Origin of the sequence: Pseudomonas sp. B707, from assembly GCF_022496685.1 — a bacterium.
Taxonomy (GTDB): Bacteria; Pseudomonadota; Gammaproteobacteria; order Pseudomonadales; family Pseudomonadaceae; genus Aquipseudomonas; species Aquipseudomonas paraglycinae.
Genome location: NZ_WTVE01000029.1, coordinates 115,344 through 173,014, shown reverse-complemented (window position 1 = coordinate 173,014; position 57,671 = coordinate 115,344). Strand labels below are relative to the sequence as shown.

The 57,671-nt window shown below is 60.5% G+C and carries 45 protein-coding genes and 1 other RNA gene (2 of these 46 cut by a window edge); 21 read left to right on the top strand and 25 right to left on the bottom strand.

The window, feature by feature from the left end; translation table 11 throughout:
* Positions 1–124 carry the end of a quinone-dependent dihydroorotate dehydrogenase gene (locus GQX66_RS18425; RefSeq protein WP_011333259.1) on the top strand. It extends 896 nt beyond the left edge of the window, so the window shows 124 of its 1,020 coding nt (coding positions 897–1,020); its start codon lies beyond the left edge, outside the window; it ends in the stop codon at positions 122–124.
* Positions 125–262: 138 nt separating this feature from the next.
* Here the strand turns inward: GQX66_RS18425 and GQX66_RS18420 are convergent, their stop codons facing one another.
* On the bottom strand, positions 263–478 hold the full coding sequence (locus GQX66_RS18420; protein WP_003223300.1) for a ribosome modulation factor: 216 nt from the start codon (positions 476–478) through the stop codon (positions 263–265).
* Positions 479–1,008: 530 nt separating this feature from the next.
* Between GQX66_RS18420 and rlmKL the strand changes: the two genes are divergently transcribed.
* Together rlmKL and GQX66_RS18410 are read left to right on the top strand one after the other, a co-directional pair.
* Positions 1,009–3,279, top strand: coding sequence for a bifunctional 23S rRNA (guanine(2069)-N(7))-methyltransferase RlmK/23S rRNA (guanine(2445)-N(2))-methyltransferase RlmL (gene rlmKL, locus GQX66_RS18415; protein WP_240870359.1), 2,271 nt, complete (start codon positions 1,009–1,011; stop codon positions 3,277–3,279).
* A 146-nt stretch (positions 3,280–3,425) separates the two neighbouring features.
* Complete coding sequence (locus GQX66_RS18410) at positions 3,426–5,810, top strand: diguanylate cyclase (RefSeq protein WP_085747902.1); 2,385 nt, start codon at positions 3,426–3,428, stop codon at positions 5,808–5,810.
* A gap of 142 nt (positions 5,811–5,952) precedes the next feature.
* Here GQX66_RS18410 and dacB read toward each other — a convergent pair whose 3' ends face one another.
* Positions 5,953–7,413, bottom strand: coding sequence for a D-alanyl-D-alanine carboxypeptidase/D-alanyl-D-alanine-endopeptidase (dacB, locus tag GQX66_RS18405; RefSeq protein WP_007952030.1), 1,461 nt, complete (start codon positions 7,411–7,413; stop codon positions 5,953–5,955).
* 234 nt (positions 7,414–7,647) lie between these two features.
* Between dacB and GQX66_RS18400 the strand changes: the two genes are divergently transcribed.
* Positions 7,648–7,992 (top strand): YggL family protein, encoded by a 345-nt coding sequence (locus tag GQX66_RS18400; protein ID WP_134020592.1) that lies wholly within the window; start codon positions 7,648–7,650, stop codon positions 7,990–7,992.
* Positions 7,993–8,053: 61 nt separating this feature from the next.
* On the opposite strand, the gene GQX66_RS18395 is transcribed toward GQX66_RS18400, so the two are convergent.
* On the bottom strand, positions 8,054–9,244 hold the full coding sequence (locus GQX66_RS18395; RefSeq protein WP_240870357.1) for a benzoate/H(+) symporter BenE family transporter: 1,191 nt from the start codon (positions 9,242–9,244) through the stop codon (positions 8,054–8,056).
* A 224-nt stretch (positions 9,245–9,468) separates the two neighbouring features.
* Between GQX66_RS18395 and GQX66_RS18390 the strand changes: the two genes are divergently transcribed.
* Complete coding sequence (locus GQX66_RS18390; protein WP_007952027.1) at positions 9,469–10,233, top strand: GntR family transcriptional regulator; 765 nt, start codon at positions 9,469–9,471, stop codon at positions 10,231–10,233.
* Between the two features lie 178 nt (positions 10,234–10,411).
* Here the strand turns inward: GQX66_RS18390 and guaD are convergent, their stop codons facing one another.
* The 4 genes from guaD to xdhA all read right to left on the bottom strand — a co-directional run bounded on the left by guaD (position 10,412) and on the right by xdhA (position 16,569).
* Positions 10,412–11,716, bottom strand: a complete 1,305-nt coding sequence (guaD, locus tag GQX66_RS18385) for a guanine deaminase (RefSeq protein WP_240870355.1) — start codon at positions 11,714–11,716, stop codon at positions 10,412–10,414.
* A gap of 13 nt (positions 11,717–11,729) precedes the next feature.
* Positions 11,730–12,587, bottom strand: a complete 858-nt coding sequence (xdhC, locus tag GQX66_RS18380; protein WP_007952025.1) for a xanthine dehydrogenase accessory protein XdhC — start codon at positions 12,585–12,587, stop codon at positions 11,730–11,732.
* Between the two features lie 141 nt (positions 12,588–12,728).
* Positions 12,729–15,122 (bottom strand): xanthine dehydrogenase molybdopterin binding subunit, encoded by a 2,394-nt coding sequence (xdhB, locus tag GQX66_RS18375; RefSeq protein WP_240870348.1) that lies wholly within the window; start codon positions 15,120–15,122, stop codon positions 12,729–12,731.
* A complete protein-coding gene (xdhA, locus tag GQX66_RS18370; RefSeq protein WP_240870346.1) occupies positions 15,115–16,569 on the bottom strand; it encodes a xanthine dehydrogenase small subunit in 1,455 nt (484 codons plus the stop codon). The genes xdhB and xdhA overlap by 8 nt, the downstream gene beginning before the upstream one ends.
* Positions 16,570–16,835: 266 nt before the next feature.
* On the opposite strand from xdhA, the gene GQX66_RS18365 reads away from it, so the two are divergent.
* The 7 genes from GQX66_RS18365 (at position 16,836) to GQX66_RS18335 (ending at position 28,226) form a co-directional block, all read left to right on the top strand.
* A complete protein-coding gene (locus GQX66_RS18365; protein WP_007952019.1) occupies positions 16,836–17,495 on the top strand; it encodes a GntR family transcriptional regulator in 660 nt (219 codons plus the stop codon).
* 2 nt (positions 17,496–17,497) lie between these two features.
* On the top strand, positions 17,498–20,986 hold the full coding sequence (smc, locus tag GQX66_RS18360) for a chromosome segregation protein SMC (RefSeq protein WP_085747895.1): 3,489 nt from the start codon (positions 17,498–17,500) through the stop codon (positions 20,984–20,986).
* A 259-nt stretch (positions 20,987–21,245) separates the two neighbouring features.
* Entirely contained in the window at positions 21,246–22,112 is an 867-nt protein-coding gene (gene zipA / locus GQX66_RS18355) for a cell division protein ZipA (protein WP_064378762.1), read from the top strand.
* Positions 22,113–22,199: 87 nt separating this feature from the next.
* On the top strand, positions 22,200–24,557 hold the full coding sequence (ligA, locus tag GQX66_RS18350; RefSeq protein WP_134020609.1) for an NAD-dependent DNA ligase LigA: 2,358 nt from the start codon (positions 22,200–22,202) through the stop codon (positions 24,555–24,557).
* A gap of 92 nt (positions 24,558–24,649) precedes the next feature.
* Positions 24,650–25,816 (top strand): putative zinc-binding peptidase, encoded by a 1,167-nt coding sequence (locus GQX66_RS18345; RefSeq protein WP_240870344.1) that lies wholly within the window; start codon positions 24,650–24,652, stop codon positions 25,814–25,816.
* 111 nt (positions 25,817–25,927) lie between these two features.
* Positions 25,928–26,024, top strand: an RNA gene (gene ffs / locus GQX66_RS18340) — signal recognition particle sRNA small type.
* Between the two features lie 243 nt (positions 26,025–26,267).
* On the top strand, positions 26,268–28,226 hold the full coding sequence (locus GQX66_RS18335) for a hypothetical protein (RefSeq protein ID WP_240870330.1): 1,959 nt from the start codon (positions 26,268–26,270) through the stop codon (positions 28,224–28,226).
* Positions 28,227–28,235: 9 nt separating this feature from the next.
* On the opposite strand, the gene GQX66_RS18330 is transcribed toward GQX66_RS18335, so the two are convergent.
* Positions 28,236–28,985, bottom strand: coding sequence for a transporter substrate-binding domain-containing protein (locus tag GQX66_RS18330; protein WP_240870328.1), 750 nt, complete (start codon positions 28,983–28,985; stop codon positions 28,236–28,238).
* A 145-nt stretch (positions 28,986–29,130) separates the two neighbouring features.
* Here GQX66_RS18330 and dnaX point away from each other — a divergent pair, with 145 nt between their 5' ends.
* From dnaX to GQX66_RS18305, 5 genes are all read left to right on the top strand, one after another.
* Positions 29,131–31,215 (top strand): DNA polymerase III subunit gamma/tau, encoded by a 2,085-nt coding sequence (gene dnaX / locus GQX66_RS18325; RefSeq protein ID WP_240870327.1) that lies wholly within the window; start codon positions 29,131–29,133, stop codon positions 31,213–31,215.
* A gap of 67 nt (positions 31,216–31,282) precedes the next feature.
* The gene (locus GQX66_RS18320; RefSeq protein WP_007951650.1) at positions 31,283–31,621 is read left to right on the top strand and encodes a YbaB/EbfC family nucleoid-associated protein; all 339 of its coding nucleotides are present in this window, start codon (positions 31,283–31,285) and stop codon (positions 31,619–31,621) included.
* Positions 31,622–31,909: 288 nt separating this feature from the next.
* Complete coding sequence (locus tag GQX66_RS18315) at positions 31,910–32,944, top strand: NADP-dependent oxidoreductase (RefSeq protein WP_085747889.1); 1,035 nt, start codon at positions 31,910–31,912, stop codon at positions 32,942–32,944.
* Positions 32,945–33,010: 66 nt separating this feature from the next.
* Complete coding sequence (gene recR / locus GQX66_RS18310) at positions 33,011–33,613, top strand: recombination mediator RecR (protein WP_007951652.1); 603 nt, start codon at positions 33,011–33,013, stop codon at positions 33,611–33,613.
* Positions 33,614–33,684: 71 nt separating this feature from the next.
* Positions 33,685–34,833, top strand: a complete 1,149-nt coding sequence (locus GQX66_RS18305; RefSeq protein WP_240870323.1) for an acyl-CoA dehydrogenase family protein — start codon at positions 33,685–33,687, stop codon at positions 34,831–34,833.
* 58 nt (positions 34,834–34,891) lie between these two features.
* On the opposite strand, the gene GQX66_RS18300 is transcribed toward GQX66_RS18305, so the two are convergent.
* Together GQX66_RS18300 and fnr are read right to left on the bottom strand one after the other, a co-directional pair.
* Positions 34,892–35,440 (bottom strand): adenine phosphoribosyltransferase, encoded by a 549-nt coding sequence (locus GQX66_RS18300; protein ID WP_003223345.1) that lies wholly within the window; start codon positions 35,438–35,440, stop codon positions 34,892–34,894.
* Positions 35,441–35,518: 78 nt separating this feature from the next.
* A complete protein-coding gene (gene fnr / locus GQX66_RS18295; protein WP_007951654.1) occupies positions 35,519–36,253 on the bottom strand; it encodes a fumarate/nitrate reduction transcriptional regulator Fnr in 735 nt (244 codons plus the stop codon).
* Positions 36,254–36,408: 155 nt separating this feature from the next.
* Between fnr and GQX66_RS18290 the strand changes: the two genes are divergently transcribed.
* Entirely contained in the window at positions 36,409–36,891 is a 483-nt protein-coding gene (locus tag GQX66_RS18290; RefSeq protein ID WP_236191035.1) for a hypothetical protein, read from the top strand.
* Here the strand turns inward: GQX66_RS18290 and hemN are convergent.
* The 6 genes from hemN to ccoG form a co-directional block, all read right to left on the bottom strand.
* Positions 36,888–38,270: an oxygen-independent coproporphyrinogen III oxidase gene (gene hemN, locus GQX66_RS18285; RefSeq protein ID WP_011333280.1), complete on the bottom strand. Its 1,383-nt coding sequence runs from the start codon at positions 38,268–38,270 to the stop codon at positions 36,888–36,890. The genes GQX66_RS18290 and hemN overlap by 4 nt on opposite strands.
* Positions 38,271–38,465: 195 nt before the next feature.
* Positions 38,466–39,149, bottom strand: coding sequence for a sulfite exporter TauE/SafE family protein (locus tag GQX66_RS18280; protein ID WP_064378773.1), 684 nt, complete (start codon positions 39,147–39,149; stop codon positions 38,466–38,468).
* Positions 39,142–39,354, bottom strand: a complete 213-nt coding sequence (gene ccoS / locus GQX66_RS18275) for a cbb3-type cytochrome oxidase assembly protein CcoS (protein ID WP_240870321.1) — start codon at positions 39,352–39,354, stop codon at positions 39,142–39,144. Before ccoS ends, GQX66_RS18280 begins: the two co-directional genes overlap by 8 nt.
* A gap of 22 nt (positions 39,355–39,376) precedes the next feature.
* The gene (locus GQX66_RS18270; protein ID WP_240870319.1) at positions 39,377–41,827 is read right to left on the bottom strand and encodes a heavy metal translocating P-type ATPase; all 2,451 of its coding nucleotides are present in this window, start codon (positions 41,825–41,827) and stop codon (positions 39,377–39,379) included.
* Between the two features lie 213 nt (positions 41,828–42,040).
* On the bottom strand, positions 42,041–42,580 hold the full coding sequence (locus GQX66_RS18265; RefSeq protein WP_236191030.1) for a FixH family protein: 540 nt from the start codon (positions 42,578–42,580) through the stop codon (positions 42,041–42,043).
* Between the two features lie 11 nt (positions 42,581–42,591).
* Positions 42,592–44,007 carry a cytochrome c oxidase accessory protein CcoG gene (ccoG, locus tag GQX66_RS18260; protein ID WP_085747882.1) on the bottom strand — a complete coding sequence of 472 codons (1,416 nt, stop codon included), beginning with the start codon at positions 44,005–44,007 and terminating at the stop codon, positions 42,592–42,594.
* A 541-nt stretch (positions 44,008–44,548) separates the two neighbouring features.
* Between ccoG and GQX66_RS18255 the strand changes: the two genes are divergently transcribed.
* Both GQX66_RS18255 and GQX66_RS18250 read left to right on the top strand, forming a co-directional pair.
* Positions 44,549–45,544, top strand: coding sequence for a metallophosphoesterase (locus tag GQX66_RS18255; RefSeq protein WP_240870318.1), 996 nt, complete (start codon positions 44,549–44,551; stop codon positions 45,542–45,544).
* 68 nt (positions 45,545–45,612) lie between these two features.
* Positions 45,613–45,870 carry a hypothetical protein gene (locus tag GQX66_RS18250; protein WP_085747881.1) on the top strand — a complete coding sequence of 86 codons (258 nt, stop codon included), beginning with the start codon at positions 45,613–45,615 and terminating at the stop codon, positions 45,868–45,870.
* A gap of 75 nt (positions 45,871–45,945) precedes the next feature.
* Here GQX66_RS18250 and ccoP (GQX66_RS18245) read toward each other — a convergent pair whose 3' ends face one another.
* The 8 genes from ccoP (GQX66_RS18245) to ccoN (GQX66_RS18210) form a co-directional block, all read right to left on the bottom strand.
* On the bottom strand, positions 45,946–46,929 hold the full coding sequence (ccoP, locus tag GQX66_RS18245; protein ID WP_039770046.1) for a cytochrome-c oxidase, cbb3-type subunit III: 984 nt from the start codon (positions 46,927–46,929) through the stop codon (positions 45,946–45,948).
* On the bottom strand, positions 46,926–47,111 hold the full coding sequence (locus tag GQX66_RS18240) for a CcoQ/FixQ family Cbb3-type cytochrome c oxidase assembly chaperone (RefSeq protein ID WP_003175465.1): 186 nt from the start codon (positions 47,109–47,111) through the stop codon (positions 46,926–46,928). The genes ccoP (GQX66_RS18245) and GQX66_RS18240 overlap by 4 nt, the downstream gene beginning before the upstream one ends.
* Before the next feature lie 5 nt (positions 47,112–47,116).
* A complete protein-coding gene (gene ccoO / locus GQX66_RS18235; RefSeq protein WP_007905434.1) occupies positions 47,117–47,725 on the bottom strand; it encodes a cytochrome-c oxidase, cbb3-type subunit II in 609 nt (202 codons plus the stop codon).
* Positions 47,725–49,167 (bottom strand): cytochrome-c oxidase, cbb3-type subunit I, encoded by a 1,443-nt coding sequence (gene ccoN, locus GQX66_RS18230; protein WP_039770049.1) that lies wholly within the window; start codon positions 49,165–49,167, stop codon positions 47,725–47,727. Before ccoN (GQX66_RS18230) ends, ccoO (GQX66_RS18235) begins: the two co-directional genes overlap by 1 nt.
* 500 nt (positions 49,168–49,667) lie before the next feature.
* Positions 49,668–50,624 carry a cytochrome-c oxidase, cbb3-type subunit III gene (ccoP, locus tag GQX66_RS18225; RefSeq protein WP_240870317.1) on the bottom strand — a complete coding sequence of 319 codons (957 nt, stop codon included), beginning with the start codon at positions 50,622–50,624 and terminating at the stop codon, positions 49,668–49,670.
* Positions 50,621–50,818, bottom strand: a complete 198-nt coding sequence (locus tag GQX66_RS18220) for a cbb3-type cytochrome c oxidase subunit 3 (RefSeq protein ID WP_011333290.1) — start codon at positions 50,816–50,818, stop codon at positions 50,621–50,623. Before GQX66_RS18220 ends, ccoP (GQX66_RS18225) begins: the two co-directional genes overlap by 4 nt.
* Before the next feature lie 5 nt (positions 50,819–50,823).
* On the bottom strand, positions 50,824–51,432 hold the full coding sequence (ccoO, locus tag GQX66_RS18215; RefSeq protein ID WP_003223389.1) for a cytochrome-c oxidase, cbb3-type subunit II: 609 nt from the start codon (positions 51,430–51,432) through the stop codon (positions 50,824–50,826).
* Between the two features lie 10 nt (positions 51,433–51,442).
* Complete coding sequence (ccoN, locus tag GQX66_RS18210) at positions 51,443–52,867, bottom strand: cytochrome-c oxidase, cbb3-type subunit I (RefSeq protein WP_085747879.1); 1,425 nt, start codon at positions 52,865–52,867, stop codon at positions 51,443–51,445.
* Between the two features lie 86 nt (positions 52,868–52,953).
* On the opposite strand from ccoN (GQX66_RS18210), the gene GQX66_RS18205 reads away from it, so the two are divergent.
* Complete coding sequence (locus GQX66_RS18205) at positions 52,954–53,631, top strand: alpha/beta family hydrolase (RefSeq protein ID WP_240870314.1); 678 nt, start codon at positions 52,954–52,956, stop codon at positions 53,629–53,631.
* A gap of 872 nt (positions 53,632–54,503) precedes the next feature.
* Here GQX66_RS18205 and GQX66_RS18200 read toward each other — a convergent pair.
* Positions 54,504–57,671, bottom strand: partial view of a hypothetical protein gene (locus tag GQX66_RS18200; protein WP_240870312.1) — the 3' portion only. The gene runs 861 nt beyond the window's last position; 3,168 of the gene's 4,029 nt are visible here — the last part of the coding sequence; the start codon falls outside the window, past its right edge; the stop codon is at positions 54,504–54,506.

The following is a 57,671-nucleotide window of genomic DNA, read 5'->3' as shown; positions in this document are numbered from 1 at the left end:
AGGCAAGCATGCGGCCGAGAAGATCGCTGCCGGCGCGAGTCTGGTGCAAATCTACTCCGGCTTCATCTATAAGGGCCCGGCGCTGATTCGCGAGTCCGTGGACGCGATCGCCGCAAAGCGCTGATCGGCGGACATAAAAGGCAGGCACAAAAAAGGGCTCCTCGAAGGAGCCCCTGGGCCGTAGCCCGCCGTCCGGGAAGGACGTGCATGGTGATCAGGTTGTTACGAAATCAGATTGTCGTGTCGGAATAAGTGCCCTGTGTCAGCCGACGGCGTGAAGTTCGTTGAGTCTGTGGATTCCCGCAGTGCCGGTCATACCGTCCCAGTTGTCGCCGCGTCCTTCTCGCCAGCCGTTGATCCAGGCTTGACGTACCGACGGTAGAGTAAATGGGCAAAGCTCACGGGATTTGCCACCAACGCCATATTGATATCCGCGCAAAAATGCTCTTTCCAACGGATCACGCTTAAGTCTTCTCATAGGGTGTTTCCCTCACTTGTTGACTGTTTTTGTCGCGTCGACCTCAATTGAGGTCTGGCAGAAAAACTCTGCCGTTGGCGGCTCGCTGCCGGCGTGGCGAGCCAAGGTGTTGACGCCGTTGCGACGTCAACCTGTGTCCAGTTCTAACCAATGAGTCACATCGATGGAATGACCGTTTTGTCATAAGGACGTAACGAAAAAGATGCTATGGCCATAAGTAACCGCGTATTTATCCAGCGTCTATTGGCCAAACCCCGGTATGATCGGCCCCGCGCTGGATGATGAGGTTAATCCTTTAGTGAGAATGACCCACGTTTACGCTGGGGTACTATTCGACGAAGGGTTGCTTTGAGTCATTTTGTTGCTTCAACTTTTTTATCTGTCCCGGCATCTAAGCTCTTTTAACCCGAGCAGCGGGGATGGAACGGCACACCTTCGTGCCACGCGGGCGCTCTTGTAGAAAAGCGCCTGATTGAAAACCGGATCGGCAATGCGTTGCCGGTTCATTAGCCAAAGGCTCTGGAAAAACCATGTCCGACCGTTTCGAACTCTTCCTCACTTGCCCCAAAGGCCTTGAAGGCCTGCTCATCGAGGAAGCCGTCGGGCTTGGCCTTGAAGAGGCCCGCGAACACACCTCCGCCGTGCGTGGCATGGCGACCATGGAAACCGCTTATCGCCTGTGCCTCTGGTCGCGTCTGGCCAACCGGGTGCTGCTGGTGCTCAAGCGTTTCCCGATGAAAAACGCCGAAGACCTGTACCACGGTGTACTCGACGTCGACTGGCAGGATCACATGCTGGCCGACGGCACCCTGGCCGTGGAATTCAGCGGCCACGGTTCGGGCATCGACAACACCCACTTCGGCGCCCTGAAGGTCAAGGACGCCATCGTCGACAAACTGCGCACCCCGCAGGGCGACCGCCCAAGCATCGACAAGCTCAACCCGGATCTGCGCATTCACCTGCGCCTGGATCGCGGCGAAGCGATTCTGTCCCTCGACCTTTCCGGCCACAGCCTGCACCAGCGCGGCTATCGCTTGCAGCAGGGCGCCGCGCCGCTGAAGGAAAACCTCGCGGCCGCGATCCTGATCCGGTCCGGCTGGCCGCGCATCGCCGCCGAAGGTGGCGCGCTGGCTGACCCGATGTGCGGTGTCGGCACGTTCCTGGTCGAAGCCGGCATGATCGCCGCCGACATGGCGCCGAACCTGCGTCGCGAGCAGTGGGGCTTCACCGCCTGGCTCGGCCACGTGCCGGCGCTGTGGAAAAAGCTGCATGAAGAAGCGGTCGAGCGCGCCGCTGCCGGTCTGGCCAAGCCGCCGCTGTGGATTCGTGGTTATGAAGCCGACCCACGCCTGATTCAGCCGGGCCGCAACAACGTCGAACGCGCCGGCCTGAGCGAGTGGATCAAGATCTATCAGGGCGAAGTGGCGACCTTCGAGCCGCGTCCGGACCAGAACCAGAAAGGCCTGGTCATCTGCAACCCGCCGTACGGCGAGCGTCTGGGTGATGAAGCCAGCCTGTTGTACCTCTACCAGAACCTTGGCGAGCGTCTGCGTCAGGCCTGCCTGAACTGGGAAGCGGCGGTGTTCACCGGCGCGCCGGACCTGGGCAAGCGCATGGGCATCCGCAGCCACAAGCAGTATTCGTTCTGGAACGGCGCGCTGCCGTGCAAGCTGCTGTTGATCAAAGTCTTGCCGGATCAGTTCGTCACCGGCGAGCGTCGCACCCCGGAGCAACGTCAGGCCGAACGCGAGCAAGCCGCCTACGATCAGACGCCGGATGAGCCGCAAGAGCGCAAGTTCAACAAGAACGGCAATCCGATCAAACCGACGCCGGCCCCGGCGCCAGTGATCGAGCAACCGCGCCTGAGTGAAGGCGGGCAAATGTTTGCCAACCGCCTGCAGAAGAACCTCAAGGCCATGAGCAAGTGGGTCAAGCGCGAAGGCATCGATTGCTACCGCGTCTACGATGCGGACATGCCGGAATATGCCATGGCCATCGACCTGTACCACGACTGGGTGCACGTTCAGGAATACGCCGCGCCGAAGTCGATCGACCCGGAAAAAGCCTCGATCCGCATGTTCGATGCGCTGGCGGCCATCCCGCAGGCGCTGAACATCGAAAAGAGCCGCGTGGTGGTCAAGCGCCGCGAGCGTCAGAGCGGCACCAAGCAGTACGAGCGTCAGGCGGCTCAGGGCAAGTTCAATGAAGTGACCGAGGGCGGTGTGAAGTTGCTGGTCAACCTCACCGACTACCTCGACACCGGGCTGTTCCTCGACCACCGGCCAATGCGCATGCGGATCCAGAAAGAGGCCGCCGGCAAGCGCTTCCTCAACCTGTTCTGCTACACCGCGACCGCCAGTGTGCACGCGGCCAAGGGCGGCGCGCGCAGCACCACCAGCGTCGACTTGTCGAAAACCTACCTCGACTGGGCGCGCCGCAACCTGTCGCTCAACGGCTTCTCCGACAAGAACCGTCTGGAGCAGGGCGATGTAATGGCGTGGCTGGAGAATTCCCGCGACGAATACGACCTGATCTTCATCGATCCGCCGACGTTCTCCAACTCCAAGCGCATGGAAGGCATCTTCGACGTGCAGCGTGACCAGGTGCAGTTGATCGACTTGGCCATGGCCCGACTGGCGAGCGGTGGGGTGTTGTACTTCTCCAACAACTTCCGCAAGTTCCAGCTTGAAGACAACCTGGCCGAGCGCTACGCGGTCGAGGAAATCACCGCCAGCACCATCGACCCGGATTTCGCCCGTAACGGCAAGATCCACCGCGCCTGGAAAATCACGGCTCGTTGACGCTCTGCAAAATTGGATCCACAGAGCCTTGATTTTTAAAGGCTCTTGGATCCGTTCAGAGCTAGCCAAATTAGTGGCTAATAGCTATAACTCACACACGGCCGATGGGGTTTTTCCCGCAGATGCTGACGTAGTGAGTGGCTTTTATGTCGTTGCACCCCGTGCGCCCGAAGATATTGGGTTTTATCAGCGAAGACGTCTCGGCCTGGCTGGTCGGGGTGCTGGTATTGCTCGCCGGCGGAATTCTCACGGGGCTGCTCGCCTGGGGCACCCTCAATCAGTTTCACAGCCAGTTGCGCCAACGCTTTCAGCTGCTGGCCAACGAGCGCTACAGCCGCATCGAAGAGCGTTTTCAGGATCAGGAGCAACGCCTCGACGGCCTGCGCCGGTTCTTCGCCAACTCCGAATCGGTGTCCCGCGCCGAGTTCGACGGTTACACCCATCCTCTATTGCTGCGCACCCAGGCTTATTCGTTTGCCTTGCGGGTGAGCGGTGCCGAACGTGCCGCCTTCGAGCAGCGCGTGCGAGATGAGGGCCTGAGCACCTTCAGCGTGCGCGAACTCAATGCGCGCGGCGAACTGCAACTGGCCTCCGCCCGCGATGAATACGTGGTGGTGTTGTACAGCCAGACCCAGAGCCGGCTCGGCTCACCGTTGGGGTACGACCTGCTTGCACAACCGTTGCGCCGCACGACACTGGAGCGCGCCGACCAGCTTCGCAGTCTGGCAGTGTCGCAGCCGATGCATCTGGTCGGTATCGAGCCGGCTTACGCCCGCGGCGTATTGCTGGTGGCACCGGTGTTGCGCGAAGGCGAGCCCAGATCATACGGCTACGTGATGGCTGTCATAAGCATGCGTCAGCTGCTGGCGGACGGTTTGCCGGATGCGTTCCATGACTATCTGTCGGTTCGCATCCTCGATCTGTCTACCAACGATCAGCATGAAGTGCTGTTCGAATCGACCAATGAACCGGCGCCGAGCGATCTGTCCGCTACCCGGTTGGTGCGCATGGCCGATCACGACTATCAGGTGGATATCCTGCCGAGCGAAGCGTTCATGCAGGCCAACCATTCGTCGGTTGGCAGCGTGGTGGTGCTGGGCGGATTGCTCAGTCTGCTGCTGAGCGCGCTGCTTTATGTGCTGGTCAGTCAGCGTCAGCGTGCGTTGCGCATGGTCGAATTGCGCACCCAGGAGCTGCATGAGCGCGAACAGGAACTGCGCGGCACCCACGGCCAGTTGCGCGGGGTGCTCAACGCGGCGACCCAGGTTGCAATCATCGCCACTGACCTGCGCGGGGTGATCAACACCTTCAACCCCGGTGCCGAGCAGATGCTCGGTTATCTCAGCAGCGAAGTGGTCGGCCACATGACCCTGGAAAATCTGCACTTTCCCCGGGAACTGGTGGCCCGCGCGGCGGAGCTCAGCGCCCGTTATGGCAAGACCATTCCGACCTGTCAGGCGATGCTGGTGGAGGGCGGGGAAGTGGGCGGGCACGAGGCGCGCGAGTGGACGCTGGTGCGCAAGGACGGCAGCCACATTCCAGTGAACATGCTGGCCACGCCGGTGCTGGACGAGCAGGGGCTGTGGGTCGGGCACCTGGCGATCTGCATCGACATCACCGAGCGCAAGCGCGTGCACGAAGCGCTGGCCGCGCGGGACGTGCTGTTGAAGAAGCTCAGCGCCCACGTGCCCGGCGGGATCTATCAATTCAAAATGGAGTTCGACGGGCGCTTCAGCGTGATCTACGCCAGCGACGGCATCCGCGAGATCTACGAGCTGGAGCCGGATGTGCTGCTGCTCAACGCCGAAGCGATCTTCACCCGCATCCATCCGCAGGACGTCAGCCGCGTGCGCAAGTCGATCCGTGCCTCGGCGGACAACCTCAGCCCGTGGCGCGAGGAATACCGCGTGCAGTTACCCGGGCGCGGTCTGCGCTGGGTTCGCGGTGAGGCGACCCCGGAGGAACTGCCGGGCGGCGGCGTGCTGTGGCACGGTTATATCTCTGACATCTCCGACTTGAAGCGCGTCGAAGAAGAACTGCGCGCACTGTCGGTGACCGATTCCCTGACAGGCATTCACAATCGCCGCTATTTCCAGGAGCGCTTGACCACCGAAATGGCCCGGGTCGAGCGTGGGGGCGGCGAGTTGTCGGTGATCATGCTCGACATCGACCACTTCAAGCGGATCAACGATCAGTACGGTCACGCGGTGGGCGACCGCGTGTTGCAGGCGGTCTGCGAACGCATCGGTCACCGGCTGCGGCGTACCGACGTGTTCTGCCGGTTGGGCGGCGAAGAGTTCATGGTGCTGTGCCCGGACATCGACGGCGATCACGCCCACATGCTGGCCGAGGAGTTATGGCACAGCCTGCGCAGTGCGCCGATCGACGTGGTGGGGGTGGTGACGGCCAGTTTCGGGATTGCCAGCTGGCGACCGGGAGAGGGCGCGGACGCGCTGTTGCTGCGGGCGGATTCCGGGGTCTATGCGGCGAAGCAGGGCGGACGGGATCGGGTCGAGCGGCAGATGAACTGAGCCCCTCTGCCACCTGATCGTTCCCACGCTCTGCGTGGGAATGCCTCCGGGGACGCTCCGCGTCCAGTGACGCAGAGCGTCACGGGCTGTGTTCCCACGCGGACGGTTCGACGCCTCGACGTGGGAGCAATCATTTACAGGATTACAGAACCGAAGCGGTCTGCGGCGTCCGCGGCTGTTTGTAGAGATCCAGCAGCACCTGATCCAGCACCGACGACGCGCCGAACGGGGCCTTGTCGTTGAGGATCGCCACCACCGCCCAGGTGTTGCCGTTGACGTCGCGGCTGAAGCCGGCAATCGCCCGTACGGTGTTCAGGGTGCCGGTCTTGACGTGGGCTTCGCCGCGCATCGCGGTAGTCTTCAGGCGTTTGCGCATGGTGCCGTCGGTGCCGGCAATCGGCAGCGAGCTGATGTACTCGGCGGCGTACGGGCTGTGCCAGGCCGCTTGCAGCATGCTGGCCATTTCACGGGCACTGACTCGCTCGGAGCGCGACAGACCGGAGCCGTTCTCCATCACCAGGTGCGGCGCGGTGATGCCTTTCTTCGCCAGCCACTGACGCACCACGCGTTGCGCGGCCTTGGCGTCATCGCCGTCGGCGTCGTTGCGGAATTTCTGGCCCAGGCTCAGGAACAGCTGCTGAGCCATGGTGTTGTTACTGTACTTGTTGATGTCGCGGATGATTTCCGCCAGATCCGGCGAAAACGCGCGGGCCAGCACTTTGGCGCTGCTCGGGGTCGGGGCCAGACGATCCTTGCCCTGGATGCTGCCGCCCAGTTCCTTCCAGATCGCACGTACGGCGCCAGCGGTGTAGGTCGCGTGGTCAAGCAGCGACAGGTAAGTCTGCGAGCTGCAGCCCTCGCCCAACTGGCCGGCCACGGTCACGGTCACGCTGCCATCGGCTTGCGGCACCGGGTTGTAGCGCACGCCGCCGGTGCATTGTTTGGAGTTGAGCGCCTTGACGGTGTTCTCGATGTTGATGCTGGCAATCGGCGGTTCAACCGAGATCAACACCCGACCATTGTCGTTGCGGGCCACGAAACGCAGGGCCTTGAGGTTGACCAGGAGTGAATCCGGCTTGACCAGGAACGGTTTGTTCTCGTCGTTGCCGTCATCGTTGAATTCCGGCAGTTGTGGCTGCACGAAGAAGCTGCGATCCAATACCAGATCACCGGTGACCTGGGTCACGCCGTTGGCACGCAGGTCGCGCATCAGCAGCCAGAGTTTTTCCATGTTCAGCTTCGGATCGCCGCCACCCTTGAGGTAGAGGTTGCCGTTGAGGATCCCGCCGTTCAGGTCGCCGTCGGTGTAGAACTCGGTTTTCCACTGATGGTTGGGGCCGAGCATTTCCAGCGCCGCGTACGTGGTGACCAGCTTCATGGTCGAGGCCGGGTTGACCGAGACGTCGGCGTTGTACACGGTCGGCGTGCCCGGGCCGTCCAGCGGCACCATCACCAGCGACAGGGCGGTGGGCTGCAGCTTGCTGGCCTTGAGGGCTTTTTCGACGTTGGGGGTCAGGGCGGTGTTGATGGTGGCAGCGGAGACGGGCAGGGCCAGCGGCAGAAGAAGACCGGCCAGGAGCAGAGGACGCAACGATTTGATCATATGAAATAAAACCCTACAGCCGAGGGGAAAAAAGACGAGGACATGGATGAAAAGGCCCTCAGTGGTCATGAAAGTGTCGGCATTATGCCCCAAGGTGTAACAGCTTGTGCCTTTCGCAAGGGCGCCAATTCGTTATTTTTTTACAGGCGGTCGCACGCACGTCCCAGAGAGTCGGGCAATCGCCGGCTTAAACTGGTAAAGTGCCGGCCGTTATTACTTAAGAGGATTGTTCCAATGGCGACTAACCGTTCCCAGCGTCTGCGCAAAAAACTGTGCGTCGATGAATTTCAAGAGCTGGGTTTCGAACTGAACCTGGGCTTCAAAGAAGACCTGTCCGAAGAAGCCATTGACGCTTTCCTCGAAGCATTCATCAAAGAAGCCATGGAAGCCAACGGTCTGGGCTATGTCGGCGGCGACGACTTCGGTCTGGTTTGCCTGCAGAAGCGTGGTTCGGTCTCCGAAGAGCAGCGCGCTGCTGTTGAAGCCTGGCTGAAAACCCGCTCCGAGCTGACTTCTACTGAAATGAGCCCGCTGCTGGACGTTTGGTATCCGGAAAAGCCGATCAACCCGGCTAAGTGATACTGAAAAAAACGGCGACCTGAGGGTCGCCGTTTTTTTATGCCTGCTTTTTAACCAGGCCTCAAGCCTTGCGCCAGTTGAGGATCAGCAAGGTCAACACCCCCGCGACAATCCCCCAGAACGCCGAACCGATGGAAAACAGCGTCAGCCCCGACGCCGTGACCATGAAAGTGATCAGCGCCGCTTCCCGTTCCTTCACCTCGGTCATGGCGATGCTCAAGCCGTTGATGATCGAGCCGAAAAGCGCCAGTGCGGCAATCGACAGCACCAATTCCTTCGGCAGCGCGGCGAACAGCGCCGCCAGCGTGGCGCCGAACACCCCGGCAATCCCGTAGAAAATCCCGCACCACACCGCAGCGGTGTAGCGTTTGTTGCGATCCTCATGGGCATGCGGTCCGGTGCAGATCGCCGCGCTGATGGCCGCCAGATTGATGCCGTGAGAGCCGAACGGCGCCAGCAGCAAGGACGCGATGCCGGTGGTGGTGATCAGCGGCGAGGCCGGGACGTTGTAACCATCAGCCCGCAGCACGGCGATGCCGGGCATGTTCTGCGAGGTCATCGCTACCACAAACAGCGGAATGCCGATGCTGATGGTCGCGGCCAGGGAAAAGTGCGGCGTGGTCCAGACCGGTGTCGCCACTTCCAGATGAAAGCCGCTGAAGTCCAGCAGCCCCATGAAACCCGACAGTGCGGTGCCGATCAGCAGCGCGGCAAGCACCGCATAGCGTGGCGACAGGCGTTTGACGATGAGATAAGTGAAGAACATGCCCAGCACCAGACCGGTGCGGTGTTGCGCGGCGACGAAGATTTCGCTGCCAATCTTGAACAGAATCCCCGCCAGCAGCGCGGCGGCGAGGGAGGCCGGGATCTTTTTCACCAGCCGTTCGAAGCTGCCGGTCAGGCCGCAAATCGTCACCAGCACCGCGCAGGTAATGTAGGCACCGATGGCTTCGCCGTAGCTCACGCCGCCAAGACTGGTGATCAGCAGCGCCGCGCCGGGCGTCGACCAGGCAATGGTGATCGGCGTGCGATAGCGCAGCGACAGGCCGATCGAACACACCGCCATGCCGATGGAGATCGCCCAGATCCACGACGAAATCTGCCCGCTGGTCAGGCCCGCCGCTTGCCCTGCCTGGAACATCAGCACCAGCGAACTGGTGTAGCCGGTCATCATCGCGATGAACCCGGCGACGATGGCGGAGGGCGATGTGTCCGCTAGCGGGCGCAGTCGGGTGTGGGTAATTTCGTTCATGACAGCGGCGTTCCTTGTTCAAACCACGGATTTCGGGTTTAAGCCTAAACTCAAACGTAACGGAGCGTTGCAATACAGCCGAAGCCACAAACAGCCGTACAGTCGTGTTGCCACCTTCCATTGTGTACAATCGCGCTGTTTTTTACGCGATACTTGCCAGCGACCCACTGTGCCGTATTACAGTCACGGTCAATTCGCCGCCGTTCTTCCCGACTCGAGTGCCCATGAACGAACAGTTGCAACCCCTCAAGAAACAACCGCGAGCAGGCAAAGCCGGCCGCAGCGGAACCCAGGACGATATTGTCTATGCGCATATCTTCGAGGCCATCCTCGAACAGCGCCTGGCGCCCGGCACCAAGTTGAGCGAAGAAGCGCTGGGGGAAATTTTCGGGGTCAGCCGCACCATCATTCGCCGCGCGCTCTCGCGTCTGGCCCATGAAGGCGTGGTGCTGTTGCGGCCGAACCGTGGCGCAGTCGTTGCCAGCCCGAGCGTTGAAGAGGCGCGTCAGGTGTTCCTCGCCCGACGTCTGGTGGAACGCGCGATCACCGAGCTGGCGGTGCAACACGCCACCGCCGAGCAGATCGCCGAACTGCGCCAGATGGTCAACGACGAGCGCGACAGCTTCTCCCGTGGCGATCGCGGTGCCGGCATCCGTCTCTCGGGTGAATTCCACCTGAAACTGGCCGAAGCGGCGAAGAACGCGCCGTTGATCAGCTTCCAGCGCAGCCTGGTTTCGCAGACGTCGCTGATCATTGCCCAATATGAAAGCGGCAACCGCTCGCACTGTTCCTACGACGAACACACCCAGTTGATCGATGCCATCGAAGCGCGCAACGGCGAGCTGGCGGTGGACCTGATGATGCATCACATGGATCACATCGACAGCAAGCTCAACCTCGACGAGGAAAGCGCTTCGGACGATCTGCATGCAGTGTTCTCGCACCTGTTGCAGACCAAGAAGCCGGGGCGGCCGGCGGTCAAGCTCTGAGGCGAATCGACAGGCAACAAAAATCCCCCGGACTGCAAAGTACCGGGGGATTTTTTTTGTCCGTCTGATCGTTCCCACGCTCTGCGTGGGAATGCCTCTGGGGACGCTCCGCGTCCAGTGACGCGGAGCGTCACGGGCTGCATTCCCACGCAGAGCGTGGGAACGATCGAGCAATCAGTTAGCGCTGGTGTACCAGCGCGCCTGCCGCGTAGGTCTGGGCCACAGTACGGTCATCGCCCAGGGTCATCAGTACGAACAGCGTCTCGGCAATGTTGTTGGCCTGCTTCAAGCGGTAGCTCAGCAGCGGCGTGGCGTTGTAGTCCAGCACCAGGAAGTCGGCGTCGGAGCCTGGTTGCAGGTTGCCGATCCTGTCTTCCAGACGCAGTGCCCGCGCGCCGCCGAGGGTAGCGAGGTATAGCGATTTGAACGGGCTCAGGCGTGCGCCTTGCAGTTGCATCACCTTGTAGGCTTCGTTCAGGGTTTGCAGCAGCGAGAAACTGGTGCCGCCGCCGACGTCAGTCCCGAGGCCGACGTTCAGTTTGTGCTTCTCGGCCATCGGCAGGTTGAACAGGCCGCTGCCGAGGAAGAAGTTCGAGGTCGGGCAGAACGCAACCGCCGAACCGGTCTCCGCCAGGCGGGCGCATTCGTCATCGCACAGGTGCACGCCATGGGCGAACACCGAACGCTCGCCGAGCAACTGGTAGTGATCGTAGACGTCCAGATAGCCTTTGCGCTCCGGGAACAGCTCCTTGACCCACTCGACTTCCTTGAGGTTTTCGCTGATGTGGGTCTGCATGTACAGATCCGGGTATTCGCTGAGCAACTGGCCGGCGAGGGTCAGCTGTTCCGGGGTGCTGGTCGGGGCGAAGCGCGGGGTGACCGCATAGTGCAGACGACCCTTGCCGTGCCAGCGCTCGATCAGCGCCTTGCTGTCGACGTAGCTCGATTCCGGCGTGTCGGTCAGGTAGTCCGGCGCGTTGCGGTCCATCATCACCTTGCCGGCGATCATCCGCAGGTCCAGCTTCTCGGCCGCTTCGAAGAACGAGTTCACCGATTGCGGGTGCACGCTGCCGAACACCAGCGCGGTAGTGGTGCCGTTGCGCAGCAGTTCCTTGATGAAAATGTCCGCCACTTCATCGGCGTGGGCCTTGTCGGCGAACTGGCTTTCGCACGGGAAGGTGTAGGTGTTCAGCCAGTCCAGCAGTTGCTCGCCGTAGGCGCCGACCATGCCGGTTTGCGGCAGGTGGATGTGGGTGTCGATGAAGCCCGGGGTGATCAGCGCATCCTTGTGATGAACGATCTCGATGTCCGCCGGCAGGGTCGGCAGCAGTTCGCTGGCGTGGCCGAGGGCGCTGATCTTGCCGTCATCGACCACCAGCAGGCCGTCCTCGAAATACTCGTAGGAGGCTTCGATGCCGACCTCGGCAGGGTCGGCGATGCTGTGCAGGATGGCGGCGCGGTAGGCTTTGCGAGTCAGAGGCATGAGGGTTCTCTAATCAGTTTGAGGCTTTGAGTGTGGCGGCCTGACTGCGGCGCGAAACCGGCAGCAGTTTGGCAATCGGTTCGGCACTGGCGGTGTGCTGGCCGAAATTGGCGTTATAGGTGGCGATGATTTCGCCGGCGATGGAGATGGCGATTTCCACAGGCAACTTGCCTTTGACTTCGCCGATGCCCATCGGGCAGCGCATGCGTTGCACGACGCTGGCGTCGAAACCACGGTCACGCAAACGGTGTTCGAACTTCGCCCGTTTGGTTTTCGAGCCGATCAGGCCGAACCAGGTGAAGTCGTTGCGCTTGAGGATCGCGGCGGTGAGTTCCAGATCCAGTTGATGATTGTGGGTCATGACGATGCAGTAGCTGCCGGCGGGCAGGTCGTCGATTTCATCCACAGGCTCCTCGGCGACGATTTTGCGCACGCCGTGGGGAATCTGCTCGGGGAATTCCTCTTCCCGGGAATCGATCCAGCGCACCCGGCAGGGCAGGCTGGCGAGCAAGGGTACCAGCGCGCGACCGACATGACCGGCGCCGAACACGGCGATCTGCGCCTGCACCTGGCCCATCGGTTCGAACAGCAGCACCGTGGCGCCGCCGCAGCACTGGCCGAGGCTGGCGCCGAGGCTGAAGCGCTCCAGATGGGTGTCCTGCTTGCCGCTGGCGAGCATCTCGCGCGCGATCTGCATGGCTTTGTATTCCAGGTGCCCGCCACCGATGGTGTCGAACGTCTGGCGGGCGCTGACGACCATCTTCGAGCCGGCATTGCGCGGCGTCGAGCCGAGCTCTTCGATGATCGTCACCAGAACACAGGGTTCGCCCTGGTTCTGCAGGTCGGCGAGGGCGTCGATCCAGTTGTACATATCTCACCTCTCAGATCGTTCCCACGTCGAGGCGTCGAACCGTCGCGTGGGAATGCATCACTGGACGCTCCGCGTCCGCTGTTCAGGATGCGACGCAGAGCGTCGCCGGCTGCATTCCCACGCAGAGCGTGGGAACGATCATCAAACGACCTCGGTTTCAGCTTCGACGGCTTTCACCGCCTTGAGCTGGCGCATTTGCTCGCAACCCCACAACACCCGCTCCGGGGTCGCCGGCGCGTCGATCTTCGGCTGATGCTTGTAGTCGCCAAGGCTGGCCACCGCATCCTTGATCGCGCACCACGCGGCGATGCCGAGCATGAAAGGCGGCTCACCCACAGCCTTGGAGTGGAACACCGTGTCTTCCGGGTTCTTGCGGTTTTCCACCAGTTTCACCCGCAGGTCCAGCGGCATGTCCGCCACGGCCGGGATCTTGTAGCTGGCCGGGCCGTTGGTCATCAGCTTGCCCTTGTTGTTCCACACCAGCTCTTCCATGGTCAGCCAGCCCATGCCCTGGACGAAGCCACCCTCGACCTGACCGATGTCGATGGCCGGGTTCAGAGAGGCGCCGACGTCGTGGAGGATGTCGGTACGCAGCATTTTGTACTCGCCGGTCAGGGTGTCGACGATCACTTCGCAGCACGCCGCGCCGAAGGCGAAGTAGTAGAACGGCCGGCCACGGGCCTGGCTGCGGTCGTAGTAGATTTTCGGGGTCTTGTAGAACCCGGTGCTCGACAGCGAAACCTGGTTGAAATACGCCAGCTGGATCAGCGCTTCGAAGGTCAGGATGTGGTCACGCACCCGTACGTGGCCGTTGTGGAATTCCACGTCTTCTTCGCTGACCTTGTAGTGGCGGGCTGCGAATTCGACCAGACGCCGCTTGATTGTCTCGGCAGCGTTCTGCGCCGCTTTGCCGTTGAGGTCGGCGCCGCTGGAGGCCGCGGTCGGCGAGGTGTTCGGCACCTTGTCGGTATTGGTCGCAGTGATCTGCACGCGGTCCATTTCCACCTGGAACACTTCGGCCACGACTTGCGCGACTTTGGTGTTCAGACCCTGGCCCATTTCCGTGCCGCCATGGTTCAGGTGGATGCTGCCGTCGGTGTAGACGTGTACCAAGGCACCTGCCTGGTTGAGGAAGCTGGCGGTGAAGGAAATGCCGAATTTCACCGGGGTCAGCGCCAGGCCTTTTTTCAGGATCGGGCTGTTGGCGTTGTAGCGACGGATCGCTTCGCGGCGCTCGGCGTACTGGCTGCTTTCTTCCAGTTCAGCGGTCATCTCCTCGAGCATGTTGTGTTCGACGGTCTGGTAGTAGTGGGTGACGTTGCGCTCGGTCTTGCCGTAGTAGTTGGCCTTGCGCACGGCCAGCGGATCGAGGTTCAGGTGACGGGCGATGGCGTCCATCACTTCTTCGATCGCGACCATTCCTTGCGGGCCGCCGAAACCACGGTACGCGGTGTTCGACGCGGTGTTGGTCTTGCAGCGATGACCGTTGATGGTCGCATCGCCCAGGTAGTACGAGTTGTCCGAGTGGAACATCGCCCGGTCAACGATCGAGGCCGACAGGTCAGGCGAGCAGCCGCAGTTACCGGCCAGATCCATCGCGATGCCGTGCAGGCGCCCGGTGCTGTCGAAGCCGACGTCGTACTCGACGTAGAACGGGTGACGCTTGCCGGTCATCAGCATGTCTTCGACCCGTGGCAGGCGCATCTTGGTCGGCTGGCCGGTGAGGTGCGCAATCACGGCGCACAGGCACGCCGGGCTGGCGGCCTGGGTTTCCTTGCCGCCGAAACCACCGCCCATGCGGCGCATGTCGACCACGATCTTGTTCATCGACACGTCGAGAACTTCGGCCACCAGTTTCTGCACTTCGGTGGGGTTCTGGGTCGAGCAGTAGACGATCATGCCGCCGTCTTCGGTCGGCATAACCGAGGATATCTGCGTCTCCAGATAGAAGTGTTCCTGGCCGCCGATGTGCAGCGTGCCTTGAATCCGGTGTTCGGCCGTGGCCAGAGCCGTGGTCGAATCGCCGCGCTGATGGGTGTGGCTGTCGAGCACGAAGTGGCGTTTGCGCAGGGCTTCGACCACGTCCAGCACCGGCTCCAGATCTTCGTATTCAATGATCGCGGCCATGGCGGCCTTGCGTGCGGTTTCCAGATCTTTTGCGGCCACGGCCAGCACCGGTTGACCGACGAACTGCACGTCATCGATAGCCAGCAGCGGATCGCCCGGCATCAACGGGCCAATGTCTTTCAGACCCGGTACGTCTTCGTGGGTGATGGCGATACGCACGCCTTCGAAGGCGTAGCAGGGCTTGGTGTCGATGCTGATGATTTTCGCGTGGGCGCGATCCGACAGCCGTGCGTAAACGTGCAACTGGTTGGGGAATTCGAGCCGGTCATCGATGTACTGCGCTTCACCGGATACATGCTTGGCGGCGCTGTCGTGCTTGACGCTGCGGCCGACGCCGGTGGTCAGGTCCTTGGCGAACAATTCAGCCAGTTCAGCTTGAGTTTTCTCTACGCCGTGATGGTTAGACATAAGCGGTCACCCGAGTCTCGATGTGCGGTGTTTGCAGTTCGATGAAGTATTTACGCAGCAGGTTCTGCGCGCTGAGCAGGCGGTATTCCTTGCTGGCGCGGAAGTCCGAGAGCGGGGTGAAATCCTCGCCCAGCGCGGTGCAGGCGCGTTCGACCACAGCGTTGTTGAACGGCTGACCGAGCAGCACGGCTTCGCAATGAGCGGCGCGTTTCGGGATTGCGGCCATGCCGCCGAAGGCGACGCGGACGTCGGTGATCACGCCGTTTTCGACGCGCAGGTTGAACGCGGCGCAGACGGCAGAGATGTCGTCGTCCAGACGCTTGGAGACTTTGTAGGCGCGGAAGCGCTGCTCGGCCGTGGCGCGCGGCACGATGATTTTCTCGATGAACTCGCTTTCCTGACGTGCGGTAACCCGGTAATCGATGAAGTAATCCTCGAGGGCCAGCGTGCGGCGGGTCTCGCCCTTGCACAGCACGATCTGCGCGCCGAGGGCAATCAGCAGCGGTGGCGAGTCACCGATCGGCGAGGCGTTGCCGATGTTGCCGCCGAGGGTGCCCTGGTTGCGGATCTGCAGCGAGGCGAAGCGGTGCAGCAGTTCGCCGAAGTCCGGGTACTCGGCGTTCAGCGCTTCGTAGCAGTCGGAGAGGGCGGTGGCGGCGCCGATTTCGATGCGGTCATCGAAGTGCTCGATGCGCTTCATTTCGGCGACGTTGCCGACGTAGATCATCACCGGCAGCGTGCGGTGGAACTGAGTGACTTCCAGCGCCAGATCAGTGCCGCCAGCCAGCAGGCGGGCCTGTGGATAAGCGTCGTAGAGATCGGCCAGATCGGCCACGGTCAGCGGCACCAGGCAGCGTTTGTCGCCGCTGTTGAGTTCGCCGATCGACGTCGGGGCAATGGCTTTGAGGCGGGAGATGGTTTCGGCTTCACGGGCGTCGAACTGGTCCGGTTGCTTGGCGCAGCAGGATTGTTCGGCGGCGGCCAGGATCGGCCGGTAGCCGGTGCAGCGGCAGAGATTGCCCGCCAGCGCTTCGTGGGCCTTGGCCTGATCCGGTGCATCGCTGTTCTTTTGCAGGGCGAACAGCGACATCACGAAACCGGGGGTGCAGAAACCGCACTGCGAACCGTGGCACTCGACCATGGCTTTCTGCACGCTGTGCAGTTCGCCCTTGTGCTTGAGGTCTTCGACGCTGATCAATTGCTTGCCGTGCAGCGACGAAACGAACGTCAGGCACGAGTTGAGGCTGCGATAGCGAATGTGCTCGCGGCCATCGTCATCCGTCTGCAACTCGCCGACCACCACCGTACAGGCGCCGCAGTCACCGCTGGCGCAGCCTTCTTTGGTGCCGGATTTACCCACGTGTTCGCGCAGGTAGTTGAGCACAGTCAGGTTCGGGTCCAGGGCGTGCTCGCTACGGAGTTCCTGGTTAAGTAAAAACTGGATCACGGAAGGCCTCGCAGACTCATTATTGTTGTTGAGCGACTTGAGCCGAATTTAGCAGGTCTGACTTTTCGGTCAATGGTTTTCTGACTTAAAGGTCAGGAAAAACCGTTTTGTCGCTCAACCACGTGTCTCTTCAGTATTGACCCTCATTGGATCAAGCGCTTTTTTGCGGGATTCGTGCCAAAAACCGCTGTGCGGGCACTCCGCCATGACCGCGCATTGCGCTACACTGCGCCGCTTGTGCAGATCGAAGAGTTTGAAGGACAACCATGACGTTCAAGGCGCCGGACAGCCTCGCCGAGCAAATCGCTCACCACCTCGCCGAACGGATCATTCGCGGCGAAATGAAGCCGGGAGAGCGTATCCAGGAACAGAAGGTCACGCTGGCGCTGAACGTCAGCCGCGGCTCGGTCCGCGAAGCCTTGCTGATCCTCGAGCGCCGTCACCTGATCGCGATCCTGCCGCGCCGTGGCGCCCATGTCACTGAGCTGACGGCGCACAAGGTGCAGAGCCTGTGCACGCTGATGAGCGAGTTGTACATCCTGCTCGGCAACGCAGTGGCCAATGGCTGGCAAGTCCAGTCCGACATGGCGCCGTTCGTGCAGATCCAGCAGCGCCTGACCGCCAGCTACGAGCGTCAGGACATCCGCACCTTCGTCGACGACAGCTTCAACGTGATGCGCGCCGCGTATCCGTTCGCCAACAACCCGTACCTGCAGGAAACCGTCGAGAACCTGCAACCGGCCATGAGCCGTGCGTATTTCCTCGCGCTGGAACAGCGCAAGGCCGAGATGAGCGAGTTCCTCGAACTGTTCGAACGCCTGCTCGCCGCCGTCCTCGCCCGTGACCTGCCGCAGATCCGCATCGTGCTGACGGCTTACGCCCAGCGCAGCTGCGATCTGGTGGTGTCCGCCCTGACGGTTGCCTGACCTTGCGGCTCAAGTGCATCAAGCTGGCGGGGTTCAAATCCTTCGTCGATCCGACCACGGTGAACTTCCCCAGCAACATGGCGGCGGTCGTCGGGCCGAACGGTTGCGGCAAGTCGAACATCATCGACGCCGTGCGCTGGGTGATGGGCGAAAGCTCGGCCAAGAACCTGCGTGGCGAGTCGATGACCGACGTCATCTTCAACGGCTCGACCAGCCGCAAACCGGTGAGCCAGGCGAGCATCGAACTGGTGTTCGACAACTCCGACGGCACGCTGCTGGGCGAGTGGGCGGCGTATGCGGAAATCTCGATTCGCCGCAAAGTGACCCGCGACAGCCAGACGACTTATTACCTCAACGGCGCCAAATGCCGTCGTCGCGACATCACCGACATTTTCCTCGGCACCGGCCTCGGCCCGCGCAGCTACTCGATCATCGAGCAGGGGATGATCTCCAAGCTGATCGAGTCCAAGCCGGAAGACCTGCGTAACTTCATCGAAGAAGCCGCCGGCATCTCCAAGTACAAGGAGCGTCGGCGCGAGACTGAAAACCGCATCCGCCGCACTCACGAAAACCTTGCCCGTCTGACTGACCTGCGCGAAGAACTCGAGCGCCAGCTCGAACGCCTGCACCGGCAGGCCGAGGCCGCCAAGAAGTATCAGGAATACAAGGCTGAAGAACGCCAGCTCAAGGCGCAACTGTCGGCCCTGCGCTGGCAGGATCTGAACGATCAGGTCGGTCAGCGCGAATCGATCATCGGCAACCAGGAAATCAGCTTTGAAGCGCTGGTCGCCGAACAGCGCAACGCCGACGCGGCGATTGAACGCCTGCGCGACGGGCACCATGACCTGTCCGAGCGCTTCAATCTGGTGCAGGGGCGCTTCTATTCGGTCGGCGGCGACATCGCCCGGGTCGAGCAGAGCATCCAGCACGGCCAGCAGCGCTTGCGCCAATTGCAGGACGATTTGAAAGAAGCCGAGCGCGCACGCCTCGAAACCGAATCGCACCTGGGCCACGACCGCACCTTGCTGCTGACCCTCGGCGAAGAGCTCGATCAACTGACCCCCGAGCAGGAAATCACCAACGCCGCGGCCGAAGAAGCTGCCGCTGCGCTGGAAGATTCCGAAGCCGTCATGCACGGCTGGCAGGAGCAGTGGGACGCCTTCAATCTGACCGCCGCCGAACCCCGTCGTCAGGCCGAAGTGCAGCAGTCGCGCATCCAGCAGCTGGAAACCAGCATGGAGCGCCTGGCCGATCGGCAAAAGCGTCTGGGCGAAGAGCGCGCGCTGCTGTCGGCCGATCCGGAAGACGCGGCGATCATGGAACTCAGCGAACAGCTCGCCGAGTCCGAAGCCACCCTTGAAGATTTGCAGACCAGCGAAGAAGCCCAGGTCGAAAAACTCGAGCAACTGCGCCAGGAATTGCAGCAAGCGCTGACCGCGCAGCAACAGGCGCAGGGCGATTTGCAGCGCCTCAATGGTCGCCTTGCATCGCTGGAAGCCTTGCAGCAGGCCGCGCTCGATCCGGGCACCGGCACTGCCGAATGGCTGAAGGAACACAACCTCGCCGAGCGCCCGCGTCTGGCCGAAGGCCTGAAGGTCGAGGCCGGTTGGGAGCTGGCGGTGGAAACCGTGCTCGGCGCCGACCTGCAAGCGGTGCTGGTGGATGATTTCGACGGCTTCGATCTGTCTGGTTTTGCCCAGGGCGATCTGCGTTTGCTCAGCCCCGGCAATGACGGCGTGCGCGTGGCCGGCAGCCTGCTGGACAAGGTCGAGGCGCAGGTCGATTTGTCGCCCTGGCTCGCTCAGGTCAAACCGGTCGATAGCCTTGAACAGGCGCTGGCTATGCGTGGCCAACTGGCTGCCGGGCAAAGCCTGATCAGCCGCGACGGTTACTGGGTTGGCCGGCATTTCCTGCGGGTGCGCCGCGCCAGCGAAGCCGAAAGCGGCATGCTCGCGCGCGGCCAGGAAATCGAATCGCTGCATGCCGAACGCGAAGAGCGTGAAGCCACGGTCGAGGCCATGGAAACCCGTCTGCAAACCCTGCGCGCGCAACAGCGTCAGCAGGAAAACGGTCGCGAACACCTACGTCGCTTGCTGCAAGACGAAGCCCGTCAGCAAGGCGAGTTGAAAGCTCAGCTGTCCGCCGGCAAAGCCAAGGCCGAGCAGTTGAACCTGCGTCGCACCCGCCTCGACGAAGAACTGGTCGAGCTCGCCGAGCAGCGCGAGCTGGAACACGAAAACATCGGCGAAGCGCGGATCCAGTTGCAGGACGCCCTCGACGCCATGGCCCTCGACACCGAGCAGCGCGAATTGCTGCTGGCCCAGCGCGACAGCCTGCGCGAACGACTGGATCGGGTGCGTCAGGAAGCCCGCCAGCACAAGGATCACGCCCATCAATTGGCCGTGCGCCTCGGCTCGCTGCGCGCACAACACGATTCGACCCGCCAGGCCCTTGAACGTCTGGAAATGCAGGCCGAGCGCCTCACCGAAAAGCGTGAACAGCTCAGCCTGAATCTGGAGGAGGGCGAGGCACCGCTGGAAGAGCTGCGCCTCAAACTCGAAGAGTTGCTCGACAAGCGCATGAGCGTCGACGACGAACTCAAGACCGCCCAGATCGCTTTGGAAGACGCCGACCGCGAACTGCGCGACGCGGAAAAGCGCCGGACCCAGGCCGAGCAGCAATCGCAATTGATCCGTGGCCAGCTCGAACAGCAACGCATGGAATGGCAGGCCCTGACCGTGCGCCGCAAGGCCCTGCAGGATCAACTGCTGGAAGACGGCTACGATCTGCACGGCGTGCTCAACACCCTGACCGCCGAGGCCAGCGAGAAGGCTGCCGAAGAAGAACTTGAACGCATTGCCGCGCGCATTCAGCGCCTGGGCGCGATCAACCTCGCGGCGATCGACGAATACACGCAACAATCCGAGCGTAAACGTTATCTGGATGCCCAGGACGCCGATCTGGTCGAAGCCCTGGAGACCCTGGAAAACGTCATCCGCAAGATCGACAAGGAAACCCGTAACCGTTTCAAAGATACCTTTGATCAGATCAATGGCGGTTTACAGGCGCTTTTCCCGAAAGTTTTCGGTGGCGGGCGGGCGTATTTGGAACTGACGGGCGAAGATCTACTCGATACAGGGGTGACGATCATGGCGCAGCCGCCCGGGAAGAAGAACAGCACCATCCATTTGCTCTCCGGTGGCGAGAAGGCCCTGACCGCGCTGGCACTGGTTTTTGCGATCTTCAAGTTGAATCCGGCGCCGTTCTGCATGCTCGATGAAGTTGACGCACCACTGGATGACGCTAACGTTGGACGCTACGCACGATTGGTCAAAGAGATGTCGCAGACCGTGCAGTTCATCTATATCACCCACAACAAGATCGCCATGGAAATGGCTGACCAGTTGATGGGCGTGACGATGCACGAGCCGGGTTGTTCGCGACTGGTAGCCGTGGATGTCGAGGAGGCGATGGCGATGGTGGATGCCTGAGCCGGCGCGTGTCGGAAAAGGTATTTGTAGTCTGTAGGACATATTTACCGGCTTCGACTTGCTGGCCAATCGACATAATCGCGCAAGCCAATGAGACAGACGGTGTAAAGTTGTCTTTGGTCGTGCTAGTTTAATGTCAATTTTTCGTATACGTGGGCAAAACGCCTGTCAGAACATAGAGTTGGCGCCACGTTTTAAAGCGGTTTGCACAGTGTAAACCCCTTATTTTTCAGCATTTTTTATAGAGGCACGGGATTACATGGAAATCGGTCTGCGCGAGTGGCTGATCGTCATCGGCATCATTGTGATAGCCGGTATTCTTTTCGATGGCTGGCGCCGTATGCGCGGCGGCAAGGGAAAACTGAAATTCCGTCTTGACCGAAGTCTGTCCAACCTGCCGGACGAGGACACCAGCGCTGAGCTGTTGGGCCCGGCCCGCGTGCTGGATACCCATAAAGAGCCGCAACTGGACGAACACGATCTGCCATCGGTGAGCATGCCGGCCCGCGAAGCACGCGAGCCTCGCGAATCCGGTTCCAAGCGCGGCAAGCGCGGCAGCAACGGTCCGGCCCAGGGCGACCTGAACCTCGATCTGGATCTGGACGGCGGCCCGAGCTTCAGCAGCCGTGACGATGATTTTGTCGAACCTGCCGCCAAGTCCTCGCCGGCAGTGGCCGACAAGGATCAGCCGCAAGCCGAAGAAGTGCTGGTGATCAGCGTGATCTGCCGCGACCCGGCCGGCTTCAAGGGCCCGGCACTGCTGCAGAACATTCTGGAAAGCGGTCTGCGTTTCGGCGAGATGGATATCTTCCACCGTCACGAAAGCATGGCCGGCAACGGTGAAGTGCTGTTCTCCATGGCCAACGCGGTCAAACCGGGCATTTTCGATCTGGACGACATCGACCATTTCAGTACCCCGGCGGTGAGCTTCTTCCTCGGCCTGCCAGGCCCGCGCCATCCGAAGCAGGCCTTCGACGTGATGGTCGCGGCAGCCCGCAAGCTGTCCCAGGAACTGAACGGCGAGTTGAAAGATGACCAGCGCAGCGTCCTGACCGCGCAGACCATCGAGCACTACCGTCAGCGCATCGTCGAATTCGAACGTCGCGCCCTGACCCAGAAGCGTTGATTGAAAAGGTTGCCTCGCAATAAAGGGGCAATCGGCAAAATAGATTGAGCAGCCTCGGCTGCTCTTTTGCTTTATGAGAGAACACCCATGACTGCCGCCAAAGACCGCATTCTAGAGCTGCGCGCTGAACTCGATCAGCACAACTACCGTTACCACGTCCTCGATGAGCCGAGCATTCCGGATGCCGAGTACGACCGGTTGTTCCACGAGCTCAAGGCGCTGGAAGCGGCCAATCCGGAATTGATCACCAGCGACTCGCCGACCCAGCGTGTCGGCAGCGTGGCGCTGACCGCGTTCACCCAGGTGCGTCATGAAGTGCCGATGCTCAGCCTCGGCAACGCCTTCGAAGAAACCGACATGCGCGAGTTCGATCGCCGGGTGACCGAAGGTCTGGATCTCCCGGCCGGCGACCTGTTCGGCGGTGGCGCGGCGGTGGAATACAGCTGCGAGCCGAAACTCGATGGCCTGGCGGTCAGCCTGCTGTATCAGGATGGCGTGCTGGTGCGCGGCGCCACGCGTGGCGACGGCACCACCGGCGAAGACATCAGCGTCAACGTGCGCACGGTGCGCAACATCCCGCTGAAGCTGCACGGCACGGGCTGGCCGGCGACCCTGGAAGTGCGCGGCGAAGTGTTCATGTCCAAGGCCGGTTTCGAACGCCTCAACGCCTCGCAACTGGAAGTCGGCGGCAAGACCTTCGCCAACCCGCGCAACGCCGCCGCCGGCAGCCTGCGACAGCTGGATTCGAAGATCACCGCCAACCGTCCGCTGGAATTCTGCTGCTACGGCATCGGTCAGGTCTCCCACGATATTTCCGACACCCACATCGGCAACCTCAAGCAACTGCAAGCCTGGGGCATGCCGATCAGCCACGAATTGAAGCTGGCCAAGGGCATCGGCGAATGCCTGGATTACTACCGCGATATCGGCGAACGCCGTAACTCGCTGGCCTATGAAATCGACGGTGTGGTGTTCAAGGTCAACAGCATTGCCGATCAGCGCGAACTGGGTTTCCGCGCCCGTGAACCGCGCTGGGCCATCGCCCACAAGTTTCCGGCCATGGAAGAACTCACCGAACTGCTAGACGTGGAATTCCAGGTCGGCCGCACCGGCGCCGTCACCCCTGTGGCGCGGTTGAAACCGGTCAAGGTCGCCGGCGTCACCGTGGCCAACGCCACGCTGCACAACATGGACGAAGTCGCACGGTTGGGTCTGATGATCGGCGACACGGTGATCATTCGCCGCGCTGGCGATGTGATCCCGCAAGTGGTGCAAGTGGTCATGGAGCGCCGCCCTGAAGACGCGCGCCCTGTGCAGATTCCCGAGAGCTGCCCGGTTTGTGGCTCCCATGTCGAACGCACGCAACTGGTCAAACGCAGCAAGGGCAAGGAAACCATCAGCGAAGGTGCGGTGTATCGCTGCGTCGGCCGACTGGCCTGTGGTGCGCAGCTCAAGCAGGCGATCATTCACTTCGTCTCCCGTCGCGCGATGGACATCGAAGGCCTTGGCGACAAGAGCGTCGAGCAACTGGTGGACGAAGGTCTGGTCAGTTCGCCGGCCGATCTCTACGCGCTGAAGTTCGAAGACATCGTCGACCTCGAGGGCTTTGCCGAGGTTTCGAGCAACAAGTTGCTGGCTGCGATTGAAGACAGCAAGAAGCCGGGTCTGGCGCGCTTCATCTATGCGCTGGGCATTCCGGATGTCGGCGAAGAGACGGCCAAGGTGCTGGCGCGTTCGCTGGGGTCGCTGGAGCGTGTTCAGCAAGCCTTGCCGCAGGTGCTGACGTACTTGCCGGACATCGGCCTGGAAGTGGCGCACGAGATTCACAGCTTCTTCGAAGATGCGCACAACCAGCAGGTGATCACCGAGCTGCTGGGCCACGGTTTGCAGATTCAGGATCAGGGCGAGCTGGGCGCCGAGTTTGCCGCGAGCACCACGCTGGGCGGCTTCCTCGACAAGCTGCACATTCCTTCGGTCGGGCCGGGCGGGGCGCAGAAGCTGGCGGACAAGTTCGAAACGCTGGAAGGGGTGATGAACGCTGACTGGCTGGACATGCGCCAGGCATTGCCGGAGAAGCAGGCGAACTCGGTTCGCGAGTTCTTTGCCTTGCCCGAGCATCGTCAACTGGCTGAAGACGCCGAGAAGCAACTGCGCGATTTCGGTATGCACTGGCAGAGCGAAAAGAAAGTCGTCGAAGGTCTGCCACTTTCCGGGGAAACCTGGGTGCTGACCGGCAAGGTCGAGCTGATGAGCCGCGACGTCGCCAAGGAACACCTGGAAAGTCTCGGCGCTAAGGTCGCCGGCTCCGTGTCGGCCAAGACCCATTGCGTGGTCGCCGGGCCGGGCGCCGGGTCGAAACTGACCAAGGCCAACGAACTGGGCGTGAAAGTGATGGATGAGGAGGCGTTTATCGCGTTCCTGAAAGGGCACGGTATCAGCGCCTGACTGATCGACAGGTGATCGTTCCCACGCAGAGCGTGGGAACGATCTTTGGGCGGGAATGATCTAGTCTTGGCAAGCCCAAGGGAGAGATCGCCATGTACCGCTTTTTCGAGCAGCTCAGTTCCCGCATCGTCGCGCCGTTCATGGGCGAATCCTCGCGCAACAGCAAAGTCTGGCCGTGCCGCTGCGGCCAGTCGCTGTTCTTTCGCAACAGTCAGTGCCTGGCCTGCAACGCGGCACTGGGTTATCAACCGGAACACAGTCGCCTGACCTCGCTGCAACCGGGGCCGCAAGAGGGTACCTGGACGCTGGACGTCGATCCCGACGCCGGGCTGTTCCGGCGCTGCGCCAACCTTGATACGCCGGCGGCCTGTAACTGGCTGCTGCCCGCCAATGATCACGACACCCTGTGCGCGGCCTGTGCTCTGAATCGCACCATCCCCGATCTGTCCGTCCCGGAAAACCCCGAACGCTGGCGCAAGGTGGAAATCGCCAAGCGCCGACTGGTGGCGCAACTGATCAGCCTCGGCCTGCCGGTCGTCCCGAAAACCGTCGACGAAGCCACCGGCCTGGCCTTCGATTTCATCGGCGTCGATCTGCAAGGCAATGCACCCATGACCGGCCACGCCAACGGCCTGATCACCCTCGACATCGAAGAGGCCGACGACGCCCACCGCGAGCAGGTCCGGGCGCAGATGCACGAACCCTATCGCACGCTGCTTGGGCACTTTCGTCATGAGGTCGGGCATTACTACTGGGATCGCCTGATCGTCAACGGCCCGTGGCTCGGTTCCTTCCGCAGCCTGTTCGGCGACGAACGCGCCAGTTATGCCGAGGCGCTGGAGCGGCATTATCAACAGGGCGCGCCGGCGGACTGGTCGCAGCACTACGTCAGCGCCTACGCCACCATGCACCCGTGGGAAGACTGGGCGGAAACCTGGGCGCATTACCTGCACATGATGGACGCGGTGGACACCGCGCTGGGCTTCGGCATGAGCGCCCGGGAGATGGACCTGGATTACCAGCCGTTTCCGTCGAGCACCCTGTACGACCCCGAACATCCCGGCGGCGCGGCGTTCCTGTCGTTCGTCAATGCGTGGATCGAACTGGCCGGCATGCTCAACGAACTGTCGCGCAGCATGGGCCAGCCGGATTTCTATCCGTTCGTCCTGCCGCCGGCGGCGATCGCCAAGCTGCACTTCATTCATCTTGTGATCCAGCAGGAGGGCGGGCGCGCGGACGAGGTGCTGCAGGCGCAATAGCAAGTGCTTGAAGCCCTTCATATTTTTAATCTGCAACGAGCGGTTGTAACTTCGTCTCAGATAGGTACAATGGCGCGGCTCGCCGACAGGCGAGAGTCGTTATGGTGACCCTATCGGTCCCCCCGCAACGATTACCCGTGAACCTGGTCAGAGCCGGAAGGCAGCAGCCACAGCGGGAACATTGTGTGCCGGGGTGTGGCTGGTAGGGTTACCACCTTAACGAACATCGAACGCGTCGACTGAACTGCATGGGTTTCGCCCACTGCGGTTTTTTTATGCCTGCGATTTGTCGTTCAAGTCAGCACACCCTGTGGGAGCGAGCCTGCTCGCGATGGCGCCGACACGGGGTAATCATTTCCCCTGCAATCGCGCATACTCGCAGCCACCGAAATAAATGAAGAGTCTGGCCAGGATCGACCTTGCAAGGTCCGCGCCCTGGCCGCGAGGTTTTATGCTCCCGGAACATTCCGATCTATCCAGCCCTGTGTTCTTGCCCGTCACGGATGAAACCTGCGCGAACCTGTTGCAGGCGGGTGGGGCCAAAACCCTCGAAAGCCTGACCGATCCGGAGTTGGCGGCGGTGCTGGTCATCCAGAATCTGGTGCAGACGAAAGAGCAGGATCTCGGCGCCGTGGCGGCAGAGAAAATTCTGGCCAAGCTGTTGGCGTGGGCTGTCGATACTCGTCAGGCGACGACGGCGGGCTTGCTGTCAGAGGCTCAGCGACTGTTCGACCCGCGCAAACTGTATTTCGGTCTGAAGGTCCTTAACCCTCTGAACCTGCGTTTTCTGTCGGCCGAAGAAATATCGGCACGCGACTACTTGTTGCCCGACGGCCAGTGGGACTTCGAATACAAAGTCCGGCGCCATCGCAGTCATGACCCGTTCAGCCAGCCGATAGTGACGCCCCGTTACCGCGAGCGCTGGTTGAGCCCGGCACAGGACAAACTGGTCAGAACTTTCCGCGCCAACCTGGACGAAGACCTGCACGTTCAAGGCTACGCGGGGATCGGCAAAAGCCATCTGCTGGTGGCGTTGCTGGAGCATCTGCGCCCGGAAAAGACCCTGTTGCTGGCGCGCACCCCGGCCAAGCTCGAAGTCCTTCGTCAGCGCATGCTGGGGCCGAGCGAGAAGAAGGCCGGCAAGACCTTCCTGGCGTTTGCCCAATCGCTGATGCTCGGGCGCAGGCCTCAGGCTGAAGGGACGACTCGGATCCTCAGTCGCCAGGCGCTGGCGCAGGAACTGAATATCTTCGGTTTCCGCCACCACGACGGGCCGGCGACCCTTGAGCTCTGCCTCAAAGTGATCGAGCGCTACTGCCGCTTCCGCGATCACACGTTTTCGGCGAAGCATCTGCCGCATTTCAACCAGCCACTCTCCAGCGTCGACGCTCAGGTGTTGCTGGAGTATTCGAGCCGGGTGTGGGGCTACCTCGAGCTCAATCCAGCGTGGGGCAGCCAGACCGGGTTCGAAGCGCTGCTGATGATCAAGCGCGCCTGCATCGCCGGCTGCGTGGTGCCGGCGCGCTACACGCACGTGTTGATCGATGAGAGCCAGGACATTCCCGGATCGCTGTTGCAGATCATCGAGCGCGGTCGTCAGGTGCTGATCACCCTCGGCGACGAGTACCAGCAGGCCAGCGGTGTGCCGGTCAAACGGCACCGTGAGGTTCGCCAAAGCGATATCAGCTATTCCGTGCGTTCGGGTCGCAACGTCGAACGGCTGGTCAATCCGCTGATCGCCCGGCACTCGCAGAAGGGCAAGATTCCGTTCGAAGGCGCCAGTGACGCCGATGTTGTTATCAAGGAGTACCCGGAAGGTTTCGTACCGTCCGAGGGTTGCGTAGTGCTGACGGCATCGCCGTGGGACAGCATGATCTGGGCTATCCACCTGCACGACTCCAACTGCAAGTTCAGATTCCCGGACAAGCGAACCCAGGATGAACTCAAGCATTTCATGGCCACCGCCATCGAACTGTTCAAACCTGACTTCTACCGTTCCGAATTCAGCGAAAACGGCGTGCATCCGTACTTCAGCGACCTGCCAGACTGGCAGGCCGTGTGCGACGCCAACCGGTTCGACGAATCTTTTCTGCGGGTCAAGGCCAAGCTGGAGAACGGCTTCATGATTGCCGACCTGACGCGCCTGAACCGAATGATCGACAACGCCGGCAACGGCTGCCTGCTGATGCTCGCGGAAGAAGCGGGGGGCATGGAGTTCGACAAGGTGCTGCTGACACCGGGGTTGCTGACCAACGAGAAATTCAAGGATGCCTACGCGTTCGATCAGCGGATCTGCGCCGTATACATCGCCATCTCCCGGGCCAGGCTGAAGCTATACGTGCCGTACGATGTGGTCGAGTGGGTGGAGTATCACGAATACCAGCAATTTCGCGATACGGCGGGGCATTGAGGGCCCGGCTCACGGTTCACTAGCCGAACCCCCGGTATACAACCGGATAATGTCATCAATCTCCCCCGACATTTTCATCCGCAGCAACGTCCTCAATATCCGCTGCACCGGCACGTTCGGATCATTGCGCACATAGCAGCCGACCTTCTGCTCCTGCAACACTGCCACCGCCTGCAGTTGCTGCCCCGGCAGCAGGCGCTGGTTGAACCAGTCCAGGGTCCATTGATTGCTCACGGCGTAGCGGTAGCGCCCGGCCAACAGTTTGTCGAGCACCTGCTCCTGATTGCGCGCGTCTTCGCGCCAGAGTCGATCGGCGTCGAATATTGGTTGCAGCGTGGGATAGCTGTAGCCGAGCACGGTGCCGATCGACTGGCGGGGCAGGTGGGCCGGATCGGCGCTGGGTGGTTGGTCCTGACGGCTGATCAGCAGGTCGCGCTGGAAGAACAGCGGGAGGCTCCAGATGTAATCGCCAGACAGGTTCGGCAGCCAGGATTGTGCGGCATAGCAGCGCACGTCGACTTCGCCGTGTTCCATGGCGTTCTGCACCCGGGCGCGGGGCAGGACGTGAAATTGTGCTGGCACGCCGATCTGGGTCGCCAGGCTGAGCATCATGTCGTAGAGGATGCCCTGGGTCGGGCGGCCGCGTTCGATCTGCACCATCGGCATCGCCCAGCTGTCGGCAACCACGAAGCGCAGCGGCGGTTGCGACGCCATCGCGCTCAGGCTCAATCCCAGTAATGCCCCCACGGCCCACCGCATAAACGCTCCGGTAATTCCCGATCCCGAGCCGACAAAAGCCCTCGCTCATGCAGCTTAGCCAGAATAGACGAGCACACCGGATGCAATTTTGCCCTTGCTCCGCTAGCATTAGCCGCTTCTGCTTCCTTTGCCGCGACGGTTTTCGATGAGTTATCAGGTTCTTGCACGTAAATGGCGTCCGCGCTCGTTCCGCGAAATGGTCGGCCAGACCCATGTGCTCAAGGCTCTGATCAATGCCTTGGACAGCCAGCGGCTGCACCACGCCTACCTCTTCACGGGTACGCGGGGCGTCGGCAAGACCACGATTGCGCGGATCATTGCCAAATGCCTGAACTGTGAAACAGGTATCACTTCAAGCCCTTGTGGCGAGTGTTCGGTGTGCCGCGAGATCGATGAAGGCCGCTTCGTCGACCTGATCGAGATCGACGCCGCGAGCCGGACCAAGGTCGAGGACACCCGCGAGCTGCTCGACAACGTGCAGTACGCACCAAGCCGCGGGCGCTTCAAGGTCTACCTGATCGACGAAGTGCACATGCTCTCCAGCCATTCCTTCAATGCGCTGCTGAAAACCCTCGAAGAGCCGCCGCCCTACGTCAAGTTCATCCTGGCGACCACCGACCCGCAGAAACTTCCGGCAACGATTTTGTCGCGATGCCTGCAGTTCTCCCTGAAGAACATGACCCCGGAGCGGGTGGTCGAGCATCTGACCCACGTTCTGGGCGCCGAAAACGTCCCGTTCGAAGACGACGCGCTGTGGCTGCTTGGCCGCGCGGCCGACGGTTCGATGCGTGACGCCATGAGCCTGACCGATCAGGCCATCGCCTTCGGTGAAGGCAAGGTATTGGCCGCCGACGTGCGGGCGATGCTCGGTACGCTGGATCACGGTCAGGTCTACGACGTGCTGCATGCGCTGATCGAAGGCGACGCCAAGGCGTTGCTCGAAGCCGTGCGCCATCTGGCCGAACAGGGGCCGGACTGGAACGGCGTGCTCTCGGAAATTCTCAACGTGCTGCACCGCGTCGCCATCGCCCAGGCCTTGCCGGAAGGTGTCGACAACGGTCACGGCGACCGTGACCGGGTGCTGGCACTGGCCCAGGCCTTGCCGGCCGAAGACGTGCAGTTCTATTACCAGATGGGCCTGATCGGTCGCCGCGACTTGCCGCTGGCGCCGGACCCGCGAGGCGGTTTCGAAATGGTGCTGCTGCGGATGCTGGCCTTCCGGCCGGCAGACACGGCGGACGCCCCGAGGCAACCGCTAAAGCCAGTGGGGATCAGCCAGGCCACAGTTGATTCCGCAAATTCAGTGGCTGCCGCGCCGAAACCTGCGCCGGTAGTTGCTGCGGCTGTTGCGCCCGCGCCAGCGCCGGTGGTTGCACCTGCGCCGGCTCCCGAGCCTGCACCGGTTGCCCCGGTGATTGCGCCTGAAACCGTTCCTGAGCCAGAGCCCGAGCCGGTCGCCGTTGAAGAAGTCGTCGACCTGCCGTGGAACGACCCGGTAGAACCGGCGCCTGTGCAGCAGCCAGCGGTAGAGCCGGTGCTGGAAACCACCGCCGAACAACCGGATTTGCCGCCGATGCCGCTGCCGACCCCGGACAGCGTCGTGCCGGACGCCCCGGAGTGGGCCGCCGCGCCGATTCCCGAGCCGTCAGTGGCCGAGGTCGATGCCGCCACACCGGGCATGGACATGGACGACGAGCCGCCGCTCGACGAGGACTACATCGAACCGGACATGGATTCGGCCTACAGTTACCTCGACGATCTGGCCAGCGAACACGCCGCAGAACCGGCCCCGGAGCCCGAGCCGGAACCTGCCGCCGCGCCGGCCACCGGTCTGGCCCTGCAATGGCTGGAGCTGTTCCCGCAACTGCCGATCTCCGGCATGACCGGCAGCATCGCCGCCAACTGCACGCTGATTGCGGTCGATGGCGACAACTGGCTGATGCACCTGGACCCGGCCCACAGCGCCTTGTTCAACGCCACTCAGCAGCGTCGTCTGAACGATGCGCTGAACCAGTTCCACGGGCGCACGCTGACCCTGACCATCGAGCTGATCAAGCCCGAGCAGGAAACCCCGGCCCAGGCCGCGTCCCGGCGCCGTGCCAACCGTCAGCGCGAGGCGGAGGAATCGATCCACGGCGATCCGTTCATCCAGCAGATGGTGCAGCAGTTCGGTGCGATCGTGCGACACGATACTATTGAACCTGTCGACGCCCTGGTCAGTCAGGGCTAATAACTGAGGGCGTCCGGCCTGTCTGGCCGGGCGCTGTTTTGATCCAAGTACTTTTGAGGTGATTCCCATGATGAAAGGTGGCATGGCCGGCCTGATGAAGCAGGCGCAGCAGATGCAGGAAAAAATGGCCAAGATGCAGGAAGAACTGGCCAACGCCGAAGTCACCGGCAAAGCCGGTGGCGATCTGGTCACCGTGGTGATGACCGGTCGTCATGACGTGAAAAAAGTCAGCATCGACCCGAGCGTACTGCCGGGCCTGGACGAAGACGACCGCGAAGTGGTCGAGGATCTGGTGGCCGCTGCCGTCAACGCCGCCGTGCGTCAGATCGAAGCCAACAGCCAGGCGAAAATGGGCAGCATGACCGCTGGCATGAACCTGCCGGCCGGTATGAAACTGCCGTTCTGATTCGCCTTTGCGGGTTGGATGAGCTACAAAAAATGCCAGGCATCGCGCCTGGCATTTTTGTTTCCGCCCGATCGTTCCCACGTCGAGGCGTCGAACCGTCTGCGTGGGAATGCAGCCGGGGACGCTTCGCGTCCCAAATCCAACGCCGTACACGGAGCGTCCGTTAAGCTATTCCCGCGTGGGCAGACCGAGACCTCGAACGGGCAACGATTATCAAGCGGAACGCAGCATGCCCACCAAGGTCTGCTCCCTATACCGCCGAATTCACCATTCACAGGAGACGCTGACATGTCCGACCCTCTGACCCTCAATCAACGCTTCGTGCTGGCTTCGCGGCCGGTGGGCGCGCCAACGCCCGAGAACTTCCGTCTGGAGCGCGAGGCGCTGCCGGACCTTGAAGACGGCCAGGTGTTGCTCAAGACCCTGTACCTGTCGCTCGATCCCTACATGCGCGGGCGCATGAGTGACGCGCCGTCCTACGCGGCGCCGGTACAAATCGGCGAGGTGATGACCGGCGGCGCTGTCAGCCGGGTCGAACAGTCGCGTCATCCGAAATTCCATCCCGGCGATCTGGTCGTCGGTGCCACTGGCTGGCAAAGCCACAGCATCAGCGATGGCCGCAACATCATCCCGATCCCGTCCGGGCTGCCGAGCCCGTCGATGGCGCTCGGGGTACTGGGCATGCCTGGCATGACCGCGTACATGGGACTGATGGACATTGGCCAGCCGAAAGAAGGGGAGACCCTGGTGGTCGCCGCCGCTTCCGGCGCAGTGGGTTCGGTGGTCGGCCAGGTTGCCAAGATCAAAGGCCTGCGCGCCGTCGGCGTGGCCGGTGGTGCCGAGAAGTGCAAATACGTGGTCGAGGAACTGGGCTTCGACGCCTGTATCGATCACAAGGCACCGGACTTCGCCGAGCAACTGGCCAAGGCCTGCCCCAATGGCATCGACATCTATTATGAAAATGTCGGCGGCCATGTCTTCGATGCGGTCGTCCCGCTGCTCAATCCCAAGGCTCGAATCCCGCTGTGCGGCCTGATCGCCGGGTACAACGCCTCGGAAGCGCCGAAAGGCCCGGATCGTTTGCCCGCCTTGCAACGCACCTTGCTGACCAAACGCGCACGTATTCAGGGTTTCATCGTGTTCGACGACTACGGCGACCGTCAGCCTGAATTCATCAGCGCCATGGTGCCTTGGGTGCGTGACGGCAAGGTCAAATTCCGCGAAGACGTGGTCGATGGCCTGGAGCAGGCGCCGCAAGCGTTTATCGGGCTGCTGGAGGGGCGCAACTTCGGCAAACTGGTGGTGAAGGTCGCCCAGGACTGAGGATTTGACGCTGGCCGGAGGCGCGGGTATAAACCGCGTCTCGTTGTTTTGTCGGACTTTTTCCCCATGAGCTTCAGCCCTTTGATTCGCCAACTGATCGATGCCCTGCGAACTTTGCCGGGCGTGGGTCAGAAAACTGCCCAGCGTATGGCGTTGCAGTTGCTCGAACGTGACCGCAGCGGCGGTACGCGCCTGGCCCAGGCCTTGAGCCAGGCCATGGAAGGGGTCGGACACTGCCGCCAGTGCCGCACGCTGACCGAAGACGATCTGTGCCCGCAATGTGCCGACACCCGCCGCGACGACACGCTGCTGTGCGTGGTGGAAGGGCCGATGGACGTTTACGCGGTCGAGCAGACCGGATTTCGCGGTCGCTATTTCGTGCTCAAGGGGCACCTGTCCCCGTTGGACGGGCTCGGCCCGGAGGCCATCGGCATTCCGCAATTGATGGCGCGGATCGAAGAGGCGGGCACCTTCACCGAAGTCATCCTCGCCACCAACCCGACCGTGGAAGGCGAAGCAACCGCCCACTACATCGCCCAGTTGCTGCAGAACAAAGGCCTGATCGCCTCGCGCATCGCCCACGGCGTACCGTTGGGTGGCGAACTGGAACTGGTGGACGGCGGCACGCTGGCTCACTCGTTTGCCGGGCGCAAGCCGATTTCCCTCTGAGCCACACAATCCTGTTGAAAACCAAGCAAGCGCTCGGTTAAGTTCGGCGAACCCTTCCATGGAGTTCGCCGATGCCCGCCTTCCAGGAATACTTCGACCCCAGCCACCAAATGGTCCGCGACAGCGTCAGACGTTTCGTCGAACGCGAGATCCTGCCGGACATTGATGTGTGGGAAGAAGCCGAAAGCTTTCCCCGTGATCTGTACCTCAAGGCCGGTGCGGCCGGGATCCTCGGCATCGGTTACCCCGAAGCGCTGGGCGGCAGTCACGAAGGTGATCTGTTCGCCAAGATCGCCGCCAGCGAAGAACTGATGCGCTGCGGCTCCGGCGGGCTGGTGGCCGGGCTTGGTTCGCTCGATATCGGTTTGCCGCCGATCGTCAAATGGGCCCGGCCTGAAGTCCGTGACCGGGTCGTCCCCCAAGTGCTCCGCGGCGAGAAGATCAGCGCCTTGGCCGTCACCGAGCCGGGCGGCGGTTCCGACGTCGCCAACCTGCAGACCCGCGCCGTACGCGACGGCGACCATTACCGGGTCAGTGGCAGCAAAACCTTTATCACCAGTGGCGTACGCGCCGACTACTACACCGTCGCGGTGCGTACCGGTGCGCCCGGTTTTGGTGGCATCAGCCTGCTGTTGATCGAGAAGGGTACGCCGGGTTTCACCGTCGGCCGGCAACTGAAGAAAATGGGCTGGTGGGCGTCGGACACGGCTGAATTGTTCTTCGACGATTGCCGGGTGCCTGTGGGAAATCTGATCGGCGCGGAGAACATGGGCTTTGCCTGCATCATGGGCAACTTCCAATCCGAGCGTCTGGCCCTTGCGTTGATGGCCAACATGACCGCGCAACTGGCGCTGGAAGAAAGCCTGAAGTGGGCGAAGGAGCGACAAGCGTTCGGCAAACCCATCGGCAAGTTCCAGGTGATCAAGCATCGCCTCGCGGAAATGGCCACGGCGCTGGAAGTCTCGCGGGAGTTCACCTACCGGCAGGCGGCGAAAATGGCGGCGGGGCAGAGCGTGATCAAGGAAATTTCCATGGCCAAGAACTTTGCCACGGACACTTCGGATCGCATCACCAATGAAGCGGTGCAGATTCTTGGCGGGTTGGGTTATATGCGCGAAAGCCTGGTGGAGCGGCTGTACCGGGATAACCGCATCTTGTCGATTGGCGGCGGGACGCGGGAAGTGATGAACGAGATCATCAGCAAGCAGATGGGACTGTAATCTTCGGTGTTTGATCGTTCCCACGCGGAGCGTGGGAACGATCGAGGCGCGGGGCTGATTATTTATCAGTCAACGCAAACTGCGTCAGGCAGAACGTCGGAATCCCCATGTCCTCAAGACGCTGCGAGCCACCCAGCTCTGGCAGATCGATGATCGCCGCCGCTTCATGAACGCGGGCGCCCATGCGGCGGATCAGGTTGGCCGCTGCGATCAGCGTGCCGCCGGTGGCGATCAGGTCATCGAACATCACCACCGAGTCGCCTTCGCACAGGCTGTCGGCATGCACTTCGAGGAACGCTTCGCCGTACTCGGTCGCGTAACCTTCGGCCAGCACGTCCGCCGGCAGCTTGCCCTGCTTGCGGAACAACACCAGCGGCTTGTTCAACTGATAGGCCAGTACCGAACCGATCAGGAAACCACGCGCATCCATCGCACCGATGTGGGTGAAGTCGGCTTCGACATAGCGGTGGGCGAAGCTGTCCATCACCAGGCGCAGAGCCTTGGGCGACTGGAACAGCGGGGTGATGTCGCGAAAGATCACACCCGGTTTCGGGAAGTCGATCACGGGGCGGATCAGGGATTTGATGTCGAAGGAGTCGAAGACCATCGTCGAGGTGTCCTGGCAGGGCTGCAAACGGCGCAGTATACCCGCGGCTGAAACGATTCGCTCGGCCGCGGGTCGAGATCAGACTTCGAGCGAGCCGCCGGCCAGGGCGCAGAGCTGGATCGGGTCGAGGATGTGGATTTCCTTGCCTTCGGCGGCGATCAGTTCGTTCTGCTGGAAGCGGGTGAAGACCCGGGACACGGTTTCCACCGCCAGCCCCAGATAGTTGCCGATTTCATTGCGCGACATGCTCAGGCGGAACTGGTTGGCCGAGAACCCGCGAGCGCGGAAACGTGCCGACAGGTTGACCAGGAAGGTGGCGATGCGCTCGTCGGCGGTTTTCTTCGACAGCAGCAACATCATTTGCTGGTCGTCGCGGATTTCGCGGCTCATCACGCGCATCAACTGGCGGCGCAGCTGCGGCAATTGCAGGGCCAGCTCGTCGAGGCGTTCGAACGGAATCTCGCAGACCGAAGTGGTTTCCAGCGCCTGGGCGGAAACCGGGTGTTTCTCGGTGTCCATGCCGGACAGCCCGACCAGTTCGCTCGGCAGGTGGAAGCCGGTCAGTTGCTCTTCGCCGGTGTCGCTCAGGCTGAAGGTCTTGAGGGCGCCGGAGCGTACTGCATAAACGGAATCGAAGGTGTCGCCCTGGCGGAACAGGAACTCACCCTTTTTCAACGGGCGGCCACGTTTAACGATTTCGTCCAGCGCATCCATGTCTTCCAGATTCAGCGAAAGTGGCAGGCAGAGAGGGGCCAGGCTGCAATCCTTGCAATTAGCCTGGTTGTGAGCGCGCAGTTTAACTGGCTCGGACATTTCTTAAATCCTTGTGGGAAAACACACATAAGGCGTAAGGGTAACCCAGCGGAGGACATTCAGGCCAGCCTGTGGCGAGATTGCCCCCACGGCATAAAGCCGCAGGGATGACAGCCGATAAACAGGTATCTGACGGCATGCAAGGAACCGCTTCGATGACTGTTATTGGTACGCTGACCCCCGGTAACAGTGGCGTTGCGTCGTTGCTGGAAAGTGCTGAAACCTCCGTTGACGATGAGTCCGGCACAGACGCGGCATCATTGGGAAGCCCGACCTTGGTCGAGGGCGTCAAAGTGTCGCTGTCCGGTGCCGCCATTGCAAAATCCGCCGGTGCCGGCGGGAAAAACCGCGATATCGAAGAAAGCGGTTTGCCTGAAAACGTCCAGCAATTGCTGAAGATGATCCGCAAGTTTCGCCAGCAGATCGCCGAGAAGAACGCCCAGATCAACGCGCTGATGGCCAACAAGACCCTTTCCAACGAAGAGCGGTTCGCCAAGATCGCTGCCCTCAAAGGCGCCATCTCCGCCCTCAACAACGGTCTGATCACCGCCAATCTGTCCCTGGCCAAGGTCATCGACCAATCAAGCCTGACCGCTGACCAGAACCTGAAAACCAACTCGCTGCTGATGAAGAGCTAAATCACCCGCGAAAAACGCTGGCGGTTCTGCTGTTCCAGATACGCGTCGAACACCATGCACACTGAACGCACCAGCAGGCGCCCGGCCGGCAGCACGGTGATGCGCTCGCGATCCAGTTCGATCAACCCGTCCTGCGCCATGCCCTGCAATTGCGGCCAGAGCGCGCCGAAGTAACCCTGAAAATCGATGTTGAAGCTGCGCTCGATCTCGGCGAAATCCAGGCTGAAATTGCAGATCAGTTGCTGGATCACCGCGCGGCGCAAGCGGTCGTCGGCGTTGCACACCAGGCCTCGGCTGGTGGCCAGTTGCGCGCCGGCGAGGGTGTTCTGGTAGTGATTGAGGTCGCTGCTGTTCTGGCAGTACAGGTCGCCGATCTGGCTGATGGCCGACACGCCCAGGCCGATCAAGTCGCAATGGCCGTGGGTGGTGTAGCCCTGGAAATTGCGTTGCAGGGTCGACTCTTCCTGAGCAATCGCCAGTTCATCGTCGGGCAGGGCGAAGTGGTCCATGCCGATGTAGCGGTAGCCGGCGGCGGTCAGTTGTTCGATGGTGCGCTGGAGCATTTCCAGTTTCTGCGCCGGGCTCGGCAGTTCGTTGCCGTTGATCCGCCGCTGCGGCATGAAGCGTTCCGGCAGGTGCGCGTAGTTGAACACCGAGAGCCGGTCCGGTTGCAAGCTGATGACTTCCTCGACGGTACGGGCGAAGTTGTCCGGGGTCTGCTTGGGCAAACCGTAGATCAGGTCGATGTTGATCGAGCGAAATTGCAGGGTGCGCGCCGCATCGATCACCGCGCGGGTTTCTTCAAGGCTTTGCAGGCGATTGACCGCCCGTTGCACCGCCGGGTCGAGATCCTGCAGGCCGATACTGACTCGGTTGAAACCAAGTTCGCGCAGCAGGCCCATGGTCGACCAGTCGGCTTCGCGCGGGTCGATCTCGATGCCGTAATCACCGGAGTCATCGTCCAGCAGATTGAAATGTTTGCGCAGGTGCGCCATCAGTTGCCGCAATTCATCGTGGCTGAGAAAGGTCGGCGTGCCGCCGCCGAAATGCAGTTGTTCGACTTTCTGCGCCGGGTCGAGGTGGCAGGCGATCAGCTGGATTTCCTGCTCGAGCCGTTGCAGATACGGCAGCGCACGGCCGCGATCCTTGGTGATGACCTTGTTGCAGGCGCAGTAGTAGCAGATGTTCGCGCAGAACGGCACGTGCACGTACAGCGACAGCGGGCGCAGGGCCTTGCGGCTATCGCGTAGGGCGTGGAACAGGTCGAAGGTGCCGACCTGACTGTGAAATTGCACGGCCGTCGGGTACGAGGTGTAGCGCGGCCCCGCCAGGTCGTAGCGGCGGATCAAATCGGTGTCCCAACGAATGGCGTCGAGCATGCGGGCATTCCCCCGGATAGGCTGGCAGTGTGCCAAGTCTAGGGGAGGGCGCGAAAAGGCATCTTGATTTGCATCAACGGGGATATCGGTGTTGCCAGTGCGGGCCTCTTCGCGAGCAAGCTCGCTCCCACAGGTTTTGTGCAGGCCACAACTATCCTGTGGGAGCGAGCTCGCTCGCGAAGGCAGCGCCGCCGATCAGTGGCCCATCAGCCAGTGCTGGTGCGGCCCCGGCAGAGTCCAGATGCCGAACAGGATCACCAACAGGCCGCCGGCCATGCGCACACTGCGTTTGCGCAACAGTGCCGTCACTCGTTCGGCAGCCAGGCCTGTCGCGAGTAAAACCGGCCAGGTGCCGAGCCCGAAGGCGAGCATCAGCAACGCGCTGTCCAGCGCATTACCCTGACTGGCCGACCACAGCAACGTGCTGTAAACCAGCCCGCACGGTAGCCAGCCCCACAGCGCGCCGAGCAGCAAGGCGCGGGGCAGGCTCGACACCGGCAACAGCCGATTGGCGACGGGTTGAATGTAGCGCCACAGACCACGGCCCAGGCTTTCAATGCGTGTCAGGCCGCTCCACCAGCCTGCCAGGTACAGGCCCATGGCGATCAGCAGCAAACCCGCGATCACGCGCATGAACAGCGCGGCTGGACTGTTGGCCACCGCCCATCCTGCCAGCCCGATCAGCAACCCGGCCGTGGCATAGCTGAGAATTCGCCCGAGGTTATAAGCCAGCAGCAATCGAAAGCGTCGGCTGCGTTGTTCCTTGGGAATCGCCAGGGTCAGCGCGCCCATCAGGCCGCCGCACATGCCCAGGCAATGCCCGCCGCCGAGCAGGCCGAGAATCAACGCAGACACCAGCAGTGGCGCCAGTTCAAGCATGGGGTGGCGCCTTGCCGTCCGGTTTGGCCGGGTTGGCTTCGTCCACTGCGGCGGTGTGGTTCGGGTCCTGATCGTCGAACAGGATACTGTGGGCCGGACCGTCGAGGTCGTCGTACTGGCCGCTGTCCACCGCCCAGAAGAAGATGTAGACGGCGATGGCCACGATCAGCAGCGCGGCCGGAATCATCACGTAAAGAGCTGGCATCTGTACTCCATGCCCGCGCGGCTCAGGCCGGCAGCGGGCGGGTTTCTGACGTGGCGCTGACGGCCGGCGCACTCGGCAGGCGAGTCAGGCGCAGGGCGTTGAGCACCACGGTCAGCGAACTGATCGACATGCCGACGGCGGCCCACACCGGAGTGATCCAGCCGAGGGCGGCGAACGGCAACATGAGGCCATTGTACAGCGCGGCCCACAACAGGTTCTCGATGATCACCCGACGGGTGCGGCGGGCCAGCGTGAAGGCTTGTACCAAGGCGTCGAGGCGGTTGGACAGCAACACAGCATCGGCGCTGGTTTTCGCCAGATCGGTAGCCGAGCCCATGGCCACGCTGATGTCCGCAGCGGCCAGCACCGGCACGTCGTTGACCCCATCGCCGAGCATCAACACCTTGCGGCCGTCCCTGTGCAGTTGTTGCAGCACTTGCAGCTTGTCGTCCGGACGCAGACCGCCCCGGGCCTCGTCGATACCCAGTTCGGCAGCGACGCTGGCGACCATCGGCGAACTGTCGCCCGACAGCAGCAGTGTGCGCCAGCCGCGCGCCTTGCAGGCGGCGAGCAGGGCCGGAGCGTCGTCGCGCAGACGGTCGTCGAGGGCGAACCAGGCCAGCGGTCCCTGGAGGTCACCGAGCAGCAGCCATTGCCCCGGCTCCTTCGGCATCGACGGCACAGGCGCGGCGCTGAGATCGCAGACAAAATCCGCCTGACCGATGCGCAAACGTTGTTCGCCGACCAATCCTTCAAGCCCCAGGCCCGGCGTGCTGTGGACATCTTCGGCAGCCAGCGGTGCGCGACCGAAGGCGCGGGCGATCGGGTGTTCGGAACGGTTTTCCAGGGCGGCGGCGAGGCTCAGGCATTGATCGCTGTCGAGGGCGCCAAGCGGGCGGATCGAACGCAGCACCAATCGGCCTTCGGTGAGGGTGCCGGTCTTGTCGAAGATCACCGTGTCGATCTGGTTCAGGCCTTCCAGCACATGGCCGCGGGTCAGCAGCAGGCCGAGTTTGTGCAGGGTGCCGGTGGCGGCGGTAAGGGCGGTCGGCGTCGCCAGCGACAGCGCGCACGGGCAGGTTGCAACCAGCATCGCGAGGACGATCCAGAACGCTCGCGACGAATCCAGCTCCCACCACAGCAGGCCGATGGCGGCGGCTGCGATCAACGACAACAACAGGAACCATTGCGCGGCGCGGTCGGCGATTTCCGCCAGCCGTGGTTTTTCCGCCTGGGCGCGATCCAGCAGGCGAACAATGGCCGAGAGTCGCGTGTCCTGGCCGAGCGCCTGCACCTCGACGGTCAGCGCGCCTTCCACGTTCAGCGTGCCGGCGGTGACGGCATCGCCCTTGGTACGCGGCTGCGGCAGGTATTCGCCGGTCAGCACCGATTCGTCGATGCTCGATTGACCGTCGAGAATCTTGCCGTCCGCCGGCAGCACAGAACCCGGTTGCACCAGCACGCGATCACCGAGGCGCAGTTCGCTGAGCAGGATGCGTTCGCTCTGGCCGGCGTCGTCGAGGCGCAGGCACGAGGCGGGCAACAGATTGACCAGTTGTGCGGTGGCAGCGGCGGTGCGCTCGCGGGCGCGACGTTCGAGGTAGCGCCCGGCGAGCAGGAACAGGGCGAACATGCCTACCGCGTCGAAGTACAGCTCGCCGACCCCGGTGATCGAAGTCCAGATCCCGGCGACATAAGCCGCGCCGATCGCCAGTGATACCGAGACGTCCATGGTCAGGTGACGGGTGCGCAGGTCGCGCATGGCCCCTTTGAAAAACGGCGCGCAGCTGTAGAACACGATCGGCGTGGTGAGGAACAGCGCGACCCAGCGCAGGATCGTGTGCAGTTCCGGGCTGAGGTCGATGTTGAATTCCGGCCAGGTCGCCATGGTCGCCATCATCGCCTGAAACCACAGCAGCCCGGCGACCCCGAGTTGGCGCAGGGCAAGGCGGTTTTCGCTGGCCAGTTGTTCGCTGGCGCGGTCGGCCTGATACGGGTGTGCGGCGTAGCCGATGTGGCGCAGTTCGCCGAGGATCTGGCTCAGCGGCAACTGAGTGTCTGCCCAGCGCACATGCAGGCGATGGTTGGACAGGTTCAGCCGCGCCTCGGCCACAGCGGACAGGGTGCGCAGGTGTTTCTCGATCAGCCAGCCGCAGGCGGCGCAACTGATGCCTTCCATCAGCAACGTGGTTTCGGCCAGTTCACCTTCGTGGCGCACGAACGGTTGCTGCACGTCGGCGCGGTCGTACAGCTCAAGTTCATCGACCAGTTGCACCGGCAGCGCTTCGGGGTTGGCCGAAGCTTCGCTGCGATGCTGGTAATAACTTTCCAGGCCGCCGGCGACGATGGCTTCGGCCACGGCCTGGCAGCCGGGGCAGCAGAACTCGCGGGACTCCCCGAGCACGACGGCGGTGAAGCGGCTGCCGGCCGGGACGGGCAGGGCGCAGTGGTAGCAGGGGATTGGAATGGTCATGGCATTGTCGAGGGAATAAACCCTTGGAATCGAGTGGTCCGCTTGCCCTCACCCCAGCCCTCTCCCGGAGGGAGAGGGGGCCGATCGGTGGTGGCCGGATTAATGGGTTCAGTCAGCGACATCGTCACTGGCATACATGGCGCGTGCAAGCGTCCGAGATCAGTTCCCTCTCCAGGGGGAGAGGGCCAGGGTGAGGGGGCACTTGCAGGCTGCTTACTTCTTCAAATCCTCAGCGCCTTGAAGCGGCTCATCCCCCAGCAACAAATCCTTGTCATGGCTGACCAGCTCTTCTTCGAACATCCGCCAAACGTGATCGTCCTGAGTGCCCAGCAATTCAACAAAACGCCGACCTTCGATCTTGTCGCTCAACTGGCCGATGTAGCGGCCTGTTTCAGTCTCGCTGCGCGCCAGGATGATCTTGCGATCCTTCTCCGGCTGGGTCGGCGAGATCAGGTTCAGTTCCAGGGTTTTCGGCTGGCTGTCGCCGCTCAGGCGCAGGTCGACTTCGCCGGTGACGTCATCCAGGTGCACGGCAGCGCGCATCTTCAGGGTCTGGGCCAGCAGCTCACGATCCAGCGAACGGTTGATGCCTTTGCCGGCCTCGTAGTAGTTGTCGTTGACCAGGTTGTCCGGGTTGTTCACCGCGATGGTCACCATGGACAGCGTCAGGGTCACCGAACAGGCCAGAATCCCGATGATGATCCATGGCCAAAGGTGCTTGTACCAGGGACTTGCGGCGTTTGCTGCGGGCATGTTCAGTTCTCTCAACGATTTTGTGGGCCGATGAACCGGCTCTTGGCTTCTACGTGGACGCTGTCGTCATCGGCATCCTTGAGGATGAATTTCACCTCGTTGGTGCTCGATGGCAATTGTTCAGGCGCGCTCGACAGCTCGACTGGCATGCTGAAGATTTCCCCGGCCGGCACCTTGATCTCGCGCTTGCCTTGCAGGCGCAGATCCGGCAAACCGGCGGCTTCCAGCACGTAGGTGTGGTCGCGCTGATCCTTGTTCATGATTTTCAGGCTGTAGACGTTTTCGATCCGGCCTTCAGCGTTTTCACGGTACAGCACGCGGTCCTTGCTGACGTCGAAACCCACCAGCGAACGCATGAAAAAGGCCGTCACCAACAGGCTGATCATCGCCAGCAGCACCACGGCATAACCGATCAGGCGCGGCCGCAGTTTATGGGTTTTCTGCCCGGACAAGTTGTGCTCGGTGGTGTAGCTGATCAGCCCGCGCGGGTAATCCATCTTGTCCATGATGCTGTCGCAGGCGTCGATGCACGCGGCGCAGCCGATGCACTCGATCTGCAGGCCGTCGCGGATGTCGATGCCGGTCGGGCAGACCTGAACGCACATTGTGCAGTCGATGCAGTCGCCCAGGCCTTGGGCCTTGTAGTCGACGCCTTTCTTGCGCGGACCACGGCTTTCACCGCGACGCGGGTCGTAGGAAACGATCAGGGTGTCCTTGTCGAACATCACGCTCTGGAAGCGCGCATACGGACACATGTAGATGCACACCTGCTCGCGCAGCCAGCCGGCGTTGCCATAGGTGGCGAGGGTGAAGAAACCGACCCAGAAATACGACCAGCCATCGGCTTGCCCGGTGAAGAACTCGAAGACCAGTTCGCGGATCGGCGAGAAGTAGCCGACGAAGGTCATGCCGGTGACGAAACCGATCAGCAACCACAGCGCGTGCTTGGCGAATTTGCGCAGGAACTTGTTGGCGCTCATCGGCGCCTTGTCGAGCTTGATGCGCTGGTTGCGGTCGCCTTCGGTGACCTTTTCGCACCACATGAAAATCCACGTCCACACGCTTTGCGGACAGGTGTACCCGCACCAGACCCGGCCGGCATACACGGTGATGAAGAACAGGCCGAACGCGGCAATGATCAGCAGCCCGGAAAGCAGAATGAAATCCTGCGGCCAGAACGTGGCGCCGAAAATGAAGAACTTGCGTTCCGGCAAGTTCCACCACACGGCCTGATGGCCGCCCCAGTTCAGCCACACCGTACCGAAATACAGCAGGAACAGCGCGGCGCCGCCCATCATCCGCAGATTGCGGAACAGACCGGTGAAAGCACGGGTGTAGATTTTTTCTCGAGAGGCGTAAAGGTCGACGCTGTTGTTCGCGTTCTTGTTGGGGGGCGTGACGTCGTGTACCGGAATCTGGTTGCTCATCATTGCATCCCACGGCAGTGGAAAAATGCCTCGGTCGATACGTGCCGGCCGGGGTCAAAAAGGGGTGTTGCAGTGGCCCAATGATACGCCTGTCATACCGACGAACGGGTGCGACCTTTGGTCGCGTTGGGGAAAAATCATGGATGGTGTAGCGAATGTAACAAAGCGTGATGCAGATCAATTGACTTGTTGAGTATGGACGGTTTTTTCCGGGTGGCGAGTCGAATCGTCCAACACGCCTGGGGGGCAGCCTTGGCTCAGGATGCCGTTTGCTTCAGGGGCATCCGGCGGAGTTATTGCAAGTCTCAAGCTGAAAAGCGCTGGAAGGTTTAACTTTTTATAGAATCGATTGAATAGTTAAGTTGGGTTGTGTGTTGTGGGTATTAGTTGTTGCATGAAGTGTTTTGCTCGGGCTTGAAATATATAAAATCAATTGCTGCTTGTCGGGCATTTGAAATAAACATCGTTCTCGAATAGTTTGCGTCTGCGGCTGTTCGCAGCTGAGTTTATCTATTATTTATATGAGCAAGGATTGAGTTGTATGTTTATCAAGGAAGTAACAAGGCTGGTGGCGTGTCTGTGTGTATTGTTTGCACCGTTCGCGCTGTCCAGTGAAATGATGCCGCGGCATATGGTTTTCGCATCGGACCCTCAGTACCCATGGACGGACAGAACGGATAGTGGCCAGGCAGAGTCGGATGAGGATTTTGAAAAGCGCGCCAAATGGCTCGTGGATAGCCAGTTTGCGAGCATTGTGGAGTTTCGCAGCAAAATGGGTGGTCAGGCTGAAGTGCCATTGATGATCAACGGCGATATCACGGCTTTCGGTCATCCTTATCAGATTTCATACATGAAGTCCGCGCTGAAAAAATACTTTGGCAGTGATTATTTATATGGATTGGGGAATCATGACTATCAGAATAACGTCGATGATTGTCTGGGTAATCGCTGCGCCGTAAACAGCGTCGTCGAATACCATGAACATCATGCTGGCAAGGTCGATGACTTTGATGTGCGTGTGACGGGTGGCGGATTTGGCAAACAGTATGATGGCAGTCTTGCCTACTCGAAGAATATCGGTCAGGTGCACCTTGTTCAGTTGAACAATGAGCCTACTTACGAAGTTCAACTCAAACATCCGTTGCACGACATGAAAATCAGCCAGTCCCTGGATTGGCTTGAGAAAGACTTGAGGGTTGCGCGGGCTCAGGGTTACGCAATCATCATCAATATGCACAAGCCCGATGACTGGGAGGGCGATGCGCAGCAGTGGCAGCGTTTTCAGGACATGATCGAAAAGTATGAGGTCACGGCCATTTTTGCCGGCCACTACCACACGCGGGGAGGCTCCAGAAAATGGTGGGGTAACGTCCCGGTTTTTCTCAGCGGCGGGACTTCCCAACAGACCTACCTGACGGCGAGCTTCACCGAGGATGGCAAGCAAATGCACGTCAACCTGGTCGAGAACAATGAGTGGCAAAAGCCGCGATTCGTGCACACGGTTCCGGTGAAATCCATCTGGGCCAGTCGCCCGTAAATCATTGCCTGGGCATCGCTTTTATTGGCGTTGCCCGGGACAGCTGACACTTTTCAAGGATGAAACGTATGAACAAAAGCAAGATCAAGGCACTCGGCATTACTCAGAAAGAAATCGATGCATTGGACGTCATTCTCAATAGCGCCATTCCGGGGGCTTCCCTGGCCGTCGCGTACCTGCAAGCGGCTTTGGGGACGATTGAGTCGGCTGAAGATGGAGAGGGCACGAAGCAGCCGGGTGGCCCGAACAGCAACCGGCCTGATGACGCTGGCAAGCAGCGCAAGCCCTCAGGCCTGGACAGTCTCGGTGGAGGCAACATTCTTTGAATCAGCACTGAGGTGAAACAAAACGGCCCCGCCAATTCTCATGGGCGGGGCCGTTTTTTGCTTCAAGCGTTGGCCTTACTGGGCCTCGGCTTCCGCTGGTTTTTCACCGTGGGACAGGCTGTAAACATACGCCGCCAGCAGGTGAACCTTGTCGTTGCCTTGCAGTTGTTCCTGGGCAGGCATCTGGCCCTGACGGCCGTAACGGATGGTCTGCTGCAGTTGGGCGAAGCTCGAACCGTAGATGAACGCGGCCGGGTGGGTCAGGTCAGGTGCGCCCATGGCTGGCGTACCTTTACCCGCCGGGCCGTGGCACGCCACGCAGTTGGCGGCGAACAGTTTCTGGCCGTTGGCCGGATCTGCCTTGGTGCCTTCCGGCAGCTTGCGGCCATCCAGGTTGGTCAGCACGAACGCGGCCACGTCGGCCACGCCTTGCTCGCCGATCACTTCAGCCCAGGCCGGCATCACCGCGTGACGACCGCCCATGATGGTGGTCTTGATGGTTTCCGGCTCGCCGCCCCAGCGCCAGTCGGCGTCGGTCAGGTTAGGGAAACCATAAGCGCCCTTGGCGTCGGAACCGTGGCAGACCGAGCAGTTGGAGGCGAACAGGCGGCCACCCATCTTCAGGGCTTGCGGATCCTTGGCCACTTCTTCGATCGGCATGGCGGCGAACTTGGCGAAGATCGGACCGAACTTGGCGTCCGAGCGAGCCATTTCCTTTTCCCACTCGTGAACGCCGGTCCAGCCGGTCTGGCCGTTGGCGAACGCGGTCTGCTTCTCGGTATCGAGGTAGTTGTAACCCGGCAGCAGGCCTTTCCAGTTGCCCAGGCCCGGGTACAGCACCAGATAACCCAGAGCGAAGACGATGGTGCCCACGAACAGCATGAACCACCATTTCGGCAGCGGGTTGTCGTACTCCTCGATCCCGTCGAAGGAGTGGCCCACGGTCTCGTCGGTCTGCTCGCTGCGCTGGCCCTTGCGGGTCGACAGCAACAGCCAGGTCAGGGAAAAGATCGTACCGAGACTGAGGACTGTGACGTACAGACTCCAGAATGTAGTCATTCTTTGTTACTCCTAGAAGCTTGCTCGACGTGCTTGATGGCTTCGGGATCATCCGCGAAGGGCAGCAAGGTCGCGTCTTCAAACTCCGACTTGCGCTTGGGGCTGAACACCCACAACGCCAGGCCGATGAAGGCAACCATCACGACAACGGTGCCCAGGCCTCGAATCATCCCGATATCCATCTAGATCACCGTTTGCTTTTGATGATGGTGCCCAGGCCTTGCAGATAGGCCACCAGCGCGTCCATTTCGGTTTTACCCTTCACAGCGTCTTTTGCACCGGCAATGTCTTCGTCGGTGTAAGGGACGCCGAGCGTGCGCAACACTTCCATTTTCTTGGCCGTGTCTTTGCCGTCGAGCTTGTTTTCCACGAGGAACGGGTAAGCCGGCATTTTCGACTCAGGCACGACGTTGCGCGGGTTGTACAAGTGCGCACGCTGCCAGTCATCGGAGTAACGACCGCCGACACGGGCCAGGTCTGGGCCGGTACGTTTGGAACCCCACAGGAACGGGTGATCCCAGACGCTTTCACCGGCGACCGAGTAGTGGCCGTAGCGTTCGGTTTCGGCACGGAACGGACGGATCATCTGCGAGTGGCAGCCGACACAGCCGTTGGCGATGTAAACGTCGCGGCCTTCCAGTTCAAGGGCGGTGCGCGGCTTCATGCCTTCGACCGGCTTGTTGGTGACATCCTGGAAGAACAGCGGAACGATTTGGGTCAGGCCACCGACGCTGACGGCGATGACCATGAAGAAGGCCAGCAGGCCAATATTCTTCTCGACAGCTTCATGCTTCATCAGTGAGCTCCAACTACGGCGATCTTGGCGGCGGCTTCGGCTTCAGCCGGGTTCGAGGCGCGAACGGTGCGCCATACGTTGTAAGCCATCAACAGCATGCCGCTGGCGAAGAACGCACCGCCCAGAGCTCGGACGATGAAGCCAGGGTGGCTGGCCTGCAGCGCTTCGACGAACGAATAGGTGAGGGTGCCGTCGTCGTTGATTGCACGCCACATCAGGCCCTGAGTGATGCCGTTGACCCACATCGAAGCGATGTACAGCACGGTACCGATGGTCGCGAGCCAGAAGTGCGCGTTGATCAGGCCGGTGCTGTGCATCTGCGCGCGGCCGAACAGTTTCGGGATCATGTGGTAGATCGCGCCGATCGAGATCATCGCTACCCAGCCGAGCGCGCCGGCGTGTACGTGGCCGATGGTCCAGTCGGTGTAGTGCGACAGCGAGTTGACGGTCTTGATCGCCATCATCGGACCTTCGAAGGTCGACATGCCGTAGAACGCCAGCGATACCACGAGGAAGCGCAGGATCGGGTCGGTGCGCAGCTTATGCCAGGCGCCCGACAGGGTCATCATGCCGTTGATCATGCCGCCCCAACTTGGCGCCAGCAGAATGATCGACATCGCCATGCCCAGCGACTGTGCCCAGTCCGGCAGTGCGGTGTAGTGCAGGTGGTGCGGGCCGGCCCAGATGTACAGGGTGATCAGCGCCCAGAAGTGCACGATCGACAGACGATACGAGTAGATCGGACGTTCGGCCTGTTTCGGCACGAAGTAGTACATCATCCCCAGGAAGCCGGTGGTCAGGAAGAAGCCCACGGCGTTGTGGCCGTACCACCACTGGATCATCGCGTCGGTGGCGCCCGAGTAGGCCGAGTAGGACTTGAACAGGCTGACCGGCAACGACATGTGGTTGACGATGTGCAGCATCGCGGTCACCACGATGAACGCGCCGTAGAACCAGTTACCGACATAGATGTGCTTGGTCTTGCGCTTGGTGATGGTGCCGAAGAACACCAGCCCGTAGGAAATCCAGACAATGGCCAGAAGAATGGCGATCGGCCATTCCAGTTCCGCGTATTCCTTGGTGGTGGTGTAACCCAGCGGCAAGGTAATGATCGCGCCGACGATCACCGCTTGCCATCCCCAGAAGGTGAAGGCCGCGAGGCTGTCGGAAATCAGTCGCGTCTGGCAGGTTCGCTGCACGACATAGTAGGAAGTGGCAAACAGTGCACAACCACCGAAGGCGAAAATCACCAGGTTTGTGTGCAACGGGCGCAGGCGTCCAAAGCTCGTCCACGGCAGACCGAAGTTCAACTCCGGCCAGACCAGTTGCGAGGCGATGAAGACACCGAGCCCCATGCCAAGGATCCCCCAGACCACCGTCATGATGGCGAACTGGCGGACTACCTTATAGTTATAAGCAGTCGGACTGATTGCTGTGCTCATTCTAAGGTTCCACGGTTTGGGTGTTTTATTAGGATTAAAATCGGCCGCAAGTATGTAGAAAGCAGGGGGTCAATGCAACGCGCCATGACCTGGGTCAATGCTTTCCAACGCTGATTCTGCGGCCTTTCCATGCGCCGCGTAAGGACAAAATTGCCCTCGGGCAAAATGTCGCAGCGGACGAAAAAAGCGAGGGGTCCCGGTCGGATGTAACGGGGTGTGTTCGAACGCTCGGTTCGGGTGACGGACGGTAATGGGCACGACAGCCGGTATCTACCGGCCTTTGCGGCCATGTCAGTCAGCCGATTCGTTCAACGCCTCGCTCGGGGTCGACCTGGAACCGGCACGGGCCAGTCCGCATCGAGCAAGCGTAGACCCGAATCCGGGTAACCGAAAGGAGAGGGGGTGAAGGGGTGCGACAAAAGGAAGCAGCTGCAAGCTGCAAGCTGCAAGCGACAAGACGAATCATGTCGCCTGCAGGATTGTATACATTGCTTGTGATTTTACTTGGAGCTTTCAGCTTGAAGCTTGTCGCTCAACTGCTCAGTATTTTTTGACAGACTGTATACGTAAGCGGCGAGCAGTTGCACTTTATCGTTGCCCAGCAGCTCGTTCTGAGCTGGCATGTGGCCCTGACGACCATGGCGAATGGTCTGCTCGAGCTGGGTCAGGCTGGTGCCGTAGATGAAACCGGCCGGGTGCGTCAGGTTCGGTGCGCCCATGGCTTCGGTGCCCTGGCCGTTTGCCCCGTGACAGGCGGTGCAGGTTGTGCTGAACGCCTGCTGACCCGCTTGGAGATCAGCCTTGTTGTCCGCCGGCAGTGGCAGCCCCGCCAGTTCATGACGCACATAGGCGGCGACGTTTTTCACCCCAGCCTCGCCCAGCACGTCACCCCACGCCGGCATCGCCGCCATCCGGCCACCCATGATGGTGGTCTTGATGGTTTCCGCACTGCCGCCCCAACGCCAGTCCTTGTCGGCGAGGTTAGGGAAACCGAACGCGCCCTTGGCGTCCGAGCCGTGGCAGACCGAGCAGTTGGAGGCGAACAGACGGCCACCCATTTTCAGCGCCTGCGGATCCTTCGCCACTTCTTCCACCGGCATCGCGGCGAACTTGGCGAAGATCGGCCCGAATTTGGCGTCAGCCTTGCTCATTTCCTTTTCCCACTCGTGGACGCCGGTCCAGCCGTCCTCGTAGCCGGGCAGGATGCCTTTCCAGTTGCCCAGGCCCGGATAAAGGATCAGATAACCCACGGAAAACACCAGCGTGCCGGCGAACAGCATGAACCACCACTGCGGCAGCGGGTTGTCGTACTCCTCGATGCCGTCGAAGCTGTGGCCCATGGTCTGGTCGACGCTGCCCTTGGTTTCGCCCCGACGGGTGCCGACCAGCAGCCAGGTCAGGCCGATCAGGCTGCCGATGGTCAGTACGCAGATCCACGTACTCCAGAAGGTGGTCATGGCCGGGTACTCCTTGTTTCATTAACTTGGGTAGTGTCGGGTTGCGGCTCGTCGGCGAACGGCAGCAGGCGTGCTTCGGCGAATTCCGGCGTGCGCTTGCGGTTGAACACCCACAGGGTCAGGCCGACGAAGGCCACGAACACCACGACCGTGCCGAGGCCGCGAATCAGCCCCGCGCTCATTTCAAAGGCCATCTCGATCACCTCTTGCTCTTGATCGCAGTGCCGAGCACTTGCAGGTAGGAGACGAGGGCGTCCATTTCGGTCTTGCCCTTGAGGCTGGCCACCGCGCCGCTGATGTCGTCGTCGGTGTACGGCACGCCGAGGGTGCGCATGGTCTTGAGCTTGGTTTCGGTGTGGCTGCTGTCGACCGCTTGGGTGACCAGCCATGGGTAGGCCGGCATTTTCGATTCCGGTACAACGTTGCGCGGGTTGTACAAGTGCGCGCGGTGCCAGTCATCCGAGTAGCGCGCGCCAACCCGGGCCAGGTCCGGACCGGTACGCTTGGAACCCCACAGGAACGGGTGATCCCACACGCTTTCACCGGCCACCGAGTAGTGCCCGTAGCGTTCGGTTTCGGCGCGGAACGGACGGATCATCTGCGAGTGGCAACCGACGCAGCCTTCGCGGATGTAGATGTCGCGGCCTTCCAGTTGCAGCGCGGTGTAGGGCTTCATGCCTTCCACCGGTTTGTTGGTCACGTCCTGGAAGAACAGCGGGACGATCTGGGTCAGGCCGCCGATGCTCACGGCGAACACCATCAGCAGCATCAGCAGGCCGACGTTCTTTTCAATCGTTTCGTGTTTCATGGCGGACTCCTCAGGCCATCTGCGCGGCAGCAACGACGTCAGCAGGCTGCGAGGCCCGCACGGTGCGCCAGGTGTTGTAAGCCATCAGGAACATGCCGCTGAGGAAGATCGCCCCGCCAATCAGCCGCACGACAAAGCCTGGGTGGCTGGCCACCAGGGTTTCGACGAAGGAGTAGGTCAGCGTGCCGTCCTCGTTCACCGCACGCCACATCAGGCCCTGGGCGATGCCGTTGACCCACATCGAGGCGATGTAGAGCACGGTGCCGATAGTCGCAAGCCAGAAGTGCGCGTTGATCAGGCCGATGCTGTGCATCTGCTCTTTGCCGAAGATTTTCGGGATCATGTGGTACAGCGCGCCGATGGAAATCATCGCCACCCAGCCGAGCGCGCCGGCGTGTACGTGGCCGATGGTCCAGTCGGTGTAGTGGGAGAGGGCGTTGACGGTCTTGATTGCCATCATCGGACCTTCGAAGGTCGACATGCCGTAGAACGCCAGCGACACCACGAGGAAGCGCAGGATCGGGTCGCTGCGCAACTTATGCCAGGCGCCCGAGAGGGTCATCATGCCGTTGATCATGCCGCCCCAGCTCGGCGCCAGCAGTACCAGCGACATCACCATGCCCAGCGACTGCGCCCAGTCCGGCAGCGCGGTGTAGTGCAAGTGGTGCGGACCGGCCCAGATGTACAGGGTGATCAGCGCCCAGAAGTGCACGATCGACAGGCGATACGAATACACCGGACGTTCGGCCTGTTTCGGCACGAAGTAGTACATCATCCCGAGGAAGCCGGCGGTGAGGAAAAAGCCTACGGCGTTGTGGCCGTACCACCATTGCACCATCGCGTCGGTCGCACCGGCGTACACCGAGTAGGACTTGGTGAAACTCACCGGCAACTCAAGGTTGTTGACGATGTGCAGGATCGCCACGGTGATGATGAACGCGCCGAAGAACCAGTTGCCCACATAAATGTGTTTGGTCTTGCGCTGCATGATCGTGCCGAAGAACACGATGGCGTAGGCGACCCAGACGATGGTGATCAGAATGTCGATCGGCCATTCCAGCTCGGCATATTCCTTGGAGCTGGTGTAACCCAGTGGCAGGCTGATGGCTGCCAGCAGGATCACCAGTTGCCAGCCCCAGAAGCAGAACGCGGCGACTTTCGGCGCAAACAGCTGGGTCTGGCAGGTGCGCTGCACCGAGTAGAACGAACTGGCGAACAAGGCACAGCCGCCGAACGCGAAGATCACCGCGTTGGTGTGCAGCGGGCGCAGGCGTCCGAAGCTGGTCCACGGCAGGTTGAAGTTGAGTTCGGGCCAGACCAATTGAGCCGCGAGAAAAACCCCGAGCCCCATGCCGACGATGCCCCACACCACCGTCATAATGGCGAATTGGCGGACCACCTTGTAGTTGTAGGCGGTACTGATAGAAGTGTTCATGGTTCCCCATCCACGGTTCAGCCGAAGTGAGCGCCGACAGCGCGTCCTTCGCCTGGAGTTATAGGCAGACTAAAAGCGAGGCAAGCATGGACAAACAGCACAAGGCCAGTATTGACGGGGATCAATGGGCGCAGTGCCTGCGGGATCGTGGGTGGCTTTGGGATGCTGCTGTTGGTGAGGCTTCGGCGACGCTCATTCTCGCGCATGGTGCGGGGGCGCCGATGGACAGTGAGTGGATGACGGATATGGCTGGGCGCCTTGCTGGGCTTGGGGTGAATGTGTTGCGGTTTGAGTTTCCTTATATGGCGCAGCGGCGGGTTGACGGGGTCAAGCGGCCGCCGAATCCTGCGGGGAAATTGCAGGAGTGCTGGCGTGAGGTTTTCGCTGAAGTGCGACGTCATGTCGCTGGGGTTGTGGCGGTTGGCGGGAAGTCGATGGGGGGGCGGATGGCCAGTCTCCTGGCTGATGAGTTGGGGGCTGATGCGTTGGTTTGCTTGGGTTATCCGTTTTATGCGGTTGGGAAACCGGAGAAGCCTCGGGTTGAGCATTTGGCTGGGTTGAAGACTCGGACGTTGATTGTTCAGGGGGAGCGGGATGCGCTTGGCAATCGGGACGCCGTTGAGGCTTACGATCTATCGCCGAGTATTGAGGTGTTTTGGTTGGCCTCTGGGGATCATGATTTGAAGCCGCTCAAGGTTTCCGGGTTTACGCATGAGCAGCATTTGGCTTCGGCGGCGGAGAGGGTTGCTGGGTTTCTTCGTTGAGGCTTTTTTTGGGGGCATATCCGTTGCTGCGGTTATGGCTGCTTAGGGTTCCGCCCTTACGGCGGGTCACTTTTGGCAAACGCCCCAAAAGTAACCAAAAGGTCTAGGCCCCGGCGTTCGGCCCCTCGCTGAGGCTCGGGGTTCCTTCGTTCCGGGATTCGTCCGGGGGGCATCGCCTACGGTTTGCTTCGCTGCACCTCCTCTCGATGTGTTTGGCTTCGCCAAACGGTCGCTGCGCTCCCACCCCCGGACGAATCCCTCCACTCAGCCTGCCGAAGGGGCCCGAAGATCAAAAGCTTTACTCGAGCTAACGCTCATCGTGTTGAGTGCTTAGAAGCGGGATGTTTGCTTTTTAAGGCCAGAGTTCACCTCGGTATTTCACGTCGGCGTACCTCGCCCAGACACCTCGGTCAGTCCCCTCTCCCTCGGGGAGAGGGCTAGGGTGAGGGGGAAGGTTTCACTGACACACCACCAAAACTGAAAGCTCCCCCAGCCCGGCATTTCCAGCGCATAAACACGATCGCGTAACCACGTTTAAAGTACACGAACCGTTACGCCATAAGGGCTACAACACCTTGCGTCGTTGCCTACGCGTACGCCAGAATCCGCCGGCTTACGCAGCTTGGAGAGGGCTATATCGTTTCCCTGTCACTGAAAAGTGGCTGGGTTTGGTAGCCCGATTCGAGTTGTGGTTATTGCGACACCTTCAATGCTGTCTCTTTTTGAGGTGCAGCTTTGTATGGTGGGCATGCGTGGGGCTCATTCGTGAGCGCCGGGTTTCCCAATTCGACCGGTCTACCAACCCGCGCATGGCCGCCACCGGGGTATCCCCCTAGGCTACTGCATACGGCCTTTGATTCCGTCTTCCAGGCTCAGTTTTTAGGCTTGGAAACGTCCAATACGAATACATCAATTAGCCCCGCTAGTTCTTGCGGTAGTGCCTTTTCGATGCTGATCTTCAGTTCTTGAGCGGTATTTATGGTTTTATTTTTGAGACCTGCGACCAGTTCATCGCGGCCGAACCAAATAGCAAGGTAAATGCCCTGTTGTTCAGCGTCTGGATGGATTGAGTAGCGATCATAGAGTTGTGCGGCCGCGGCAGTGTATAGCTCTTTGTGCCACTGACCTTTTACCTCCACCACAAGTAATCTTCGCTTGCCACCAATGAACTTGGTTGCAGTAAAATCGCTGCGATTTTCACTTTTTAGCTGATGCTCTGACGTAATAGCAATTCCTTGTGGCTCCAGTCTCAGATTGAGGCGCTCAGCGATGATTTCAGTGGCCTTAACTTCGCCCAAGCGCTTATCGTTATTGTAAAAGCGGTCAGCTGGGTTGAACTCGCCACCGTCTATAGCCTTCTGAAAATCTTGAAGCTCTTGTAGGACGAGTTGGCGGAGACCTTCAACGTTTACGATGGTGTCGCGGTCCAGACGGCTGACGATTTCCTGAGGAGTTGGAGGTTCAAAGTCTCTTAGTGCTTTTTGTCTGATTTTACTGGCACGTATGCTCTTCAGGTCGTTGTGCATTTCTGTAAATCTCTGATCGGCAAGTAGGCGATCAAGGACGCATATGGCTTCATCGGATTCATCTGAATTTATTAACCAGATAACTTCTGTCAAAAAGCGGTATGCATTTTCTCCCCTAGGACTTCCCGTGCCATAGTGGCTCGGCAGGTCCACTTTTGGCCATTTTTCGATAAAGGCATCTAGAATAGCCTCCACCTTGCTTAATGTGAGTTTTGGCCAATACGGGTGTTCGCCGTAATTAAATCGCCCATACCGATCACTAAATGAAAATATTATGTCCTTATCGGATTTTAGCCAATTCCAGTATGTGTCAGGAGCATCTTTTATGAAATGAAAAGCTCTCAGGAACCAAAAAGTGCGCTTTTGCTCGAGGTCCGCATCGCTTGTTGGATTGGGCCAAACGGACATGAAGTTTGCGCAGCGCTCTGCGATGATTTCAAGCAAAGCATTACGATCGCCACATTCAGCAGCGATCTCAAAAATTGCGTCTAGTGGCCCAATGGCTAAATCAGGAAAGCGCCTCAGCCATTCTATCGAAAGCATGTCACGTAAGTGGCTAAAAGCCTCGTCACCACGTAATAGCCAAATTTCCGGGTTTAGGCAGCCTGTTTGTGCCAATTGCGGTTCGACATACTGGCGAAGGAAAGCTTCAGCCGTTCCAGTTTCTGCAAAAATCAGACGATCTACCTCAGACTTTAGCGCGTCATGTTCTTCTTTGTTGACTGCGTTGTAGCCCATATTGATGTTTGTTCGGAGTGCTTGGAGCAACCGTAAATCAACACCTTCGAGATTGCCGGTATTACGCATTATTTCTAAGCATGCTGCAAAGAGTACAGGTTCAGTGCTCGCGCCCCTGGATGCACACTGTAGACCTGCAAGTCTAAGCAGATCGGGAACATCGGGGGCAATGAAGTCCAGACAGTTTCTGAGAGCGTTTCGAACGAGTGTGTCATCTCCAACTTCAAGCTCTATTTCGTTTGGACACACAAGCACCAGGTCCGCGAAACGTGCAAGACAACGCCAGTGCCGTCCGCTCTCCACCAATTCCCGGTTGTCCTTTAAATACTGGATATTGGCCTTGTGCATGCTGTCGCGTTGGCGATTGCGACGTTTAAAGTTTCGATTATGCCTAAATAGGTTTTTATAATTGTCTTGCGCAGATTGTGCGGTTGCTCTGTTGAATTTTGCCCACTCCCTCATGAAAGAGGGTTTTTTCAATGCCTGCTCGCGCATATGTCGTCGTAAACTATTTGGGCCTTTTTCATCTTTGTTAAGATGATATTGATGAATTGCGATAAAGTTAGACCATAGAATTGGATTGTCGATTTCGAATGCAAAATTAACTATGAATCTATAGTCGCGGGATTGAAAGCGTAGGCCGGAGTGAGAGTGGAAATCAAACTTGTGTATCCTTGTCTCGAAAATCTTATCGCAGTCAATGAGCTTGCCAAACACATAGCCAATTATTCCTTGCCGCAGATTATCGTCATTTTGAAGTGCCTGGACTGCCTTGCTCTGGTCCTGTGTTTTTTGCTCATGGAAAATTAGGTTTTCGAGCCAATGCCAAACGCGCTCTGGGGCGAATGGAGGTGTTGCCAGTTCGAAGTATTGATCCAGCATCAAGCCTGCGATTTTGCTGATTCCAATTCGACAATCACATTCGAAATGCTTTTTATTGCATGTGCAGGCAAGGTTCCTAGTTAAATCGTCCAATAGTTGTTCGATTTGCGCCAAGTTAAATGTTTCGATAAAGCGTCTCAGAAAGTAACGTTCCCCTATCATCGATTTGTAAGGCATCTGGTGAGTGGGGTAGAGTTTTGAGCATGTACGAAGAAAGTCGGCTAGAAAAACTCGATCGAATGTTTCTGGCCCGATAGCCGTTATAAAAGTAACCGCTATTTTTAGCGAAGTTTGGCTAGCTTCTAGGGTTAAGGTATTTAAGTCGGTTTTGTAGTCGTAATCCTTTAGGTCAAGCAGGCATTTGCAAGCTAATAAACGACCGTGTTCGCTTTCATTGCTATTTAAAACGAGCTGGCGCAACTCATCTCTCAAGTGCTTGATTGCTGGCGAGCCTGCCAAAAGTTCAAGAATCAGACCTTGTAGGTGTCCGTCACTTCCAGAAGCGAGAAGGGGCTTGATTTCTTTCATGACATCTTCAGTGAAGAAGCCTGCGGCGCTAAATCTGCGCCACGAATCTCCTCGTCGAAAATAGGGATCTTTCATTTCGACGTCTTTTAGTCGCTCTATCAGCAGGCGTTTTGAAGAATGTTCAAGTTGAGAAGGGTCACCGTTCGCTAGTACTGCGTAGGGATCAAGCTCAATCGCTGCCTCCTGAATGGATTTGTTGCCGAGTGCGGCAAGCCAGCCCAATAGGCCTCGGAGTTCATCTCGTACTGTGGAGTTCGGTGCAATGATAGGTAGACATTTATGTAAAGTCAGCGGGTCCGACGGAGCAGTTATCCGCTTGGCCAAATAATCCGCTGCACAGTATTCAGCGACGATCTTGTGAACCGG

Bases quoted from the DNA above. Each gene is read 5' to 3' on its own strand.
- GQX66_RS18420 (WP_003223300.1), bottom strand. From the start codon at position 478: ATGAGAAGACTTAAGCGTGATCCGTTGGAAAGAGCATTTTTGCGCGGA.
- rlmKL (WP_240870359.1), top strand. From the start codon at position 1,009: ATGTCCGACCGTTTCGAACTCTTCCTCACTTGCCCCAAAGGCCTTGAA.
- GQX66_RS18410 (WP_085747902.1), top strand. From the start codon at position 3,426: ATGTCGTTGCACCCCGTGCGCCCGAAGATATTGGGTTTTATCAGCGAA.
- dacB (WP_007952030.1), bottom strand. From the start codon at position 7,413: ATGATCAAATCGTTGCGTCCTCTGCTCCTGGCCGGTCTTCTTCTGCCG.
- GQX66_RS18400 (WP_134020592.1), top strand. From the start codon at position 7,648: ATGGCGACTAACCGTTCCCAGCGTCTGCGCAAAAAACTGTGCGTCGAT.
- GQX66_RS18395 (WP_240870357.1), bottom strand. From the start codon at position 9,244: ATGAACGAAATTACCCACACCCGACTGCGCCCGCTAGCGGACACATCG.
- GQX66_RS18390 (WP_007952027.1), top strand. From the start codon at position 9,469: ATGAACGAACAGTTGCAACCCCTCAAGAAACAACCGCGAGCAGGCAAA.
- guaD (WP_240870355.1), bottom strand. From the start codon at position 11,716: ATGCCTCTGACTCGCAAAGCCTACCGCGCCGCCATCCTGCACAGCATC.
- xdhC (WP_007952025.1), bottom strand. From the start codon at position 12,587: ATGTACAACTGGATCGACGCCCTCGCCGACCTGCAGAACCAGGGCGAA.
- xdhB (WP_240870348.1), bottom strand. From the start codon at position 15,122: ATGTCTAACCATCACGGCGTAGAGAAAACTCAAGCTGAACTGGCTGAA.
- GQX66_RS18365 (WP_007952019.1), top strand. From the start codon at position 16,836: ATGACGTTCAAGGCGCCGGACAGCCTCGCCGAGCAAATCGCTCACCAC.
- zipA (WP_064378762.1), top strand. From the start codon at position 21,246: ATGGAAATCGGTCTGCGCGAGTGGCTGATCGTCATCGGCATCATTGTG.
- ligA (WP_134020609.1), top strand. From the start codon at position 22,200: ATGACTGCCGCCAAAGACCGCATTCTAGAGCTGCGCGCTGAACTCGAT.
- GQX66_RS18345 (WP_240870344.1), top strand. From the start codon at position 24,650: ATGTACCGCTTTTTCGAGCAGCTCAGTTCCCGCATCGTCGCGCCGTTC.
- GQX66_RS18335 (WP_240870330.1), top strand. From the start codon at position 26,268: ATGCTCCCGGAACATTCCGATCTATCCAGCCCTGTGTTCTTGCCCGTC.
- GQX66_RS18330 (WP_240870328.1), bottom strand. From the start codon at position 28,985: ATGCGGTGGGCCGTGGGGGCATTACTGGGATTGAGCCTGAGCGCGATG.
- dnaX (WP_240870327.1), top strand. From the start codon at position 29,131: ATGAGTTATCAGGTTCTTGCACGTAAATGGCGTCCGCGCTCGTTCCGC.
- GQX66_RS18320 (WP_007951650.1), top strand. From the start codon at position 31,283: ATGATGAAAGGTGGCATGGCCGGCCTGATGAAGCAGGCGCAGCAGATG.
- GQX66_RS18315 (WP_085747889.1), top strand. From the start codon at position 31,910: ATGTCCGACCCTCTGACCCTCAATCAACGCTTCGTGCTGGCTTCGCGG.
- recR (WP_007951652.1), top strand. From the start codon at position 33,011: ATGAGCTTCAGCCCTTTGATTCGCCAACTGATCGATGCCCTGCGAACT.
- GQX66_RS18305 (WP_240870323.1), top strand. From the start codon at position 33,685: ATGCCCGCCTTCCAGGAATACTTCGACCCCAGCCACCAAATGGTCCGC.
- GQX66_RS18300 (WP_003223345.1), bottom strand. From the start codon at position 35,440: ATGGTCTTCGACTCCTTCGACATCAAATCCCTGATCCGCCCCGTGATC.
- fnr (WP_007951654.1), bottom strand. From the start codon at position 36,253: ATGTCCGAGCCAGTTAAACTGCGCGCTCACAACCAGGCTAATTGCAAG.
- GQX66_RS18290 (WP_236191035.1), top strand. From the start codon at position 36,409: ATGACTGTTATTGGTACGCTGACCCCCGGTAACAGTGGCGTTGCGTCG.
- hemN (WP_011333280.1), bottom strand. From the start codon at position 38,270: ATGCTCGACGCCATTCGTTGGGACACCGATTTGATCCGCCGCTACGAC.
- GQX66_RS18280 (WP_064378773.1), bottom strand. From the start codon at position 39,149: ATGCTTGAACTGGCGCCACTGCTGGTGTCTGCGTTGATTCTCGGCCTG.
- ccoS (WP_240870321.1), bottom strand. From the start codon at position 39,354: ATGCCAGCTCTTTACGTGATGATTCCGGCCGCGCTGCTGATCGTGGCC.
- GQX66_RS18270 (WP_240870319.1), bottom strand. From the start codon at position 41,827: ATGACCATTCCAATCCCCTGCTACCACTGCGCCCTGCCCGTCCCGGCC.
- GQX66_RS18265 (WP_236191030.1), bottom strand. From the start codon at position 42,580: ATGCCCGCAGCAAACGCCGCAAGTCCCTGGTACAAGCACCTTTGGCCA.
- ccoG (WP_085747882.1), bottom strand. From the start codon at position 44,007: ATGAGCAACCAGATTCCGGTACACGACGTCACGCCCCCCAACAAGAAC.
- GQX66_RS18255 (WP_240870318.1), top strand. From the start codon at position 44,549: ATGTTTATCAAGGAAGTAACAAGGCTGGTGGCGTGTCTGTGTGTATTG.
- GQX66_RS18250 (WP_085747881.1), top strand. From the start codon at position 45,613: ATGAACAAAAGCAAGATCAAGGCACTCGGCATTACTCAGAAAGAAATC.
- ccoP (WP_039770046.1), bottom strand. From the start codon at position 46,929: ATGACTACATTCTGGAGTCTGTACGTCACAGTCCTCAGTCTCGGTACG.
- GQX66_RS18240 (WP_003175465.1), bottom strand. From the start codon at position 47,111: ATGGATATCGGGATGATTCGAGGCCTGGGCACCGTTGTCGTGATGGTT.
- ccoO (WP_007905434.1), bottom strand. From the start codon at position 47,725: ATGAAGCATGAAGCTGTCGAGAAGAATATTGGCCTGCTGGCCTTCTTC.
- ccoN (WP_039770049.1), bottom strand. From the start codon at position 49,167: ATGAGCACAGCAATCAGTCCGACTGCTTATAACTATAAGGTAGTCCGC.
- ccoP (WP_240870317.1), bottom strand. From the start codon at position 50,624: ATGACCACCTTCTGGAGTACGTGGATCTGCGTACTGACCATCGGCAGC.
- GQX66_RS18220 (WP_011333290.1), bottom strand. From the start codon at position 50,818: ATGGCCTTTGAAATGAGCGCGGGGCTGATTCGCGGCCTCGGCACGGTC.
- ccoO (WP_003223389.1), bottom strand. From the start codon at position 51,432: ATGAAACACGAAACGATTGAAAAGAACGTCGGCCTGCTGATGCTGCTG.
- ccoN (WP_085747879.1), bottom strand. From the start codon at position 52,867: ATGAACACTTCTATCAGTACCGCCTACAACTACAAGGTGGTCCGCCAA.
- GQX66_RS18205 (WP_240870314.1), top strand. From the start codon at position 52,954: ATGGACAAACAGCACAAGGCCAGTATTGACGGGGATCAATGGGCGCAG.